This is a genomic window from Arthrobacter paludis (assembly GCF_056782315.1).
The window spans coordinates 110995-159884 of sequence record NZ_JBXAEW010000012.1; the positions used below are offsets into that span (position 1 = coordinate 110995).

Here is a 48890-nt window from a genome sequence, read left to right on the forward strand (position 1 = left end):
GGCCGGGCACATCATCGCCGTCCTCGGTGCCGTCGGGGGCGTTGTCCGCGGGGCCTGGGGCTGGTCCGCCGGGGGCCGGAGTGTGCGGGGTGCCGTTGGCCCAGTCGGACTTGGGGTTCGTGGCCGCGTTGACGAGGGTCTGCAGGGCCTCGTGCTGGGGCTCGTCGACGACGAGCAGGTACTCGTGTAGTCCGAACTTGCGTCCCTTGTAGGTCAGGCCCTGCATCACGTGGCGGACCCCGTCGGTGGGCTCGGGCCCGTCCTGGTCCAGCAGGGTGTGCCAGCGCTCGACGCAGGTCCGCACCGTGTCCCGGTCCCCGGCCACGGCGAGCCCGGTCAGTTGCTCCTCCATGGTCTCCAGGACCGCTGCCCCTTCCGGGCGCTGCCGGGCCACGGGAGCGGCCTTCTCCAGGCCGTCGGCGACCATCAATCGCCGGGCCTGTCAAGACTTTTGTGTAAGGGCTGGGGTTCATAGGTAGGGCTCGATTCGCTCTGGATAGGCGAGTGCGAGCTGGCCGAGTGCCTGCTTCCAGTTCGTCGTGACTTGTCCTTCGACGAGCCGGCAGTCGGTCTTGTTGGATCCTCCTCCTTGGGGTGTACCGTGCTTCTCCCGTTCGCGTGCCCGTTTGTCCTCGATGTTGCAGATCGCCAGCCACAGGAGCTTGACGGCCGCCTCGTCGCTGGGGAAGTGCCCGCGGTTCTTGATCACCTTGCGCAGCTGGTAGTTCAGGGACTCGATCGAGTTCGTCGTATAGAGCACGCGGCGAAGCATCGGGGGAAAGGCCAGGAACGGGACGAAGCGCTCCCAGTTCCGCTCGAAGACGGCGATGGTGTTCGGGTTGGACTTTCCCAGTGGCGAGGCGGCGAAATCCTCAAGCGCGGCTCGGGCTGCCGTTTCGTTGGCCGCTTGGTACACCGGCTTCAGGGCGGCAACCACGGGCTTGCGCTTGTCGTAGGCCACGAACCTGGTTGAGGCCCGGATGAGGTGGACGACGCAGGTCTGGATCATCGTGTTCGGCCACGTCGCCTCCACGGCCTCGGGCAGGCCCACGAGGCCGTCGCAGCAGACGAAGAGCACGTCCTTGACCCCGCGGTTGGCCAGTTCGGCGCAGACCCCGGCCCAGAACTTCGCGCCTTCGCTGGCCTGGACCCAGATGCCCAGGACGTGTTTGATGCCCTCCATGTCCACGCCCACCGCGATGTGCGCGGACCGGTTGGCCACGTGCGCGCCGCTACGGATCTTCACCACCAGGGCGTCCAGGTACACCACCGGGTAGAAGGCCTCCAGCGGCCGCTGCTGCCAGGCCATGACCTCCTCGAGGATCTCGTCGGTGATCTTCGAGATCGTCTCCCGCGACAAATCGGTGCCGATCGTCGTGGCGAGGTGGTGCTGGATGTCCCGGACGGTCATGCCGCCGGCATAGAGCGAGATGATGATCTCGTCCAGTCCACCGAGCCGACGCTGGCCCTTGGGCACCAGGCGGGGGCTGAAGGTCCCCTCCCGGTCCCGGGGCACGTCCAGGTCCACTGGTCCCGCCTCGGTGGCCAGGCGCTTCGCCGACGTCCCGTTACGCGAGTTGCGGAAGTTCGCAGCATCCGCGGCTCCCTTCTCGTAGCCGAGGTGCTCATCCAGCTCCACCTTGAGCCCGCGCTCCAGCGCCGCCTTCACCAGTGCCGGCAGCAAGCCGCCTTCACCCGTCAATCTCGCCTCGCCCGAATCAATCCGATCGAACAGGGCGTCCAAGGCCCCGGAAGCCTCCAACTCGCTTGCCAGGTCCGCCGTCGAGCGCCGTTGCGCCTCGTCCTCGGTCATGGTCATGATCGTTCTCCTTCCGAGTCGATCAGTCACCACTTACACAGAAGATCTGACACCCTCTCATCGCCCCGGCCAGCCCGACGCGTCCGGTGGCGAACGCGTCGGCCAGCCGTTCGTGCAGCGGCGGCAGGACCTCGCCGGTGAGCGTGGTGCGCGGCAGCAGCCGGGCCCCGGCCGCCAGCCGGCGGCGGGCCTCTGCCGCGCCGAGGTGCAGCTCGCGGCGCATGTAGTCCGCCGTGTCCTTGTACCGGGAGCGGCCGGCCGGGTTGCCCGGAGGCCGGCCCACGTCGGTCACCCTCGCCCGGTCCGCGGCCCCGGCCGCGGCCACCCGCAACCGGTCGAGCCCGTTCCCGGTCCGCTCGACCACGCCCAGCACCGCCGCCGCCTCCTCCGGGCCCAGATCCACGCCCGCAACCGCCTCCGACAGGCCGAGCAGCACCGCCCCCAGCTGCCCGATCCGCTCGATCAGCGCGGGCGCGGACAGGCCAGGGACGCCGGCGACGCCGCCGTCGTCCGGCCCCAACCCGCCAGCGTCCTGGCGCCGTTCCGCATCCAAGGGAGGCATGCCCCCAGCATCCCCCGCCAGCCCCGCCCCCGGGCCCGAACGCACCCGATGGTGGACGCCCACCCCAACAAACGCGCCTGTGGAGGGCCGGACGCGGAGCCGGACCAGCGCGCCCTGAACTCGGCGGCATGCTTGCGCCCGATGGAGGATCAGGACCAGGTGCTGTCAGCGAGGCCCTTGCCTGCTCCGCCTATGCCGGCCGGTTTTCCTTTGCCGCCTCCAGGCTCTCTTGCATCGCATCCGCGGTTTCCCGCAGAAAGCGGATTACGGTGTCCCGCTCGTCGCGGGAAAGGTGGGCGGCGGGCCCGAACCGGGCGGCGTGGTGCCGGCCCACCGACTCCCGCGCCGCGGCGCGCGTTTCCGCCAGGACCTCGACGCAGACCGCCCGGCGGTCGTTGGGGTGGGGTTGGCGGCGAATGTGTCCTCCCGTCTCCAGCCGGTCGAGGAGCTTTGTCGTCGACGCGGTGCTGATCGCCAGATGGCGGGCGAGCATGCCGGGCGTGCACAGTTCGCCCGTGTTGGCGCACACGATGAGGAAGTGCAGCGCGCGCATGTCCCGCTGGCCGAGGCGCATGTAGCGTTCGGACGCCTCCGAGATCCGGCGCTCGACGCCGCGCAGCCGACCCATGGCGGCCATGACCTGGTCGATCTGTCGGAGGTCTTCGTCCGCCAGTCCGCCGCGCTCGATCAGCTCGGAGCGGGGGTCGCTCCCCTCCAGGCTGTAGAGGGAGTCTCGGGGGTCGGTGGCCATGGGCGGCTTTCTCCTGGGCGGTGGTCGGACGTGGGGGGGAAGGTCGGGTGGGCTAGCCGGACGCGTCGGCCAAACCGGCCCACAGTAGCAGGAGGGTCAGGACGAACCCGCAGGCGTAGTTGAGCCAGAGGAACGTCCTCCACCCCGCGTGGGCGGCGGCGGAGGTCCTGTCGTCGACGCGCAGGAACCGGGCCGTGTTGACCGCGTACGGAAGGGCCAGCAGGCCGGCCAGGGGCCCCGGAAAGGGCGTTGCGAGGCAGAGCAGCCCGGCCGCGGCGTACCCGGCCGTCGCCGCCGCGACGGTCCGCCGGGCGCCCCACACGGTGGCCACGGAACCCAGGCCCGCGGCGCGGTCCGGCACGATGTCCTGGACCGCGCCGAACGCGTGGCTGGACAGGCCCCAGCAGAAGAACGCGGCGAACGCGGCCAGAGTCCCCGCCCCGGTCTCCCCGCCGGCCAGCACCCAGCCAAACACGGCGGGGGAGACGAAGTGGGTGCTCGACGTGATCGAATCGACGACCGGTCGCTCCTTGAAGCGCAGCCCGGGGGCGCTGTAGGCGTAGACGGCAAAGAGGGAGACCGCGAGGACGACGGAGGCCGCTGCCCCGCCGGCCGCCGCGAGCGCGAGGGCCAGCGGCACGGTGGACACGGCCGCGGCCCACAGGACCCGCCGGTGCGCGGTGCGCTGGAGGACGGCCCCCTCCACCCCGCCTTTCCGCGGGTTGCGCAGGTCGGACTCGTAGTCGAAGACGTCGTTGATCCCGTACATCGCCAAGTTGTAGGGGATCAGGAAGAAGAACGTTCCCAGGGCGAACAGCCAGCCGGGGCCGCCTCCGGCCAGCAGGTAGGCGGCCGCGAAGGGGTAGGCCGTGTTCACCCACGACAGCGGACGGGAGGTCGCCAGCAGTTCCCTCATGTGGGTCCGTCCTCCGCGCCGAACAGGAGCCACAGCCCGGGGAGCAGCATCGCCGCCGCGGCCGGGTAGGCGAAGTCCTCGACCGGGGCGAGCCCGAGCCGCACGCCGGAGATCGGTCCATCCGCGTAGTCGAAAAGCCCGACGGCGATCATGGCGTTGTCGAAGACCGCCGTCAGGGCGAGCAACGCGCCAGCGGTCCCGGCGAGAGCGGCCGCCAGACCACGGCGCCGGAAGGCCCGCCCGTCCGCGCACCGCTGCCAGTCCGCGCGCCGCCGTCCGCTTCGCAGCAGTCCGGTGGCCAGAACGAACCCCGCGGCTGCCAAAAAGACGCAGTTCAGCTGCCAGTACTGCATGCTGCCTCCTTTCGCCGGTTCCTGTGGGATTGCAGGCGCAGGAACCCTGTGAACAGGACCATCGTCTGGTAGCACAGGAACAGGAGGAAGAACGCCTCCTCGAGCGGCAACTGGTCCGACAGCATGATCCCCGTCATCAGCGGCGAATCGCGGTGCAGGAAGATGCCCTCCGCGATCGCCCACACGTCCCAGCCCAGGAAGAAGACCGTTCCCGCGGCGAGCGTCAGGACCGCGCGGGCCGGGCGGTGCCAGACGAAGAGCCGGAACCGGGCATCGAGGAGGCCCAGACACGCCGTCACCGACAGCAGGATCGCTAGGTAGGCCACGCCGCGCTCCTCTCCGCCGCCGGGTCGGCCCCGGCGCCGGGTTCCCCGCCCGAAGTGGGGCCGGCCTTGGGAGGCTCACCCAGCCTGGCGGCACTCGGAGCGGCCGGACCCCGCCCGGACCCCGGGCGCCTGCCGCTCCGGACGGCCTCAAGCACGATCTCCGCACTGATCAGGCACATGGGCACGCCGATCCCCGGGCGGACGGAGGATCCGGCGAAGAACAACCCTGCGACGCGCCGACTGCGGTTGCCGGAGCGGAGGAAGGCGCTTTGGCGCAGGATGTGGGCGGGACCGAGTGCGCTGCCGCGCCAGGCGTTGAACCCATCCACGAAGTCCGCGGGCCCGAAGGTCCGGCGGACGGCGACCCGGCCGGCCAGGTCCGGGACGCCGGCCCACCTGCCGACCTGGTCGAGGGCCGCGTCCGCCACCTCCTCCACGCGGCGGTCCCCGCGGCCCGCGGTGCCGCCGCGCCCCCACTCCGGGGCGGCGGGCGCGGGAACCAGCAGGAACAGGTTCTCGTCGCCCGCCGGGGCGGCGCCGGGGTCGGTGGCGCTGGTCCGGCTCGCGTAGACCGACGTCTCCGGCGCCAGCGGCCGGCCCCTGCGGATGCGCGCGAAGTTGTCCTCCCAGTCGGGCGTGAAGAACAGGTTGTGGTGGGCGAGCTCGGGCAGGGCGCCGCGCACGCCGGCGCAGACGAGGACGGCGCTGGGCCCAGGGTCCGTCAGCTGCCGGGCCGCGGGGGAGCGCCGGCCCAGCCCGGGCGCGAGCAGGTCGCGCTCCACGTGGTGGAGGTCGGCCGCGGCGACGACCGTCTCCGCGGCGAGACGCACCGTGTCCCCGGCCCGCGTCCGGTAGGCGACGCCGGTGGCGCGCGTGCGCGGGCCCCGCCCCGCCCGCCGCGGCTGCGGTCGCGTCTCGATGCCGACGACGGCGGCGCCGGTCCGCACCTCCACGCCGGCCTCCCGGGCGAGGCGGTGCATCGCGTCGACGACGGCGGCGAACCCGCCCTGCGGGTACCAGACCCCGTCGTCGAGGTCGAGGTGGCTCATCAGGTGGTACATCGCCGGGGCCCGGTAGGGGGTCGTCCCGAGGAAGACCGCGGGGTAGCCCAGCAGCTGGCGCAGCCGGGGGTCCCGGAAGCGGCGCGCCGCGTGCCGGTGCAGGGACGTCCCGAGGAGGCCGGCGAGGCGCGGCGCCCGGCCGAGGACGGCCGGGTCGGCGAGGCCCCGCAGGGAGTCGAATCCGTCGTAGAGGAAGTGCCGCTTGGCGGTGCCGTACGTCTCCGCGGCGGAGTCGAGGTAGCGCTCCAAGCGGGGCCCGGATCCCGGCTCGAGGCGCTCGAAGAGCCGCACGGCTTCCCGTCTGCCGGAGCGGACGTCGGTGGGACCCCCGTCCGGCCCGAACCAGACGCGGTAGGCGGGGTCCAGGCGCACGAGGTCCAGCTCCCTGGCCGCGCTGGTGCCCATGAGCCGGAACCAGCGGTCGATGACCTCGGGCATCAGGTACCAGGAGGGGCCCGTGTCGAAGCGGAAGCCGTCGGCGGACCACCGGCCGGAGCGGCCGCCCAGCCCGGAGCGCTGTTCCAACACCACGACGTCGTGCCCGTCACGGGCCAGGAGCCCGGCCGTCGCCAGCCCGGCGAAGCCGCCCCCGATGACGACGGCGCGGCTACCCACGGACCCGCTCCCGTGCCGGCTGCCGGGAGAACGCCGGGCCGGTAAGCGACCGCCCGGCGACCCAGGCCTTGCGGATCCCGCCGACGCGGACCCTTCGGTCGGAGAGGACCTCCGCCGGCGTGGCCTCGATGCGGTCGGCCAGCGTGGCAAACAGGGCAAGCGCGAGCCCGACGGCCCGCCGAGCCCCGGGGGCCAGGAGCGGAAGTGCCGCCGCCGCGGCGTCGAGGTCGGCGCGGATGTCGGCCAGCGCCGCGGCCTTCGCCGGCTCGCCGAACTCGTCGGCGCCCGTCCCCGGGAGGTAGGTGCGCCCCAACTGGGACCGGTCGTCCGCCAGGTCGCGCAGGAAGTTGACCTTCTGGAACGCCGCGCCCAGGCGCTGGGCCGCCGCGTCCAGTTCGGCGTCGCGCCCCGTCGCGGTGCCGGGCAGCGAGCGGAAGACCTGCAGGCACATCAGCCCGACGACCTCGGCGGAACCGTGGATGTAGCTCCGCAGGCTCTCGGCGCCGTGCCGGGTCCGAGTGAGGTCCGCCCGCATGGAGGCAAAGAACGGGCCCGTCAGGGCGCAAGTGATGCCGTGCCGGCGGGCCGCCTGCGCGAAGGCGTGGACGACGAGGTTCGTGCTGTAGCCGGTCCGCAGGGCCCGCACCGTCTCGGCCTCGAGCCGGTCCAGCTCCTTGCCGACGTCTCCAGGGGAGAGACCGGCCCCGGCGGCCGCGCCGTCGACGGCTTCGTCCGCGACCCTGACCAGCGCGTAAATCGCGGCGATGTCGCTGCGGGCCGCCCGGGGCAGGAGGCGGCAGGCCCAGCCGAACGAGGTCGAGTACTCTCCGATCACGGTGCCCGCACTGCGCGCGGCGGCCCGCGTGTAGGTGCTGAACGGATCCACGCTCACCTCCTCCTCGCCAGGACCGCGCGGCCGACCCGCTCCAGTTCCGCGGCGAGGTCGCTGCTCGGCGCCGCGGTGCGGACGGCGTCGAGGGCCTCGTCGACCAGGCGGGCCGCGACGCCCCGCGCGTGGGCCTCGGCGCCGGCGCGGCGCAAGGCGCCGCGCACGAGCCCGGGGGACGCCGAACCCTCCCGGGCCCCGGCGAGAAGCGTGGGGAACCCCGGGTCGGTTTGGCACGCGAAGGCCGTCAGGAGGGTCGCCTTGCCTTCGCGGAGGTCCGAGTCCACGGGCTTCCCGGTGGCCGAGGGGTCGCCGAAGGTTCCGAGGACGTCGTCGACCACCTGGTAGGCCGCGCCGAGTTTCCGTCCGGCCTGCGCCACGGTGTCCGCCTGCTCCCCGGTGGCACCGGCCAGGAGGGCGCCCGCCGCGAGCGGCGCGGCGAAGGAGTAGGACGCGGTCTTGAGCGCCTCCATGGCGAGGATCCGCTCGGCGGGCGGATGGTCCGTGGGCGGCAGGCACGACATGAGGAGGTCCTCGAGCTCCCCGGCGGCGGCGTCGGCCACGGCGTGGTCGAAGCGGTCGGTGACCGCCTCCGCCTGCGCCAGCCCTGCCGCCGACCGGTGGGCCAGCGCCACCGCCCCGGCGAGCAGGAGGTCCCCACCGATCAGGGCGGCCGAGTAGCCCACATGCGTCGCGTCCGCGCGTTGCAGTCCGCCCAGGAGCGCCCCGTCGCGGTAGTGGGCCCCGAGCGTCGGAGCGCCGCGGCGCAGGAAGTCGCGGTCCACCACGTCGTCGTGGGTCAGCAGCGCCGTGTGCAGGAGTTCGAAGGCGGCCCCCAGGCGCGCGGCGCGCGCCGGCTCGGATCCCCCGAAACCACGGTAGGCCAGGCCGACCAGCCGCGGGCGGACCCGTTTGCCGCCCGCGGACGCCGCCCGAAGGCGCTCCCAGAACTCCGCAGACGAAGCGGAGGCTTCCCGTCTGCGCCGGCGGCCGCGTTCGAAGAAGGACTCCAACTCCCGGTCCACGAGGTCCTCGAACGCCCCGCCGTCGCCGGAGACCCCGCCGTCCCGCGGGCGCGCGCCCTCGTGCGCGGTCGCGGGAGGCAACAGCTGCACTTCGTCGGGTGCCGGAGTCATGGCAGCGTTCGCCTGGGGCGCGGGCGGGGCGGGACGGAGGCGCTCACGGTTTTCCTTCCAAGGGTTGATTACCAACCAAACTAGGGACATCATGGCTGAGCACACCACCGTTGTCGAGGCCCTGCGGGAAGGGAGGTCGTTCGCCGTGACGGACAGCCGAAGGCGCCACCCGGGGGATGCGGCGCTGCGCCGTCCTCCAGCGGCCGCCCTGCTGGCCCTGGCCGGGGCGCTCCTCGCGGTCATCGCGGCCTTCGCGGGCAGCGGCGCCCTCGGTGGGACCCCCATCTCCCAGGCGGCAGGGGGTCTCTTGGGAGCGGATGCCACCCCTCTGGCCCCGGGCGCCGGGGCCTTCCGCATCTGGTCCGTCATCTACGCCGGCCTGCTGTGCTACGCGGTCCTGCAGCTCCTCCCCGGCCGCGCACGGACGGCCAGGCACGCCGAGGTCCGGCCCTGGGCGGTGGCGTCCATGCTGCTTAACGCCGCGTGGATCTGGGTCGTCCAGGCCGGTTGGGTCGGAACCAGCGTGCTGGTCATCCTCGTGCTGCTTGCCGTCCTCGGGCGCCTGGCGTCCCTGCTGGCGGCCAGGCGCCCGGCGGACCAGTGGGAGGCGGTCGCCGTCCACGGCACGTTCGGCCTCTACCTGGGGTGGACGACCGTGGCCGTGGCCGCCAACGTGTCCGCCTGGCTGGCTTCGCTCGGCGCGGCCGCGTGGGGGTGGCCGGTCACGGGCGTGGTCGCGGCCGTTCTGGCCGTGGCGGCCGCCGCCGGCACCGGGACCTCCGTCGCGACCCGGGGGCGCCTGGCGGCACCGGGCGCCGTCGCCTGGGGCCTGGCCTGGATCGCGATCGGACGGATCGACGGAGGCCTCGCGGCCCCGGGCGTGGCTTGGGTCGCGGCCACCCTCACCGCCGTCGTGGTCGCGGCGGCCGTGGGTCTGCGCCTCCGCGCGGCAGGCCGGGCGCGCGACGGCGCCCCGGCCCGGCGCGGCGCCGCCCAGCCGGACGGCCCGGGACGGCGCGACGGCGGGGTCCCGGCGTGAGGGCCGCCGTCGCCGGCGCCTCGGGGTACGTGGGCGCGCGGCTGGTTCCGCGCCTCCTGGCGGCCGGCCACCAGGTCGCCGTCCTGACCCGGGACCCCGGCAGGCTGCGGGGTCTGCCGTGGGCGGACGACGTGCGTATCGCCGTGGGCGGCCTCGAGGACGCGTCGGCCGCTGCGCGGCTCTGCGAGGGCGCCGACGTGCTCTTCTACCTGGTCCACTCGCTGGGGCAGGGGCGGGACTTCGGGCGCGTCGAGAGGGCCTGCGCCCTGGAGGCCGCTTCGGCGGCGCGGGCCGCGGGCGTGGGCCGGATCGTCTACCTCGCGGGGCTCCATCCGGACGGTCCGCTGAGCCGTCACCTCGCCTCGCGCGAGGAGGTGGGCCGGATCCTCGCGGCCTCCGGCGTCCCCACCGTGGTCCTGCAGGCGGGGCTGGTCATCGGGTCCGGGTCCGCGAGCTTCGAGATGGTCCGCCACCTGACCGATGTGCTGCCGGTGATGCCTGCCCCGCGGTGGGTCCGCAACAAGGTCCAGCCCATCGCGATCCGCGACACCCTGCACTACCTCATGGCCTGCTGCGAGCTCCCGCCCGACGCGGCCGGCACCTACGACATCGGTGGACCGGACGTCCTGGCCTACGGCGACATGATGCGCGTCTACGCCGACGCCGCCGGCATCCGCCGGCCCGCCATCCTCCCGCTTCCGGTGCTCACGCCGTGGCTCGCCGCCCAGTGGGTCAACCTTGTCACCCCCATCCCCCGCGCCCTCGCGGTACCGCTGGTCGAGTCGCTGCAGCACGATTGCGTGATGCGGGACCGCTCGATCGACCGGCTCGTCCCGCCGCCGCCGGAGGGCCTGTGCGGCTACCGCCGCGCCGTGGGTCTCGCCCTGGAGCGGATCAGCGGGGACGCCGTGGAGACCAGCTGGGCGACGGCCCACGCCGTCGAGCAGCCCGCCGAGCCGCTGCCGTCGGACCCCGACTGGGCCGGGCGGACGGTCCTGGTGGACCGGCGGAGCCGGTCCACGTCCGCGCCGCCGGAAGCGCTGTGGGAGACCGTCTCGGCCATCGGCGGGGAGGCAGGCTGGTACTCCCTGCCGCGGGCCTGGCGTGCCAGGGGCCTGCTGGACAAGCTGGTCGGCGGAGTCGGCCTGGCCAGGGGCCGCCGCAGCCGGAGCTCGCTGCGCGTCGGCGACGCCCTGGACTTCTGGCGGGTCGAGGAGCTCGACCCGCCGCGCCTGCTGCGGCTCCGCGCCGAGATGAAGGTGCCGGGACAGGCCTGGCTGGAATTCGGGATCGAGCCCGACGGAACGGGCAGCCGGTACACCCAACGGGCCGTGTTCATGCCCCGGGGCCTGGCCGGGCGCGCCTACTGGCTGGCCATGCTGCCCTTCCACGGCGTGATCTTCACGGGTATGGCCCGGCGGATCACGGCGCGGGCCGAAGCATCCGGAGGCGAGCGGTGAGCGAGCTCGTGGTCCTGCTCGACGGCGCGGGCCGGCCGTGCGGCACGCAGGAGAAAGCGACGGTCCACGGGCGCGAGACGCCACTCCACCTCGCCTTTTCCTGCCACGTCTACGACGCGCGGGGACGTGTCCTGGTGACCCGACGGTCCCTGGGCAAGCGCACCTGGCCCGGGGTCTGGACGAACTCCTTCTGCGGGCACCCCGGCCCCGGGGAGGCGCCCGAGGAAGCCGTCGTCCGCCGGGCCCGCCGCGAGCTGGGGCTGGAGCTGGCCGACATCCGTCCCGTGCTGCCCGGCTTCCGGTACCGCGCGACGGACCCCTCGGGCCTGGTGGAGAACGAGGTGTGTCCCGTCTTCGCGGCCCGCGCGGCCGGAGAGCCCGATCCGGCGCCCGACGAGGTCGCCGAGTACCGGTGGGTCGATCCGGAGCGCGCCCGGACCGCGGTGGAGGCGGCGCCGTTCGCGTTCAGCCCGTGGCTCGTCCTCCAGGTCGCCCAAGGAGTCTGGCCCGCCGTGCCCAGCGAACCCACGGGGGAGCGTCCCGCCAATTGAGTCGAAGGGTTCGGAAGGCGCGCCGCCAGCGGCGCACGGCCTGCCGGCGGCCGCGCAGCGAGCGGGCGGAGACTCTGACCGGAACACCGCGGACCCTGCGGATGCCGCCGGTGGGGCCCAGGGCGAGGGCCAGGTCCATGTCGTCGTGGACGTCCGGGTCGTCCCGGTGGACGCGGCCGCGGACGTTACTCCACGCGGATCGCCGGATCGCCACATTCGATCCCCACAGCACGTGGGTCGCCCCCGCCAGGTACCCCAGCAGGTGGTATGCGCCCAGGTAGAGCCGCAGGGCCGGCCGCCGCCCTGCGACAATGGCGCCGTGACCGACCACGACGCCGCCGCCCCGCCGCCGGACGCGCCCCTGCCGCACGCGTTCCAGTGGTTTGTGGAGCGCGGCGAGACGAACGTCTTCGCCGTCGGCCCGGACATGCTCCTGGCGGACGCGGCCACCGCGCCGCTGTTCGGCGTCTTCAACCACCCCGAAGTGTGGCGGTGGGCCCACGACCAGAGCCAGGCGGTGGTCGGCTGGCAGCCACTGCCGTTCCTGGACGGGCGGACCGCACGGCTGCTGTGGACGGCGCTGACGGGGACCGGCGCCATCGCCGGGGCGGTCATTGCCCTCGGCGCACCCCGGCAGGCAGCCGGGATGGCGCGCGCCGCCGCGGGAGCCGAGGACCTCGTGTCCGTGTTCCCCGGGGTCAGCGACCAGGCCCGGGCGCTGCGCGCCCGGCTCGGCGCACTCCTCGGCACGCCGCTCAACGTGCGGCTCACCGGCCCCGCGGGGTCCGGCAAGGCGTTCGTCGCCTCGCGCCTGCTTGAGCGCCAGGGTGCCCTGCCCGGCGCGCGCACCATGGATCCGCTGGTCCTCAACGGGGACCAGGTCTCCAGCAACGCCATCTGGGTGGAGCGCCTGCGTGATGCCGTGGATCGGGGCCGGCCCGTCCTCTTCCTCGACGTCGATCGCGTTCCGGACGCGCGGATCCACGCGTTCCTTCCGCTGCTACAGAAGGCGCGGGAGCGCAAGAGTCCCGTGGTGTGCACCCATCTGACCGAGCTTTCGGACTTCGCCCAGCGCATGTGGTCCCGAACCCTGCGGGACGCCGTCTCGATCCCCGGCCTCCGGGCCCGCCCCGAGGACCTCGAGGAGGTCGCCAGGGCCGTTTGGCAGGCCCACTTCGGCGGCGGGGCCCCGCTGCGACTCGCCCCAGACGCGCTGCGGCTGCTGGCCGGGGTCGCGTGGCAGGGCAACGTGGCGGAGCTGGAGGACATCCTTGTGGAGGCGCACGCCCGCGTCGGGCCCGGCCGCCTCGAGGCCTGGGCCCTGCGCGTCCCGACGCGCCGCGGTTCGGAGACCGGTACGCGTCTCGAGGACGCCGAGCAGGCGGCAATCATCGATGCCCTGCGCCGGTCCGGTGGGAACAAGCGCGCCGCGGCCGGGCTTCTCGGCGTCTCGCGGTCCACGCTCTACCGCAAGATCGGCCAGTACGGGATCGAGGCCGTCCCCGAGTAGGACACCGCGCGTGAGTGTGCCGTTCTGGCACATGGTTCGTCAAGCTTCTTGGATGTCCCAATTTAGAACACTCTCGGGTGATGGGGGTCACGTAACTTCTTCTTGTCAGCACCGCCTCCCGGCCGCAGCGGCCCGGAGGCGGACCCCGACGAGTAAGGATCCCCCATGTCCCACAGCAGCGCCGCCGCGGGAGCCGCCGTCGCCTCCCGCGCGGCCGACGCTCCCGCCGTCGACCCGCGCAGCCTGCGCAACGCCTTCGGCAAGTTCGCCACGGGGGTCACCGTGGTCACGTGCAAGACCCCGGACGGCACGCCCCACGGCGCCACCGTGAACGCGTTCACCGCCGTCTCCCTCGACCCGCCGTTGGCCCAGGTGACACTGATCCGCGGAAACAAGGCCTCCGAGTACCTGCAGGACGCGCCGTTCGCGATCAACATCATGGCGCAGGACCAGCTCGAGACCTGCCTGACCTTTGCCGGAAAGCCGATGGGCATCACGCCCCAATGGCGGTCGGACGGCGACATCCCGGTCCTCGAAGGCAACGCCGCGACCATCGAATGCAAGCCGTGGCGGATCTACGACGGCGGCGACCACGTGATCGTCATCGGTGAGGTCGTCGCCCTCGAGGTCAACGACGTGGACCCCTTGCTCTTCGTCTCCGGCAAGTTCCGCGAGGTCGGCAAGCCCTCTGGCCCGAGCCCCTGGGAAGGCTCGGGCGATTGCCTGGCCTCCGGCTGGTTCGAGGGCTCCGCCAACTTCCCCTCCCTCTAGCCCAGCGATTCCCCACCCCCGCCCCCGCCCCCGAACCCCCAGGAGAAGGCCATGACCGCCACCGCCAACACCGCGCCCACCATGTCGGAGCGCACCACCCCCGCCAACCCCACGCTGCCGATGACGGGCGACGAGTACATCGAGTCCCTGCGGGACGGCCGCGAGGTCTACCTGCATGGGGACCGGGTCGACGACGTCACGACCCACCCCGCGTTCCGCAACTCGGTCCGCATGGTCGCCCGCCTCTACGACGGCTTCCACCAGCCCGAGACGTCCAAGCTGCTGCTGACCGACACGGACACCGGCAACGGCGGGAAGACCCACCCGTTCTTCAAGGCCCCCCGGTCCGTGGAGGACCTCAAGGAGTCGCGCGTCGGGATCGAGACCTGGGCCCGGATGACGTACGGCTGGCTGGGCCGCTCCCCGGACTACAAGGCCGCGTTCCTCGGCACCCTGGGCGCGATGCCGGAATTCTACTCCCCCTACCAGGCGAACGCGGAGCGCTGGTACCGCGAGTCCCAGGAGAAGGTCCTCTACTGGAACCACGCGATCATCAACCCGCCGGTCGACCGTCACCTGCCGCCGGACCAGGTCAAGGACGTGTTCATGCACGTCGAGAAGGAGACCGACAACGGCCTGGTCGTCTCCGGCGCGAAGGTCGTCGCCACCGGTTCCGCGATCACGAACTTCAACTTCATCTCCCACTACGGGCTGCCCATCAAGAAGAAGGAATTCGCGCTCATCTGCACGGTGCCGATGGACGCGCCGGGCATCAAGCTGATCTCCCGGACCTCCTACGCGCAGAACGCCGCCGTCACGGGCACCCCGTTCGACTACCCGCTCTCCTCGCGGATGGACGAGAACGACGCGGTCTTCGTCTTCGACAAGGTGCTCGTCCCGTGGGAGAACGTCTTCGCCTATGGGGATCCCGAGCAGATCAACGGGTTCATGCCGCAGACCGGCTTCATCCAGCGCTTCACCTTCCAGGGCTGCATCCGCCTGGCCACGAAGCTGGACTTCATCGCCGGCCTGCTCCTGAAGGCCCTCGAGATCGGCGGCACGAAGGACTTCCGCGGCGTCCAGGCCCGCGCCGGCGAGGTCATCGGCTGGCGCAACATGTTCTGGGCCCTGACGGATGCCATGATGCTCAACCCCGACCAGGGGCCCAACGGCACCCTCCTGCCCAAGATGGACTACGGGCTCGCCTACCGGATGTTCATGGCCCAGGGCTATCCGCGGATCAAGGAGATCATCGAACAGGACGTCGCCTCCGGCCTGATCTACCTGCCCTCGGGTGCCATGGACTTCAAGAACGCGGAGATCCGCCCGTATCTGGACAAGTACGTCCGCGGCTCCAACGGCATCGAGGCCGTGGACCGGGTGAAGCTCATGAAGCTGCTCTGGGACGCCATCGGTTCCGAGTTCGGCGGCCGCCACGAGCTCTACGAGCGCAACTACTCCGGGAACCACGAGAACGTGCGCGTCGAGATGCTCATGAACGCCATGAACAACGGGACCACGGACTCGATGAACGGCATGGTCGAGCAGTGCATGTCCGAGTACGACCTCGACGGCTGGACCGTCCCGGACCTGTTCAACCACGACGACGTCAACGCCTACCTCCGCCGAGGCCGCTAACCCCGCAGGTCCCCCCACGCGGCGGCGCCCCCCGGGCGCCGCCGCCCCGTGCCGCGGCCCCGAACGGCCCGCCGTCCCGCCGTGACCGAAAACGGCCCGAATCGTCACCGGCGCGGCCTATCCGGCGCGCCCCGGCGGTGCTGTCATGGAGTATGGGCACTGCGCAGACGCCGGGCTCCGGGACCCGCCCCTCCCGCCGCCGGCTCCGGACCCTCGGGCGGATGGGGGCGACCGGCCTGGCCGCGGCCTCCCTCGTGTTCCTAGCGGCCTGCGACCTGGAGGGACCCGGCGGCGGGGGAGGGGGCGGCTACGGCGGCGGCCTTCCTGCGTCCCCCACCGTGTCCAGCGCCCCCGCCTCCAGCGCGGACGCGTCGTCGCCGGCGGCGCCGTCGTCCACCCCCGCACCCACCGGCGGGACGACGACGGCGGCGCCCACGACGGCACCCCTCCCGACCAGCGAATCCGCGTTCTTCGTGTTCCCCGGGCCGGGCGCGGGCACCTTCAGCGGACCCCTCGACCTCGTCGAGGCCTTCGCGACGGACTTCGTGGGCTTCGAGGACCCGGTCGTCGGCGAGTTCAGGCAGGGCGACAACCTCTCCGGGGAGGTCGAGGTCCGGGCCGAGGCCGACGGCCCCGCGACCACCGTCCTCGTCCGCCGGTCGTCGGACGGCATGTGGAACGTCATCGGCGCCACGACCCCCGAGATCCAGGTCGACGAGCCCCAGTCGGCGGCATCCGTGGGCTCCCCGCTGCACGTGAGCGGGGAGGCGCTCGCCTTCGAGGGCAACGTCCTCGTGCAGGTGCGCGGGGCCGACGGCGGCGTCCTCGGCGAGGCGCCCGTGACCGGAAGCGGCGGGCCGGACCCGGGACCGTTCTCCGGCGACATCGACTTCGACGACCCCGGGGACGGCCAGGGCGCGGTCGCGTTCCTCATCCACAGCGCCCGCGACGGCAGCGTGTGGCAGGCCGCCGTGCTCCCGGTCACGTTCGGCGGGTAGCCGGGCCGGACCGCATCCCACGGGCGACCGCGAGGGCCCGGGACAAGTACTCCTGTGGTGCGGGGGCCGATCCTCCGCGGCCTTCCGAGCCGAGGAGACCAGCGTCACTTGACGCATCAACGATTCGCCCGTACCGTTATATGCATAAGCATGAAACGGCTGGTCCGACCGGCCTCCCCGAACCCAAGGAGAACCGCATGAGCATCGTCCTGACCCCCGGCACCTGGAAGCTCGACCAGGCCCACACCGAAATCGGCTTCGTCGTCCGCCACGCCGGCATCAGCAAGGTCCGCGGCCAGTTCACCGAGGCCGACGCCACCCTCTTCGTCGCCGACTCCCTGGCCACCTCGTCCGTCGAGGCCACCGTCAAGACCGCCTCGTTCGACTCCAACGATGACAACCGCGACGCCCACGTCAAGAGCGCCGAGTTCTTCGACGTCGAGCAGTACCCGGAGATGACCTTCAAGGCCACCGGCGTCGAGGGCACCCCGGAGGAGTTCCAGCTCGCCGGCGACCTCACCATCAAGGGCACCACCCTCCCGGTCGCGTTCGATGTCGAGTTCGGCGGCGTGGCCGTGGACCCGTTCGGCGCCACCCGCGCCGGCTTCTCCGCCAAGACCCAGATCTCCCGCAAGGCCTTCGGCATCACCTGGAACGCCGCGCTCGAGGCCGGCGGCGTCCTGGTCGGCGACAAGGTCACCATCGAGATCGACTCCGCGTTCGTCCTCCCGCAGGAGGGCTAGTCCACCAGGGCATTTCCGCCGCCCCCAGGGGCAGGCGACCGAGGGGCCGCGGCCCTGCGCGGCATGGGGGCGTGCGGGGCGGCGGCCCCTTGGCGTGTGGTGGGGGTGTCCGACGGCGGCGGCCCCGCCGCGGAAGGCCCCGCCGCGCGGACGGCCCCGCGGCGCCCGGCGCCCGGCCCGCGGCGCCTATGCCTCGACGCGGGCGAAGCCCAGGGCCGCGTAGCGCCCCACGGCGTCCGCGGGCACGGGGGCGTAGAGCGTCTCGGCGCCCTCGCCGAACGCCTCGGCGGCCAGGCGTCCCACGACGGCCGCCTCCTGGCCGGGGTCCAGGATGTCGCCGCCGACCGCGCGGACCGGGGCCAGCACGGCGAATCCGTCGCCGAAGGCGACCCGCCCCCGGGCGACGGGCCGGTCGAAGTGCGTCAGCTCCACCACGTCGTAGTCCTCGAGTGGGGCCTCCAGCAGCGCGTATTCGCCCGGCAGGGCCTCCGTCGCCTCGACCTCGATGGGCCGGGCGGCCAGCAGCGTCAGGGCGCCGGCGTCGTCGTCCGTCCCGAGCAGCTCCCAGACGGGCTTCCAGTCGTGCGCTGCGCCCATGGCCAACCTCCCCTTCTGGCGTTCCTGCCGCAACCCTACGCCGTTGCGCGCCACGCGCCGCGGCTCCTATGATCGCAAAATGACGATGATATCGACGGAGGTCGGAGACCGGGCGGGGCTCGAGGGCGCCGCGGCCCTGTTCCACAGTCTTTCCGACCCCGGCCGGCTCGTGATCCTGCGCCACCTGGCCCTCGGCGAGCACAAGGTGCGCGAGCTGACCGAGCACCTCGGCCTGGCGCAGTCCACCGTCAGCGCCCACCTCGCGTGCCTGCGCGGCTGCGGCCTGGTCGACGTGCGCACCGAGGGCCGCTCCTCCGTCTACTCGCTGGCCGCGCCGGCCGCCCTGCTCGGACTGTTCGGCTCGGCGGAGGAGCTGCTGCGGGAAACGGGGCACGCCGCGGCCCTGTGCCCCAGCGTCCCGGCGCCGCACGGGGCGGGCGCGCCGTGAGCCACCATCACCACCACGGGCTGCACCACGGCCACGAGACCCACCGCGGCCGCATCGCCGTCGCCCTGGCCATCACCCTGGCGATCCTGGTGGCCGAGCTCGTCGGCGCCTGGGTCACCGGCAGCCTCGCGCTGCTGGTCGACGCCGGGCACATGCTCACCGACGCCGGCGGGCTCGCCCTCGCCCTGGGCGCGGCGATGCTGTCCCTGCGCCCGGCCAGCGCCCGCCGGACGTGGGGGTGGCGCCGGGCCGAGGTCCTGGCGGCGGCCCTGCAGGCGCTGATCCTGCTCTGCGTGGGCGCGTTCGCCGTGGTCGAGGGCGTGCGCCGCCTCGCCGTGCCCACCGACGTCGACGCCGCCGGGACCCTGCTGTTCGGCGTCATCGGCCTCGCCGGGAACATCGCCTCCCTGCTGGTGCTGGCCGGCGGGCGCGAGGCGAACCTGAACCTGCGCGCCGCGTTCCTGGAGGTCGGCATGGACGCGCTCGGGTCCATCGCCGTGATCGCCGGGGCCGTCGTCATGGCCACGACCGGGTGGGCGCAGGCCGACGCCGTCGCCGGCCTGCTGATCGCCGTGTTCATCGTGCCGCGCGCGCTGTCGATCCTGCGGGAGAGCGGCACGATCCTGCTCGAGAGCGCCCCGCGCGGCCTGGACATCGAGGAGGTGCGGCGCCACCTGCTCGGCGTGCCGCACGTGCTCGACGTCCACGACCTGCACGCCTCCCAGATCGCCACCGGCCTGCCCGTCATCAGCGCGCACGTGGTCCTCGAGGACGGCTGCTTCTACGACGGTCACGCGCAGGAGATCCTGCACTCCCTCCAGCGCTGCGTCGCCGGGCACTTCCCGGTGTCGGTCGAGCACTCCACGTTCCAGCTCGAGTCGGCCACGCACGCGCGCCACGAGCCCGGGATGCACTAGGGGGACGACGGCGGCGCCCGGGCGGCCTACGCCAGGACGCGGACCGGGTCCCCGCCCAGCCAGGCGCGGATGGATTCGACCGTCTCCGTGTAGAACACGCGGTATGTCCCCTCGGACACGTAGCCGAGGTGCGGGGTCAGGACCGTGTTCGGGGCCGAGAGGACGGGGTCGCCCGCGGGCACGGGTTCGGTGTCGAACACGTCCAGGGCGGCGCCGCCGAGCCAGCCCTCCCGCAGCCCGCGTAGCAGGGCCTCCGTGTCGACGAGCCCGGAGCGCGCGTTGTTGACCAGGAGCCCGCGGGGCCCGAGCGCGCGCAGCTCCTCCTCGCCGACCGTGTGCCGGGAACGCTCCGAGAGCCGCAGGTGCAGGGTGGCGGCGTCGGCGGCGGCGAAGAGCTCCCGCTTCCCGACGAGCCGCGCCCCGTGGGCGGCGGCCGTCGCCGCGTCCAGGTTCCGGCTCCACGCCAGGACCTCCATGCCGAACGCCTCGGCGTAGCGGGCCATGCGGCGCCCGACCTTCCCCAGGCCCACGATCCCGAGCACGGCGCCCTCCAGGTCCCGGCCGACGGACCGCTGCCACGTCCCGGCCCGCAACGACGCGTCCTCCGTGGGCAGGCGCCGCATCCCGGCCAGCAGCAGCGCCCACGCCAACTCCGCCGTCGCGGCCCCGGATCCGGCCGTGCCGCAGACCCGCACGCCCCGCGCGGCCGCCGCCGCCAGGTCGATCGCCGCGTTGCCCATGCCCGTCGTGACGAGCAGCTCGAGGCCCGGCAGCCCGGCCAGCACGTCCGCGCCGAACGCCGTGCGCTCGCGCATCGCCGCGACTATGTGGAAACCGCGCAGGGCCTCGACGGTCTCCGCCGGGGACCCGAACGGCTCGTGGAAGAACACCGTCTCCACGCCGGGCAGGGCGTCCCAGTCCGCGTAGTCGCGGGCGACCCGCTGGTAGTCGTCGAGGACGGCGAGGCGGCGCATGGGGCTCCCGGGGATCGGCGGCGGTGTCGGGCCGATGCTACCGGGCCCGGCCCGGGTCTAGGCCTGGCCGTACGGCGGCTGCACGGCCGCGCCCGCCCCGCCGTCGGCATCGAAGCGGGCCCCCTCCGGCTTGGAGGGCAGGATCGTGAAGACCAGGACGGCGAGGGAGGCGACCGGGACCAGGTTCAGCAGGTAGAACCAGCCGCTGAAGTTCGCGTCGTGCAGGCGGCGGACCGTCACCGCGATGGACGGGACGAGGATGGCCAGGGAGAACAGGAGCATGAGCAGGCCGGGGACCAGCAGCCCCGCCCCGGGCTCGCCGGTGACGGGGTCCATGGTGGCGACGCCGAGGCCCAGCATCAGGGCGTAGAGGACGAAGACGACGAGGGCGATGAACAGGGTCGCCCACCAGTATTCGCTGCGGCTGGCGCGGCCGGAGAACGTCGCGTACTTCGTGAAGAAGCGTTTGACGGCCCCGCCGAACGAGATGCCGTAGTACGGCTGGCTCAGGGGCGGTTCGCCGACCGGCTGGTAGGGGTTCGCCTGCGGCAGTTGCTGGGACATGGCGGGGTTCCTCCATCGATGTGAATGATTCTGTCCACAGGCTACCCGGCACAAAACGCGTTCGGGGGAGCGGGCATGGGGGGTTCTCCCCAGACCCACCGCTTGTTCACCCCCGGCCGCGGCGGCGCCAGCCGCTACCGTGAACGCATGGAGACCACGGCGCACCCGGCTCCCCGGCCGCCCGTCGCCGGCGTCCTGCTCGCCGCGGGCGCCGGGACGCGGCTGGGCCGCGGCCCGAAGGCGCTGCTGCGCACCGCGGCGGGCGAGACGCTCGCGGCGCGCGGCGCCGGGGCGCTCGCCGGCGGTGGCTGCTCGCCCGTCGTCGTCGTGCTCGGCGCGGGGGCGGACGAGGCCCGCCGGCACCTGGCTGACGGCTGCGTCGTCGTCGTCAACCCCGACTGGGCGGCCGGGCTGGGGTCCTCGCTGCGGGCGGGGCTCGCCGCGGTCCCCGCGGGTTCGGCGGCGCTCGTCGCGCTCGCCGACCAGCCGGGGACGACGGCGACGCTCGTGGCCCGGCTGCTCGCCGCGCACGGGCCCGGCCGGATCACGTCCGCCGGCTACCGCGACGCCGGCGGGTCCCTGCGGCGCGGGCACCCCGTGCTGTTCGGCGCCGCCCACGTGGCGGGCGCGGCGGCCGCGGCGACCGGCGACGCCGGCGCGCGCGCCTACCTCGCGGCCCACCCCGGGGCGGTTGACGTCGTTGACTGCACCGACCTGGACGACGGCGGCGACATCGACACGGCCGCCGACCTCGGCCGGCTGGGGTAGGCCCTAGCCCGCGGTCCGGGCGAGGCCCCCCGTCCGCTCGCCGCCCTCGCCGCCACCGCTCCGGCCGGGCACCAGCCCGGCGTCCCGCAGCGCCAGGTACACGGTGTCCCGGCGCAGGGGCAGCCGGGCGAAGCGGATCCCGGTCGCGTCACGCAGCGCGTTGGACAGGGCCGGCGCGACCGGGTTGTACGGCGACTCGCTCATCGACTTCGCGCCCATTGGCCCGAGGTCGTCGGAGGTCTTGGCGAAGTACACCTCGGAGCGCGGCACGTCCGCGAACGTGGGGATGTGGTACTGCCGCAGGATGTCGGTGACGACGGCGCCGTCCTCGCCGATCACCACCTCCTCGTACAGCGCCGCGCCCAGCGCCTGCGCGATCCCGCCCTCGATCTGGCCGCGGCACTGGCGCGGGTTGACGACGACGCCGGCGTCCGCGGCCTGCACGCTCTGCAGGATGCGCAGCTCCCCGGTCGCGCTGTTCACGGCGACGCGGAACCCGTGGACGTTGAACGCCACGGACCGCGGGGTCCCGCCCCAGCGCCCCTCGGCGCGCAGCGCGACGCCCTGCTCGCGGGCCGCCGCGGCGAGGTCGGCCCAGTTGAAGGTCCGGTCCCCGGCGCGCACCCCGCCGTCGAACAACTCGCACGCCTTGGACGTGGTCGCGGCGAGCCCGGCCGCGAAGCCGCGCAGCAGCACCGCGAGCTCCGTGGCCGCGGCGAACGTGGCCTTGCCCGCGACGACCGTGCCGGTGGAGCCGAACGCGCCGGAGTCGTGCTCGGTGAGGCGCGTGTCCGACTGGCGGATCCGCACGCGCCCGGGCGTCGTCGACAGCGCCTCGGCGGCCAGCTGCGCGTGCACGGTCGTGGTCCCGTTGCCGAACTCGGCCGTGCCGACGTCCAGGGCGAAGCCCTCCGGGCCCAGCTCGATGACGCTGTGCGCGTGGTGCCCGCGCGGCGGGATCGTGGCGATCATCGACAGCGCCGTGCCCGTTCCGGTGAGCCAGTGCGGCCCCAGCCCCGCGCCGTCCGCGCCGCGCGCCGCCCCGCGCCCGAGCGCGTCCCGCACCAGGGCGACGCACTCGTCCAGGCCGTAGGACCCGAACACGACGTCCTCCTCCGGCTCGGGGTGCAGCGAGAGCAGCGGGTCGCCGGGCCGGACCATGTTCCGGGCGCGGAAGCCCAACGGGTCCAGGCCGAGCTGCCGGGCCAGCTCGTCCAGCGCGGACTCGATCGCGAAGATCGTCTGGCTGAGCCCGTAGCCGCGGAACGCGCCGGCGGGGACGGTGTTCGTGTAGACGCTGCGGGCGTCGACGCGCTTGGCGCCGGCCGCGTAGACGGCCATGGACTCCGAGCAGCCGTGGAACATCACGCCCGGGGCGTGGTTGCCGTACGCGCCGGTGTTGGCCAGGACGTCGATCCCCAGGGCGGTGAGCGTGCCGTCCGCGGTGGCCGCGGCCGTGACGGTGACGTCGAAGGGGTGCCGGGTCGTGGACGCCGCGAATTGCTCCGACCGGGTCAGCTCGAGCTGCACCGGCCGGCCCAGGCGCAGGGCCGCGAGCGCCGCGACGTCCTCCACGAGGACCTCCTGCTTGCCGCCGAACCCGCCGCCGACGCGTCCGGCCACGACCCGCACCTTCTCCTCGGGCAGCGAGAAGACCCGGGCCAGGGCGCGGCGGACCAGGAACGGGACCTGGGTGGAGGTCCGGACGGACAGGGTCCCGTCGGGCTCGGTCCAGGCGACGGCGGCGTGCGTCTCCAGCGCGACGTGCTGCACGCGCTGGCTCGAGTACGTGCCCGTGTGGACGGCGTCCGCCGCGGCGAGCGCGGCCGCGAAGTCGCCGATCTCCGCGTGCACCTCCGCGGCCGTGTTGCGGGACGCGTCGGCGATCCGCGAGGAGTCCGGCTTGTCGCCGTGCAGCAGCGGGGCGCCCGGTTCCCGGGCGGCGGCCGGGTCGAGCACGTGGGGGAGCGGCTCCCACTCGATGGACAGGGCCCGCACGCCGGCCTCCGCGGCCGCCACCGTCTCGCCCACGACCGCCGCCACGCGCTGCCCGGCGAACCGGGCGACCCGGTCCAGGACCAGGGTGTCGTCCGGGTCGTCCGTGACGAGCTCGTGCTGTGCGGTCGAGAAGAGGACGGTCGGGGAGTCGTCCGGCGTGAGCACCGCGACGACGCCGGGGACCGCGAGCGCCGCCGACGCGTCGATCGAGGCCACGCGCGCGTGCGGGTGCGGGCTGCGGGCCAGCTTGAGGTGCAGCGGCTGCTCCGGCGGGCCGTCGGGGGTGCCGGCCAGCGCGTCGAGCGTGTAGCGCGCGGTCCCGGTGACGACGGCGGGGCCGGCCGGGGCGGGCGCATCCGTCCCGACGGCCCGGCCGGACGGCGCCGGCGGCGCGTCCGCACCGGCGGCCCGGCCAATTGGTGCCGGAGGCGCCTCAGCCCCGCCGACTCCGAGGGTTGTGGACGATTCGGAGGGCTCTAGCTTGGGTAGTCGGCCGCAGACTTCCGAGTCGGCGTCAGGGCCGGCGCCGGACCGGCCCAGGACCGCGTCCTCGATGGCGCGGTAGCCCGTGCAGCGGCAGAGGTTGCCCTTGAGGCTGCGGGGGAGGTTGGCCAACTGCCCGTCGTCGAAGGTCGAGGCCGTCATCACCATCCCGGCGGTGCAGAACCCGCACTGGAACCCCTGCGCGTCCAGGAACTGCTGCTGCATCGGGTGCAGGGGAGCGTCCGACGGCGGCGCACCGTCCCGCCGCGCACCGTCGGGCGCCGACACCGGCGCGGCCGCGGTCCCGGCACCGGGGCAGGCGGCCGTCGCGCCCGCGGTCGCGGCGAGGCCCTCGATGGTGGTGACGCGCTTGCCCTCCGCGCGGCGGGCCGGGTAGAGGCAGCTGTGGACGGGCACGCCCTCGACGTGGACCGTGCAGGCGCCGCAGTCGCCGCCGTCGCACCCCTTCTTCACGCCCACGGCGCCCTCGGCGCGCAGGTAGGTGCGCAGGCACTGGCCGGGCGCGGGGCGGCCGTGGTGCTCGGAGCCGTTGATGGTGATGCCCATGTCAGTGCGTATGCTTCCGGGGGGCGGCGGCGGGGGAACCGGGCGCATCGGGCGCGGCAGGGTCCCCGGGGCCGGCGGCCCGCGGCGCGCGCGGGGCCGCGCTGTGCGAGTCGCCGGGCGGGGTCGCGGCGTCGGCGAGGCCCGACTCCGGGTCCGCGCCCTCGAGAAGCTCGGCCCGGATCTCCTCGGCGAGCCGGTGCGTCATGTCCCGCCGCCACTCGGGGTGGCCGTGCAGGTCGCGGTGGTACAGCCCGGCGGGGACCGCGTCAGCGAGCGCCTCGGCCAGGCCGCGCGCGTCCGGGAGCGCGCCGGCGGGGAACCGCAGCTGGACCGGACGGACCGTCGAGGCGGTCACGGTCAGGACGAACGCCCCGTCGGGGTCGGCCCGGCCGATCAGCAGGACGCCCGAGCGGCCCAGGTTGCTCAGCGAGAGCCGCCGGAACGCCGTCCGGGCCGCCAGCGCGTGCGCGGGCAGGTGGACGGAGCGGATCAGCTCGCCGGGGGCCAGCGTGTTGGCGCCGTCCCCGACGACCAGCTCCGCGACCGGCTGCCGCCGGGATCCGCCGCCGGGGGCCAGGACCGTGGCCACGCCGTCGAGCCCCGCGCACAGCGACGTCACCGGCCCCGCCGGCAGGGACGTGGCGATGTTCCCGCCCACCGTGGAGAGGTTCCAGATCTTGAACGACGCCACGAACGGGTCGCAGCACGGCCGCACGAGGGCCACCGCGGGCCAGGCGGCCGCGTCGACGCCGGCGTCCCCGGGCAGCGCGTAGAGCCGGGCGATGGTGCATGTGGCCGCCAGCTCGATGCCGTCCGGGCCCACCCGCACGGGTTCCCACCCCGCCTCCGTGATGTCCAGCAGGCGCCGCAGCGTCTGGCTGCCGTAGGAGAAGAGGACGGTGCCGCCGGCCAGCCACGCGTCGCCCGGGCGCCAGGCGTCCGGGTCGGTGGTCGGGACGAGGTCCTCGACGGTGCTCAGGTCCATGCCGGGACCTCCTCGGGGTGCGGCGCCGCGGCGGGCGGCGCGGTGGCGGGAACGGTGGCCCGCACGGCGGCGGGCGCCGCGGCGGAGGAGCCGATGGGACCGGCCGGCGTGTGGATCGGTCCGGGCAGGCGCTCGAGCGGCAGCCCCGTGGCGGCCGGGCTGCGCGAGGCGACGAGCTGCGCCGCGATGGAGACCGCGACCTCGGCCGGCGTGATCGCCTGCAGGTCCAGTCCGATCGGCGAGTGCAGCCGCGCCAGCGCGTCGGGGTCCACTCCGGCGGCGAGCAGCCCGGCGACGCGCTGCTCGTGGCTGCGCCGCGAGCCCATCGCGCCCAGGTAGGCGACGTCGAGCCCCAGCGCGGACGCCAGCAGCGGGTGGTCGAACTTCGGGTCGTGGGTGAGGACGACGACGGCGGTGCGCCCGTCGACCCGCCCCGCGGCGGCCTCGCCCGCGAGGTACTCGTGGGGCCACGCGGTGGAGATCTCGTCCGCGGCGGCGAAGCGCGGCTGGTGCGTGAACGCGGCGCGGGCGTCGCAGAGGGTCGTGCGGTAGCCGAGCAGCCGGCCGATCGGCAGCAGGGCCTCGGCGAAGTCGTTGGCCCCGAAGACCAGCATCCGCGGCGGGGCGAGCCGCGACTCGACCAGCAGGGCCGGCGGCTCGGCTGGACAGGGGACCGGCCCGGCGGCGGCCCGGGTGGCCGCGGCGGGGCGGCCGCCGGCGCCGGGAAAGCCGCCCCGGTCCGCGCCCGGAGGCTCCTCCCGGGCGGCTCCCGCGGCGTGGACGACGCCGGTGCGTCCCCCGGCCGCGAGGGCCGCGACCTGGGGCTCCGCGGCCCCGGCAAGGGCCCCGGAGCCAAGGATCCGGGCGAGCCCGGCGCGCAGCCGGGCCCGGTCCAGGTGCTGCGGCGCGGGCACCAGCAGGAACCCGCTGCCGCCGGCGTCGACCGGGCGCACGAGGGCGACCGGGTCATGCGGGCCCAGCGCGGCCAGCGCCGCGAGGGTCCGCGCCCCGGGACGGCCGGCGGCGGGTGCTGCCCCGCCGTCGGCCCCCGGATCCCCGGCGGCGACGGCGGGGGAGGTCGTCCCGCCGTCGTCCGCCAGGGGCTCGATGTGCACCGCCAGCTCGCCCCCGCACGTCAGCCCGACCTCGAACGCGTCCTCCGGCGAGTACCCGAACGACTCGCGGCGCGCCGCGCCGGTCTCCAGCGCCTCCAGGGCGGAGGCGACGACGGCGCCCTCGACGCAGCCGCCGGACAGGGAACCGAGGACGGCGCCGTCGTCCCGGACCAGCATCGACGTGCCGGTGGGGCGGGGCGTGGAGCCGCTCGTGGCCGCGATGGTGGCGACGGCGCAGGCGTGCCCGTCCAGCCACCCGGCCGGGATGGATGGGAGGTTCAACATGGTGGTGCGGTCCTTTCCGGTCAGCCGCCGAGCAGGGCGGTGATCGGTTCGCGGGCGAAGTAGACGAGGAAGCCGGCGGCCACGACCCACAGCAGCGGGTGGACCTCGCGGCCCCGCCCGGCGGCCGTGTTCACGAGCGCCCAGGAGATGAAGCCGACGCCGATGCCGTTGGCGATCGAGTAGGTCAGCGGCATGGTCACCAGCGTCAGGAACGCCGGCATGCCGACGGAGAAGCGGGTGAAGTCGATCTCGCGGATCTGGGCGGCCATGAGCGTGCCGACGACGACGAGCGCCGCGGCGGCGACCTCGATCGGGACGACCGACGTCAGCGGGGTCAGGAACATGGCGCCCAGGAACAGCAGGCCCGTGACGACGGAGGCCAGGCCCGTGCGGGCGCCCTCCCCGATGCCGGCGGCCGAGTCCACGTAGACCGTGTTCGACGAGCCGGAGGTCGCGCCGCCGGCGACGGCGCCGAGGCCCTCGACGACGAACGCTGCCTTCAGCCGCGGGAACGTCCCGTCCGACTTGGCGAGCCCGGCGCCCTGGGCCAGGCCGCTCATCGTGCCCATCGCGTCGAAGAAGTTGGTGAACACGAGCGTGAACACCAGCATCGTCGCGGCCAGGGCGCCGATCCGCTCGAAGGAGCCGAACAGGTCGACCTGGCCGATGAGGGACAGGTCCGGCAGCGACACCGGCGTGCCGGTCAGCTCGGGCCGGTTCAGGTGCCAGCCCCCGGGGTTGTCCGCCGACGCGGTGCCCAGCTTCGCGAACGCCTCGACGACGACGGCGAGGACCGTGGTGGCGATGATCCCGATGAGCAGGCCGCCCTGGACCCGGCGGGCCACGAGCGAGCCCATGACGAGCAGGCCGACGACGAAGACCACGGTCGGGACGGACGTGATGGAGCCGCCGTGCCCGAGCTGGACGGGCGGACCGCCGGCCGTGCCCTGGACGAATCCGGAGTCGACGAACCCGATGAACGTGATGAACAGGCCGATGCCGACCGTGATGGCGGCCTTCAGCTCGCGGGGGATCGCCCGGAAGATCGCGGTCCGCGCCCCGGTGAGGCCGAACGCGACGATCAGCAGCCCGTTGATGACGACCAGGCCCATGGCCTCCGGCCAGGTCACGTCCCCGACGACCGAGACGGCCAGGAACGAGTTGATGCCCAGCCCGGCGGCGAGGCCGAACGGCAGGTTGGCGACGAGCCCGAACGCGATGGTCATGACGCCGGCGGTCAGCCCGGTGACGGCGCCGACCTGCGCGGCGGGCAGGAAGTTCCCGGCCACGTCCACCGGCGCGCTGTCCGGGGAGAACCCGCCGAGGATCAGCGGGTTCAGCACCACGATGTACGCCATGGTGAAGAAAGTGACGATCCCGCCGCGGACCTCCCGCGAGAGCGTGGAGCCGCGGGCGGTGATCGAAAAGTGCCGGTCCAGGAGGCCGGCGGCGGGACGGGGGCCGCCGGGTGTCCCGGCCCCGCGGCCCGCCCGCCCGCCGGTGCGGGGGTCGGGGCGCCCGGGGGCGAGCTGGCGGTTCACGGCGGCGGCGCCCTTGCGGAACGTGTCGGTGATGGCCACGGCCGGTCCCCTAGTACTCGACCCGGGTGGCCAGCTTGCCCCAGAGCTCGAACGGCTCCAGGTGGCCGGTGTCCTCGCTGTCGTCGTGGACCACCGGCATGAGGCTCCGGTCGCCGGGGTGGTCGAAGTAGTCGTAGAAGAGGGCGTCGTCGAAGCCGGCCGCGGCGGCGTCGTCGCGGTTGGCGGCGTAGACGACGCGGTCGATGCGCGCCCACAGGGCCGACGCCAGGCACATGGGGCAGGGCTCGCAGCTCGAGTAGAGGACGGCCCCGCTGAGGTCGAACGAGCCGATGCCCTGGCAGGCGGCGCGGATCGCGGTGACCTCGGCGTGGGCGGTGGGGTCGTTGTTCGCGGTGACGCGGTTGACGCCCTCGAATTCGCGGCCGTCGGCGGTGACCACTAGGGCGCCGAACGGCCCCCCGGAGTCCGCGACGTTCTTGCAGGCGATGGCGACGGCCTTGGCCAGCGGGTGCGCGGCCGGTGCGGTGTGTTCCATGGTGGCGACTTCCTGGTTCGATCGTGGAAGCCGTTCCGGGGTGCAGGGGCACAGGTTGCTCCGGACCCCGACTCGGCTCCATCGATTGCCGATGAGGTGAGTAGCGCCCGGTAGATAGCCCCCAGGGATCCTGGGTGCCCGCCATTGGCAAGCACCACGGTAGCACTCCTGTGAGGGGCGTCACAGGGGTTTGGCGGAAAAAGTTTTCCGCAGAGCGGTCGACGGCGGCGGCGCCGGCACGGGGACCAAGCGGCGGCGGACCCCAGGCGACGGCGGAGCGCGGGGCGCCGGGTGGCCGTGTGGGGAATCGATGGCAGTTGTGGGCATCGCTCTCAGTTGATGTCGGATATCGGGAATTGTTCGAAGGTATTTCGTCCAAAGGGGCCGAATCGCAAGAAGAGCTTCGAGCGATTCCGGAAAATCGGTATCAACTGAGAGCGATTCGAGCGGGGCGGCATCAAGTGCGAACGATCCCGGAAGGGGGCCGTCGGGCGAAGGGGCGGCGGGGCCGGCGGCATTGGCGCGGACCGGGGCCGTCCGGCGGGCATTGGCGCGGGCCGGAAGGTGCCGTCGCGCCGCCGTCGTCCCCCATGCCGTCGACGGCGGGGTCGCCCCCCGGCCGCCGCGCGCGCCCGTGGAGGCCGGCGGCCCCGGGCGGGCGCCCCCGCGCCCCTTTCGGCGGCCGCCGGCCTGCGGCATGCTGGGGCCATGGCCAACGTGACCCTGACGCACATCGGCGGACCCACGGCCCAGTTCACCCTCGGCGGCTGGACCTTCCTCACCGACCCGACCTTCGACCCGCCCGGCGAGTTCCCAGGCGCGGCCGGGACGCTGGTCAAGACGACCGGCCCGGCCGTCGCGCTGGACGCGCTGCCGGACACCGACGTCATCCTGCTCTCGCACGACCAGCACGCCGACAACCTGGACCGCTCCGGCCGGATGCTCGTCGAGTCGCTCGCGGCGCGCACGTTCAGCACCGTCGAGGCCGGCAAGAACGGCTCGACCGTGCACGGGCTCAAGCCGTGGGACGAGGTCACGCTGCAGGAGGAGGGCAAGGAGACCCTGACGCTGACGGCGGTCCCCGCCCTCCACGGGCCGGAGGGCGCGGAGAAGCTCGCCGGCACGGTGACGGGCTTCGTTCTGGCGGGCGTCGACCAGCCCACCGTCTACTTCAGCGGCGACAACGCGTCCGTGGACAAGGTCCGCGAGATCGCGATGCGCTTCCCGCACGTCGACGTCGCCATCCTCTGCGCCGGAGCCGCCCGCGTCGGGGCGTTCGACAACGCCGCCCTCACGCTCACGGCGGATGACACGCTCAAGGTCGCGCGGATCCTCGGCCGGCCCACGGTGGTGCCGGTCCACGCCGAGGGATGGGCGCACTTCAGCGAGGGGCACGCCGAGCTGCGGGCCGCGTTCGAGGGCACCGACGTCGAGGACCGGCTGAACATCCCGGAGTCCGGCCGGGCCGTGAACCTGGCGTAGCGCGGGCCTCCGCCGGCCCCGGCCCGCCGTGGGCCCCGCCGCCGGCCCGCTACGCCGGCTGCGGGAACAGGGTCCGGTCGATGAACGACGTGACGTCGTGCAGCACCCGTTCCTTGTCCGTCTCGTTGAAGATCTCGTGCCGCGCGCCGGGGTAGGACAGCGACTCGGTGCGCGCGCCCCGGATCTCGCCGATCCCCTCGCGGCTGGCGTCGATGGGCACCAGCCGGTCGTCCTCGCCGTGCAGGTACAGGACCGGCAGGTCGCCCAGGCTTCCGTGCCCGCGGATCCGGCGCATGCACTCGTCCAGGGCCTCGAGGGTCTCGCGCTTGAAGTCCCCGTGCCAGACCAGCTCGTCGGCCGCGTACTCCTCCCCGACGGCGGGGTCGCGGGAGAGCGTGTCCGGGTCGATCGGCGTCGCCGGGATCTCCTCGCGGGAGAGCAGCTCGTCGACCGTCGCCCAGCGGCCCACCACCGGCCCGGAGAGCACCATGGCGTCCAGTTCGTGCCCGTGCAGCTGCGCGTACCGGATGGCGATCATCCCGCCCATCGAGTGGCCGACCAGCACCAGCGGCACTTTCGGGTTCCGCTCCTGCGCGGCGAGCACGAGCTGGTGGAAGTCCTCCACGACGTCGTCGAAGTCCCGGATCAGCACGCGCTCGCCGTCGCTGTTCCCGTGCCCCGCGTGGTCCACGGCGTACACGCTGGCTCCGTGGAGGTTGAGCCGCTCGGCCACCCACGCGTAGCGGCCACTGTGCTCGCCGTAGCCGTGGCACAGGACCGCCACGTACCGCGGGGTGCGCGTCTCCCACGCCGTGACCGCGAGCCGGCCGGCGTGCCCCTGGAACGTCAAGCGTCCACCCATGCCGTGTGCTCCCTTCCTCGGTTCCCGCCGTCCCGTGGGTGGCGGCCTCCACGCGCCCATCCTAGATCCCGGCCGTCTCCCGGGGCAGGGCGCCGTCGCGCCGGCCTTGCGGCCGCTCTAGCGGCGCCGCCCTCCGGTCCCTACGGTGAGGCAGTGGCGGGGGCAGGACACGGGTGAGAGGTGGACACGGATGACGACGGCGGAGCCGGCGGTGCGGTTGGGCATCATGGCCGACCCTGGACTCCCGGAGCAGGTGGCCCAGAAAGTGGGCGCGGACCTGGCCGACTACCTGGCCGAGCACGTCAGCCCAAGGCTCACCTGGGAGGTCCAGGTCGTGCCGGGCGCCCTGCCGATGGTGTCGGACGGGACGATCCCGCTCCGCCAGCGGGCGCCTCAGGTCCTCGAATGGCACGGGTGGGACCACGTGGTGTACCTGACCGACCTGCCGCGATCCCTGGGCGGCCGGCCGCTCGTCTGCGAGGTCGACACGGACGAGCACGCGGCCATGGTGTCCATGCCTTCCTTCGGGGCCTGGGGGATCCACACCCGCACGCGGCGGCTGCTGGCCACCGTCGTGGGCTGGCTGCAGCGTGGCGCCCAGGTCGTGCGGGCGCCCACCCGGGAGGGCGGAGCCCCCACCGGCACGGCGGTGCACTCGGGGGGGCCGGGGGACACGGCCGCCTACCTCGTCCTCACCGGACCGCTGAGCAGGATCCGGCTGCTGGCCGGCATGGTCCGCGGCAACCAGCCGGGCAGGCTGCTGCCCGCGCTCTCGACGTCTATGGCGACCGCCGTGGCCTCCGGGGCGTTCGGTATCTTCTACACGTCGATCTGGAACATGTCCGATGCGTTGCCGCTGCGGCGTTTCGTCCTGGTCAGCATCGTCGTGATCCTGGGCCTGACGGCCTGGCTGATCGCGCACAACGGCCTCTGGGCCCGGGGCCACGCGCGGGGCACCGCCGTCGGACCGCGCCTGGACAACCTGTCGACCTTCGCCACCGTGGCCGTTGGCGTCTTGCTGATGTACGCGGTCCTGTACGTGGTGCTCTTCGTCGCGGCGGTGGCGGTGGTGGACGCGGACTACCTCGCCGCCCAGCTCCGCCACCCCGTGGGCTTCGGGGACTACGCCACGCTGACGTGGCTGGCCGCGTCGCTGGGCACGGCCGCGGGGGCGCTCGGTTCCAACTTCGACAGCGACTCGGCCATCCGCGCGGCGACCTACAGCCGGCGGGAGCAGCAGCGGCGCGAGCTCGAGGAGCAGCGCGAGGAGCGGCAGCGCCGCGAGGAGGAACTGCAGGAGCGGGAGCGGCAGAGGCCGGAGGATTGACCCGGCCGCGCGGGGCCACGGCGCGCCGTGCACCGGGCCGGGCGGGGCACGGAGCGTCGGGCACAGGACCGCGCGGGGACGGCTGGGACACATCGGGGTCCGCTGCCCGGCGTGTCGCCCGGCGTGTCCGGTCGAAATAGCCGTGCGGAAGGGCTGAAGTGTCCCAGGCGTCCCGGGCCCCGGCGTCGTTGCCTGGCTCCCCGGCCGGTTGGGGTTAGGGGTAGAGGCCGCGGGTGAGGTGCGCCTCCGCCACGCGCTCGACGGCGGTGACCGTCGCCGCCTCGCGCAGCGACAGCCCCCGGGCGGAGGCGACCTCGAGCAGGCGGTCCCACGCCGTGAGCATCCGCCGCCGCAGCCGGTCGTCCACCTCGGAGGCGCTCCACCAGTACGCCTGGTTGGACTGCACCCACTCGAAGTAGGAGACGAGCACGCCGCCGGCGTTGGCCAGGATGTCCGGGACCACCAGGACGCCGCGCTCGGCGAGGACCGCGTCGGCCGCGCCGGTCGTCGGTCCGTTGGCGCCCTCGACGACGAGCCGGGCCCGGACGCGGCCGGCGTTGCCCTCGTGCAGCACGCCCTCGACGGCCGCGGGGACCAGCAGGTCGACGTCGAGCTCCAGCACTTCGTCGGCCGGCAGCGGGTCGCCGCCCGCGAAGCCGACGACGGAGCCGGTGGCCTCGACGTGGGCCCGCAGCGCCGGCACGTCCAGGCCGCCCGCGGCGTGGACCGCCCCGTACTGGTCCGCGACGGCGACCACCCGCACCCCGGCCTCGGCCAGGAACAGGGCCGTGCCGGCCCCGACCTTGCCGAAGCCCTGGACGGCCGCCGTCGTCGAGGCCGGGGCCAGGCCGAGGTGCTTCAGCCCGGCCAGGGCGATGTGGACGACGCCGGCCGATGTCGCCGAGGCCCGGCCTTCGGAGCCGCCGAGCGCCACCGGCTTCCCGGTGACGACGCCTGGGACGGTGTGGCCGGAGGACACGGAGTAGGTGTCCATCATCCACGCCATGGTGCGCTCGTCCGTGCCGATGTCCGGGGCGGGGATGTCCTTCTCGGGGCCGATGATCGGCAGGATCTCCGACGTGTAGCGGCGGGTGACGCGCTCCAGCTCGGCCTGCGAGTAGCGGCGCGGGTCGATCCGGACGCCGCCCTTGGCCCCGCCGTACGGGACGCCGAGCAGCGCGCACTTCCACGTCATCCACATGGCCAGTGCCCGGACCTCGTCGAGGTCGACGAACGGGGAGAAGCGCAGGCCGCCCTTGGCCGGCCCGCGGGAGAAGTTGTGCTGGACCCGGTGTCCGGTGAGGACCTCGACGGATCCGTCGTCGCGCCGCAGCGGGACGCTCACCGTCAGCTCGCGGCGGGGGCGGGCGAGCAGCTCGTGCATCCCCTGGTCGTAGCCGAGGGCGGCGATGGCCGCCGCCAGCTGGGCCTGGGCGTTCTCGAGGGGCCGGGAGCGGCGCTCCACGGCCTCCTGGGCTTCCACGATCGTCGTCATTGACTTCGCTTTCCTCCGCTGGTTGCCTTCCCCGCAACGGCGGGGCGGACCATCACCGTAGGCCGCCAGCGCGGTCGGACGGGAAGGCCTCGTCCCACTTCTGTCTGGAATATCAGACGGAGTGAGGGCGCCGTCAGCGGATGTCCGGCGGCCGCTGTGGTGCCACTACCGGCCCGGATCCCCGTCGTTACGGGGGATGGCCGCCCTCCTGGCCTTGGGGGGCCGGCGACGACGGTCCAATGTCTCTAATCCCGGACGCTATCTGCCGGGCTGGCCCCCAGAGGGGCCCTCCGTGCGCTTGTCTGGAGTGCGACGTAAGCCCGATCACAGCAGCGCCGTTCGGCCGGCCCCACGGGGCCCCGGCCCGGGCCTGCTCGGGGCCCCGCCCGGCCCCTGCCCGGGCCCCCGTTCGACCACCGGCCGACCCCCTGGCCGACCCACAGGAGAGTCCACATGAACACCCGACAGTCCCAGCTGCCCTCCCGGGCGGCCGCGCCCGGCGGCACCTCCGCCGGAGCCCCGTCCGCGGGAGCGCGGCCCACGGGTTCCCCGTCCCCCGGAGGCCCCGCCGGAGGCGGCGCCCTCCGCCGCGGGCTCAGCATGCGCCACATCCAGTTCATCGCGCTCGGCTCCGCCATCGGCACGGGCCTGTTCTACGGTTCGGCCACGGCCATCCAGAAGGCCGGCCCCGCCGTAATCCTCGCCTACGTGGTCGCCGGCGCCGCCGTGTTCATGGTCATGCGGGCCCTCGGCGAGATGGCGGTGCGGCACCCCGTCCCCGGCTCGTTCGGCCAGTACGCGGCCCGCTACCTGGGCCCGTTCGCCGGCTTCGTCACCGGCTGGACGTTCGTGTTCGAGATGGTCGTCGTCGCCATCGCCGACGTCACCGCGTTCGGCGTCTACATGGGCTTCTGGTTCCCGGACACGCCGCGCTGGATCTGGGTGGTCGCCGTGATCCTCTTCATCGCCGGAATCAACACCCGGCACGTGAAGGTCTTCGGCGAGCTCGAGTTCTGGCTGACCATCGTCAAGGTTGGCGCGATCCTGGCCATGATCGGCGGCGGCATCGCCCTGATGGTGGTCGGCGTGTCCTTCGAGCCGGGCACCGCGGTCGGTCCGCAGAACCTGTCCGGCCACGGCGGCTTCCTGCCCAACGGCGTCGACGGGCTCCTGGCGGCCCTCGCCGTCGTCGTGTTCGCCTTCGGCGGCATCGAGACCATCGGCATCACCGCCGGCGAGGCCGACGACCCCCGGCGCTCCATCCCGCGCGCCGTGAACGCCGTGCCGTGGCGGATCCTGCTCTTCTACGTGGGCACCATGGCCGTGATCATGTCGCTCGTGCCGTGGGACCGGATCACCGGCGACGCCAGCCCCTTCGTGCAGATCTTCTCCGCGCTCGGCGTGCCCGCGGCCCCGGCCATCCTCAACGTCGTCGTCATCTCGGCCGCGATCTCCGCGATCAACGCGGACACGTTCGGCGCCGGCCGCATGCTCTTCGGCCTCGCCCAGCAGGGCCAGGCCCCGAGGGCGTTCGCGCACGTCTCGAACAAGGGCGTGCCGTGGCTGACGGTGCTCGTGATGTGCGGCGCGCTCGCCGTCGGCGCCGTGCTCAACGCCGTGATCCCGGAGAACGTCTTCCTGGTCATCGCCTCCATCGCGACGTTCGCGACCGTCTGGGTGTGGCTGATGATCCTGCTCTCCCACATCTCCATGCGCCGCGAGATCGCCCGCGAGGGCCGGCCGGAGTCGGAGTTCCGGGTGCCCCTGTGGCCGGTGGCCTCGTGGGCCGCCGTCGGGTTCGTGGTCCTCGTGATCGTGCTCCTGGGCTGGTTCCCGGACTCGCGCGTGGCCATGGTCGTCGGCGTCGTGTGGCTCGCGCTGCTCGCGCTCGGGTACCGCTTCGGCGTCCGCGGCGGCGGCCGCAGCCGCCCCGACCTGGACGACCACACCAAGCCGCTGCCCACGGCGCTCCATTAGCGGACGGCCTTGCCGGCCTCGGACCCGGGGTCGAGCACCGGCAAGGAGCTAGTCCGGGGACGCCAGCGCACAGTTGCCCACTTCTCGCCGAGGAGACGGGCCGAAGCTGCGTTATGTGCACGAATTCGGCTCGTGAACATTGGTACTTGGGCAGTTCCGTTCGGACGCAGGCCGATTCGAGTACTTCTTCACGCCGGGGCGAACGCGTGGCACGCTGGGGGCCATGGCGATTCCGGTGGACGACGGGTTGCGGATCGGGCTCTGGTGCAAGGCGCAGACGCCCGAGGAGTCGTGCGGCGTGATGCGCATCGAATGCGAGATCGCGGACCGCCACGTCACGGTGTTCGATGCCCGTGCGCCCTGGGACGGCTCCGACGGGCTGTGGTCCCGGACGCCCGTCGCCCGCCTGCGCTACACAGGAACCACGGGCCTGTGGTCCCTCTACTGGTGCGACAGCGCCGGCCGCTTCCACGAGTACCGGTCGCGCAAGCCGGCCAAGCGCGTGCAGACTCTGCTGGACCACCTCGCACACAGCGGCGACCCGATCTTCTGGGGGTAGCCGCCGACGCTAGGTCGCGCGGCTGGTGGCCTTCCTGCTCTCCGACGACGCGTCCTTCATGACGGGCGGCTACTACCTGGTCGACGGCGGCTACACCGCGGTGTGACAGAGGGGGACCCGGCGCCCTCCCCCCAGATGGCGCCGGGTCCCGGCATGGGCGGCCCCGTCCGCCCCCGTCGACCACGATCCCCCCGGTCGTTCGGTCGTCGTACCCCTCAAGAGCGTCGAGGGGCGTTCCTGATACACCCGGGCGAAAAAGTTTTCTCCGGCCCGCCCCGGCCCGCCTCGGACGGTGCCGCGGGGCGACGCGGGAGCCCCCCCCGGCCGTCAGGAGGACGCCGGCCGCGCCGCGCGCCACCCCGAGCCGAACCAGGTGAAGCTGCGGTCCAGCAGCCCCTCCGCGGCGGCCGCGAGCGCGGCCGGCCCGTCCTCTCCCGCGGCGAGCCCGCGGTGCATGGCGGCCATGGTCCGGCAGGCGACGGCGTCGGGCACGTCCGTCAGGGGCGCGACGACGGCGCCCACGCCGAGCGCGAGCAGGCTCGCGGTCAGACCCAGGGCCTCGTCGCCCGGCCGCAGCCGGCCGCGCCCCGCGCCGCAGGCGGAGAGCACCACCAGCGACGCGCGCAGCGGCACGTGCTCCAGCTCGTGGGCGAAGAGGGACCCGCCGTGCAGCCGCAGCGAGGAGAACAGCGGGCTGTCCTCGCGGTGCCGCCCGTGCGCGGCGATGTGGACGACGTCGTAGCCGGCCAGCGCCTCCCGCACGGCCGCCGGCTCGGACGGGACCCGGTCCGCCGCCGACCAACTGGCCGCCACGGCGTCGCACTCCCGCCCGGCCAGGGCGAGCCCCGGGCCGGCCGCGACCGCCAGCCGCGGGGCCCGGGCCAGCAGGACGGCGCCGGCGCCCCACGCCCCGACCGACCGGGCCTGCGTCAGCGGCACGCCCCGCAGGCGCGGCAGCATGCCCCACGGCAGCCGGGCCAGGGCCCCGCTCGGGACGACGACCACGGGGCCGTCGCCGAGCGAGGCCGGCAGCAGCATCCGGTCCAGGGCCGCGAGGGACTCCTCCAGCGACGCGCGGACGGCCGCGCCGAGGGGCCCGGGCGGCGCGTGGGCCGCCGCGGACGCGTCGGCGGTGGTGCGGGCCACCAGGTCGCCGACCTCCTCCCGGCCGGCCAGCCGCAGCAGGGCGGCGGGCTGGCCCGGCTCCACGTCCACCAGGCGAAGGCGTCCGCCGGACCAGAAGTAGCTCAGGACGCGCGCGCCCCCAAGCCGCGCGCGCGAGGCGTGCCCGCGCCGCCCGACCGGCGCCGCCGCCCGCCGCGCCCACAGGCCCTCCCGCAGTTCCCGCTCGATCCGGCCGGTCTCGGCCCGCAGCCCGGGGGCCGCGTCCGGCCCGGCGGCGCGCAGCTCCTCGTGGCGCCGGCGCAGCGTGGACCACCGCTCGGCCAGCGACGGGTCCGCGGGCGGGACGACCGACGGCACGCTGTCCAGCGCGGCCCGCCACCGCTCGGTGGCCCGCAGCGCCGCCCACGCGGAGGACGCGGCCGCCCGCTCGAGGTCCATGGCGAGGACCGGGGCCAGGTGGACGGCGACGGCCGTGCGCAGGTCCAGGCTCGCCATGCCGCCCCGGGCCGCGGAGAGCTCGTCCGCCGCGGCCCGGACCAGTCGGCCGCGGGCCGCGGCATCGGGCGCCAGCTGCAGTTGGGCCAGGATGGCCAGGGCCCGCGTGGCCAGCAGCGGCGCCCGGCGCATCCGCCGCAGCCGCCGGGCGGTGTCCGCCGACTCGGCCGCGCCCGGCTTCCCGGCCCGGGCCGCCGCGACGACCAGCAGGGCCGCCGCCCGGTCCGCGAGCCAGGGGTTGGACGCGTCCCGCGCCGCCGCGGCGAGGTCCGCCGCCTCCGCCAGCGCCGCCGCGGCGAGGTCCGCCGCCTCCGCCAGCGCGTCGGTGGCGGGGCCCGCAGCCGGGCCGGGCCACCCGGACCCCAGCAGCCGCGCCTCCAGCGCGACGGCCCGCGCCTCCAGCTCCCGGGCCCGCTCGCCCCGGGCCGCCGCCTCAGCGGCCACCTCGCCGGCGACGCGCAGCGCCTCCGCGCCCCGGCCCGCCAGGGCGGCGCAGCGCGCCCGGTCCAGCCGCGCCTCGCCGTGCTCCTGCGCCAGGCCGCCCGCGCGCAGCTCCGCGGCGGCCCGGTCGAGCAGCCCCTCAGCGTCCTCGAGCAGCCCGGCCTCCATGAGGACGCGGGCGCGGTCGTGGCGCGCGACCGCCCGGTCGACGTCGGCGTCCATCCCGTCCGCCTCGGCCATGGTCCCCAGCGCCGCCGGCAGCTCGCCGCGCAGGAACTCCACGTACCCGAGGTTGTGCAGCGCCATGAACCGGTACTCGGGCAGGTCCTCCGCCAGCCCGGCCGCGGCGCGCAGGTCCCCGGCCGCCTCGTCCAGCGCCCCGGCCCGGGACCCGATCGTCCCCTTGTTCAGCAGCAGCCGCACCCGGTCGTCCAGGGGCAGGGCCGCGGAGCGCTCGACGGCGGGGCGCAGCCGGGCCAGCGCCTCGTCGACGCTGCCCGCCCGGGCCAGCAGCACCCCGGCCTGTACGTGGGCCAGGGCCTCGATGGCGTCGAGCCCCGCCGCGGCGGCCTCCGCCAGCGCGGCGTCGATCTCCGCGAGCGCGGCGGGCAGCCCGTCGGCGTCGCACGTCAGCCAGGAGCCGGTGAGCCGGAGGCGCAGGCCCAGCTCCTGCCCGGCCGCGCCGGGCTGCCCGTCGAGGTGGCGCCGGGCCTCCTCCAACCGCGCGCGGGCCTCGGGGAGGCGGTACTGCGCGACGGCGGCGCGCGCCGCCTGGTACGCCTCCTCGGCGGCGGCCAGCGCCGCGGTCGGGGCGCCGGGCAGCGCGTCGGGCGCCACGTCAGAGCTCGATGACCGGCGTCTTGACGGGCCGGACGCCGGGCTCGGGCGGGCGCAGCAGGAAGCTGGCGGGGCCGCGCGGCACGGACCGCCAGACCAGCCGGCCGTGGGCGTCGGAGGTCTGCCAGCGGGTCCCGGCCGCGCAGACCAGCGCGACGTCGATCCCGCCGCCGGTGACCCACGCGTCGATGCGGCGGGAGCCGTCGTCCTCCTCGCCGGGACGGATCATCAGCTGCAGGGAGGAGCTCGTGAACGTGACGGTGTCCGTGGTGCCCGCCTCGGTGGCGGCGCGCAGCGCCGGCTCCCCGGCCTCCAGCAGCGTCGCCGCCTCCGCGTCCAGCGCGGCGAGGGACACGGCGAACAGGACGTCGTCGTCGAGCGTGGGCGGGGGCGGGTCGACGGCGTCGTACAGGCCGGCGAGGGCGGCCAGGAGGGCCGTGTCGGCCGCGTCCAGCGGCTGGTCGTGCTCGTTCATGGCGTGCTCCAGGCGGGGTCGGCGGCGAGTGACTTGCGCAGGGCGGCCAGGCAGCGGCCGCGGGTCGGCCCGATCGAGCCGACCGGGATCCCGAGGGACTCCGACAGGGCCGAGTAGTCGGGCGGGCCGCCGCGGCTGACCACGCGCAGTAGGGCCTGGCAGCGCGCGCTGAGCCGGGCCACGTGCGACCACAGGGCCCGCTGGGCCTCGTCGCGCAGCAGCTCCTCGGCCGGCCCGGGCCCGGGGTCGCGCGGCTCCGGGACGCCGCCGTCGTCCTCCTCCGGCCCGCCCCACGGCAGGGCGCGGCGGCCGTCGCCGCGCACCCGCCACGCCTCCCGCCGGACCGTGGTGCCCAGCCACGCGAGTACCGTGCGCGGGTCGCGGAGGTCCGCGGCCTTGGCGACGAGGCGCAGCCACGCGGTCTGCACGACGTCCTCGGCGTCGCCGCGGTCCAGCCCGCACGCCCGGGCCACGTGCCACAGGGTCGGGTTGAGCAGGCGGACCAGGGGCTCGATCGCCGCCTCCTCGCCGCCGCGGAACCGGCCGAACAGCTCGGCGGCCTCCTCCACGAGGCCGGCCCGGGCGCTCACGGCCGGCTCCAGCCGAGCTCGGCCTGCAGCGCCGCCCAGGCCCGGTCGAGCCGGGCGGCCAGGTCGGGCGCCGGGGCGCCGACGAGGCGCCGGGCCAGCTGGGCGGCGAGGACGGGGGCGGCGAAGGAGGTGCCGCTCCAGACCCCGAAGCCCCCGGCGAACCCGTCGGGGTCCAGCGTGGCCCGCTTCGCGTCCCCGTGGGAGAGCGTCGCGGACATCTGCAGGTCCCCGCGCCGGTCCACCGGCATCGTGGAGACGACGGCGGCGCCCGCGCGCTGGCAGCTGACCCAGGGACCGGCGTTGCTGAAGTAGGCCACCGTGCCGTCCGGGTTCAGCGCCCCCACGCTGGCCACGGGCAGCGCCCCGGCCTCGGGTGCGTCGGCCGCGAACCCGGCCGGGTACATGGGCGCCGTCGTGGCGTTGTTCCCGGCGGCGGCGACGACGAGGACGCCCAGCCGCCCCAGGTCCCGCAGCGCCACCCGCAGCGGGTCGTCCGCGGGCGGTCCCGCGGGGTCCTCGTGGTAGTAGCCCAGGGACAGGCTCAGGACGTCGACCAGGCGGTCCGCGTCGCCGGCGGCCAGCGCGTCCAGCTGGCGGGAGCGCAGGGACTGGAGCGTGGCGAGCAGGCAGGACTCGGCGACGACGCCGTCGTCCGTCATGACCCGGATGCCGAGGAGCCGGGCCTCCGGGCACGCCTGCCGGACAATCCCCGCGACGAACGTGCCGTGCCCGGCGAAGGGCGGCAGCGTCCCGTCCAGCGGGTTCCGGTCCGGTTCGCGCACCGCGCACCCGGGAACGTCCCCGTCGCAGCCGAGCACGGCCTCGGGCCGGCCGGAGCCGTCGTCGACCGAGGTGGCGATCCGGGCGGGGTCCCGGAACCAGGGGTGGTCCTCGATCCCGGTGTCCGGCACGACGACCACGGGGGCGCCGTGCGGGGCGGGGAGCCCGCCGGCCGGGTCCGGCAGCACCAGCGAGACCGGGGTCCGTCCGCCGGAGCCCGGCCTGCCGTAGCTGGTCACCGGGGCGCCGACGCCGGCGTAGTACGGCACGCCCGCGTAGTACGGGACCCCGGCGTAGTAGGGGGCGCAGACCAGGACGTGGTCGAGCGACACCCCGGCCCCCGCCCCCTGCGCGCGCAGCTTGCGCAGCAGGCGCAGGGCGTCGACGTCGTCGGGGTCGTCCGCGGTCAGATCGAGGCGGGAGACCGGCGGCGCCGGCAGGGCGCCGCGGCCGGGCGGGCCGGCGTCGGGCCCGTCCCCGCCGCGCGGCGGGACGCCGAGGGGGTGGACGGTGACGCCGAGCCCGAGCTCTCGGGCGACGTTCGCGACATGGTCCGGGACGCGGGCCGCGTCCGCGGTGGCCGGCGTGGCCACCAGCAGCGAGTCCGCGACGTAGGCGGTGGCCCGGCCCCCGGGCGGGACGGCGATCCGGACGTTCCAAGCCGCGGCGACGCGAGGGTCCAGATTCGGGTGCGGGTTGCCAGCGTGCTCGGTCATCATCGTCCTCCCCAGGGTGCGGTTCTCCTGGGAGCTAGGAGCCCCCCGGCACCGCCGCTGATACATCCGCGCCGGCCGTCGTCCCCGGCGGGGTGGCGCTCTGGCGCCGATGCTACGCCGCTTCTCCCGCGGCGGCACGGGGTCGGCGGCGGTACGGGCAGGCCGCCCACGCGGGGGAGCGGGGACCCGCGCGGGTGGCGCGTCGCCGGCCGCGGGCCGCTGGCCGCTGGCCGCTACTCCGCGCCGAGCGGCATGCCCTTGGTCTCGCGCAGCCCCAGGACGGTCGCGGCGCCGACCAGGAGCAGGGTGATGGTGTAGATCCCGAAGTAGGTGCTGCCCGCGTCGCCGAACCAGGTCCCGAAGGCCGCCTGCAGGTAGGCGGCGGTCCCGCCGAACGCCGCCACGCAGAGCGCGTAGGGAACCGCGATGCCCAGGGTGCGTACGGAGGTCGGGAAGAGTTCGGCATACACGGCCGGGACGATCGAGGCCGAGGCCGCGATGAAGACGAGGATCGCGGACATGGAGACGCCCAGCTGCCAGGCGGCGTCGCGGACGAACCACGTCGCCGGGAAGAACAGGGACGCGGTGCCGAGGGCCGCGATGGTCAGGACGGGCTTGCGGCCGATCCGGTCCGACAGGCGGCCCCACAGCGGCAGGGCCACGATGAAGACCAGATTGGCGCACACGCCGGCCCACAGCGCGCCGGCCGGGTCGATACCGAGCACGTTGATGGCGTAGGCCGGCGTGGAGACGCCCCAGACGTAGTAGGCGACGGTCAGGCCGACGGTTAGGCCGATGACCTGCAGGGCCTGGCGCCAGTGGCGGGCCAGGTCGGCGAGCAGGCCGCCCCGGGCCGGGGCCTGGTCCGGCGACTTCTCGGCCTCGAAGACCTCCGACTCGTCCATGCGGAAGCGCATCACCAGCGCCACCAGGCCGAACACGGCGCCGAGGATGAAGGGGATCCGCCAGCCGAAGGCGGCCATCTGTGTCTCGGCCAGGACCGTGGACAGGACGGCACCGAGCAGGGTGCCGAAGAGGATGCCGGTGGTGCCGGAGACGTAGATCAGGGACGCCCAGTAGCCGCGGCGGGCAGGCGGGGCCATTTCCGAGAGGTAGGCCTGCGCGCTGGGCAGTTCGCCGCCGTGCGCCAGGCCCTGGACGAGCCGGGCGACGAGCAGCATCAGGGACGCGCCGGCGCCGATCGATTCGTACGTGGGCGTCAAGCCGATCACCAGGGACCCCAGCGAGGCCAGGGCCACACACAGGGTCATCGACGCCTTCCGGCCCACGCGGTCGCCGATCCAGCCGAACACGAACCCGCCGAACGGCCGGGCCACGAAACCGACCGCGAAGATCGCGAGCGTGGCCAGGAACGCGCTGGAGGGGTCGGACTTGCTGAACAGCTGGCCGGAGATGAACGAGGCGAACGTCGCGTAGACGGCCCAGTCGTACCATTCGACGGCGTTGCCGGCGCCGGTGCCGACGAGCGTCTTGGCGACGCCGGCCCGCGGCTTGGCAGCGGGGATGCTGGTGGTTGGCACGAGGGCCTCCTGTTGGTTCTGGGGAAGTGCTGGAAGGGGAGGGTGGCGATGTTCGGTCCTAGCGGGGGCCGCTGGCGATCCGGTCAAGGGCGAGGCGCGCGTAGAGGGCGGTTCCGTCGGCGAGGACGGCGTCGTCGAACACGGCGTACGGGGAGTGGTTGAAGGGGGCGGCCTCGTGGTCGGCGCCGGCCGGCGCTGCCGAGAGGAAGAGGAAGGAGCCGGGGACCTCCTCGAGGACGCGGGAGAAGTCCTCCGAGCCGGCAAGCGGGTTCGCCATCTCGTGGTAGCGGTCGGGGCCGAAGAGTTCCTCGACGGCGTTGCGGGCGAAGCGCGTTTCGGCCCCGTCGTTGACGGTCAGCGGGTATTCCTCGATGTACTCGACCGTGGCCTCCAGTCCGTGGGCCGCGGCGATGGATTCGAGCAGCCGCGGCAGGGAGGACTTCAGGCGCGCCTTGGCCCGCGGGGAGAAGGAGCGGATGGTTGCTTCGAAGCGGGCGGTGTCGGGGATGACGTTGCGCTTCGTCCCCGCCCGAAGCAGCCCGACGGTCAGCACCACCGGGTCGAAGGCGTCGAACTGGCGGGTCACGAGGGACTGCAGGGCCAGCACCATCTCCGCAGCCACGGTGACTGGGTCCTTGGCCAGGAACGGGGCCGATCCGTGCCCGCCGGCCCCGTGGACCGTCACGACCAGGCCGTCCGACGAGCTCATCGTGGCGCCGGTGCGGGACAGGAACGTGCCGCCGACGGCCAGTTGTCCGCTCATGACGTGCATTCCGTAGGCCGCGTCCGGGCGGCGCCCCGCCGCATCCAGGACTCCCTCGCGGATCATGACGCCCGCGCCGTCGTAGCCCTCCTCGCCGGGCTGGAACATCAGTACGACGTCGCCCGCCAACCGGTCGCGGCGCTCGGAGAGGAGCCGGGCGGCGCCGGCCAGCATGGCCGTGTGCAGGTCGTGCCCGCAGGCGTGCATCACACCGCCGACGCGGGAGGCGTAGTCCACGCCCGACTTCTCCTGCACGGGCAGGGCGTCCATGTCCCCGCGCAGCAACACCGTGGGGCGCGGGCCGGAGCCGCTGGCGTCGGCCGCCGTGCCGCGCAGGACCGCGGTGACCGAGGTGGTCTCGGTTCCGGTCGAGATCTCGTACCCCAACCCGTCCAGGGCATCGACCACCTTCTCCTGGGTGCGTGGCAGGTCCAAGCCGATCTCCGGTTCGCGGTGGAGGCGGTGCCGCAGGTCCGCGACGTCGCCCGCCAGGGCACGGGCATCGTCAAGCAGCGCGACCGCGAGATCGGCGGAGGAATCGGCAATGGCCACGGGGTGTCCTTTCGGTGACGGGTTAGTACACGAGGATGGGGCGACGTCGGTCTCCTCGGGGGTTTAGACTGGCAAAATTGCACATGGATGGCTGCAGGCCGAAGGATTTTGCATGGAGCTCCCTCCAGAGGACCTTGAGCTGGTCCACGCGCTCCAGATCGCTCCCAGGGCGACATGGGCGCAACTCGGCGGCGCGCTGCGCCGGGACCCGGCGACGCTGGCCACCCGGTGGGGCCGCCTCACCGCCGACGGGAGGGCCTGGATCACGGGCCATCTGGGTGCGGCCGGGGTGCACGGGCACGTGGGGTTCATCAGTGTGGAGTGCCGGCCGGGAAGCAGGGCGGAGGTCCTGGATCGCTTGTGCAGGGCTCCCGAGATCGACACCGTCGAGGAGGCGGCCCGGGCCTGGGACGCGCGCCTGACCGTCGTCACCCGGAGTTGGCAGGCGCTCACGCGCCAGGTGTTGCCGATCGTCCGCGCCGATCCGGATGTCACGCGCACCCAGATGACCGTCGCCACCCGCCTCTATGCCAGCGGTGGCAACTGGAGGTTGGACGTCCTTTCGCCCGAGCAGCAGCGGCGCGTGGCAGGACTTCACGTGGAGGTGTCGCGCCCCCCGGGTGCCACCTCGCCACACCTTGACAAGGTCCTCGAACTGTTGGCCCGGGACGGGAGGGCGACGGCCACCGACATCGCCGCCGCCACGGGGACGCACCCCTCGACGGCCGCGCGCCATCTGCGCGAAGCCTTGGAAACCGGAGCGGTTGCCCTGCGTTGTGAATTGGCGCAAGAGCACTCCGGGTATCCGGTGCCCTGCCAGTGGTACGTCCGGATTCCTCGTGCCCAGCTGGAGGCGGCCGTCCAGTATCTGCGCTCCCACCGGACGCTGCGGCTCTGCGCCTCGACCACGGGGGACGCGAACCTGACCTTCTTCCTGTGGCTGCGAACGCCGGCCGAGATCGCCGACGTGGAGGCGGGCCTGCAGGCCGCGGCGCCGGGCGCGCAGGTCGTGGAATCCGATGTGGGGGTCCGCACGCACAAGCGCATGGGATGGCTGCTGCGCGAGGACTCGACGGCCACCGGCGAAGTGGTGACGGGTCTGCCGCGGACGGGCGGTCTCCTGCCCTAGCCTCTCTTGTTCCCTGGGCCCGGAGACCGCCACCACCTTCCGGCCGGGCCGCGGCCAGGGCGGCTGGGCGGCCGCCGCGGCCGGGGGCCGGCTGGGCCCCGCCCGGCTGGCGACGCCCGCCGCGCTGTGCACACAATGTCCGCATGACTCTTGAGGCGCAGGTCGAGATCGAGCGGAAATACGACGTCGGCGCGGGCACCGAGCTGCCGGACCTCGTCGGCGCGCCCGGCGTCGCCGGGGTCGACCCGCTGGATCCCGTGGAGATGGAGGCCGTCTACTACGACACCGACGACCACGCCCTGCGCCGGAACCGGGTGACCCTGCGCCGCCGCACCGGCGGCCGCGACGACGGCTGGCACGTGAAGTTCCCCTCCGCCGAGGGCCGGCTCGAGCTGCGCGCCCCGCTGGGGAAGGACGACGGCGGGGTCCCGGCCGAGGTCGCCGACCTGGTCCAGGCCCTCGTGCGCGGGCGCCCGCTGCGCCCGTCCGCGACGCTGCGCACCCGCCGCACCGTCACGCTGCTGTGCGGGCGGGACGGGCCGCTCGCCGAGGTGTGCGACGACGAGGTCTTCTCCACCGGCCCCGACGGCAGGGAGGAGCGGTGGCGCGAGTGGGAGGTCGAGCTGCTCCACGACGGCGCCCTCGAGCCCGACGAGGGCGGCGACCTGCTCGACGCCGTGGAGACCCTGCTGGCCGACGCCGGGGCCCGCCGCTCCCCGCGCGCGTCCAAGCTGGCCCGGGCGCTCGGCCCGCTGCCGGCGCCGCCGTCGTCCGCCCCCCAGGGCACCCTCGGCGCCGTGCTCGCGGCCGCGTTCGGCGACGCCGCGCGCGCCCTGCTCGTGTGGGATCCGCGCGTGCGGCGCGGGGTCCCCGACGCGCTGCACCAGCTGCGCGTCTCCGTGCGCACGCTGCGCTCCCTGCTCAAGGTGGCCGGGAAGCTGCTCGAGCCCGGCCCCGCCGACGACCTGAACGTCCGCCTGCGCGAGGCCGGCCGCGCCCTCGGGGCCGCGCGCGACGCCGAGGTGCACCTGGAGACGCTCGACGCGCGGCTGGAGCGGTGGCCGCGCGAGGTCGTGCTGAAGCAGGCCGCCGACAGGATGCGGGCCCGGCTCGGGTCCGAGCGCGACGCCGCCCTCGCCAGGGCGCTGGACCACCTGCGCTCGCCGGGGTACCTGGCGACGCTTGACGCGGTGGAGGCGTTCGCGGCCGACCCGCCGCTCGCCGACCCGGACGACGGCGGCGGCCCCGCCCGCAAGCCCCTGCGCAAGGCCGTGGACCGGCAGCTGCGCCGCGTGCTGCGCCGGGTCGACGCCGCGGACGCGGCCCGGGACGACGACGAGCGCGTGCGCCTGCTCCACGAGGCCCGCAAGGACGCCAAGACGCTGCGGTACGCCATCCGCCAGCTGCGCCAGGTCCCCGGCGCCAAGCTCGGGGGCCGGCGCAAGGGCCTGCAGGACGCGGCCGAGGACGTCCAGGACGCGCTCGGCGACCACCGGGACAGCCTGGCGTTCCAGGGGTTCGTGCGCTCGGTGGCGCGGCAGGCCAGGCGCGCGGGGGAGGACACGTTCGCGTATGGCGCGCTGTTCGCGGCGGAGGAGGCGGTGCAGGAGGAGGCCCTGGCCGGCTTCCGCGACGCCCTCGAGTCGCTGTAGGCGCGGCGATGGGGGGAACGACGGGGGACCGCCCCGGGCGGCACCACAGGAAGCGCGCGCACCACATCGCGTGGACGGCCGTGAAGACGCTGCTCATCGAGATCGCCGGATGGATCCTGGTCCTGCTGGGCCTGGCCGCCCTGGTGCTGCCCGGCCCGGGGCTGCTGCTGCTGGTGTCCGGGCTGGCCGTGCTGTCGCTGCGCTACCGGTGGGCGAGCCGGCTGCTGCGGCCCGTGGAGCGGGAGGCCGTGCACCTGGCCCGCCTGAGCGTGACCTCGTGGCCGCGCCTGGCCGCCGGCGTGGCCGGCGGGCTGTGGCTGGTGGCGCTGGGGATCGTGTGGGGCATCGGGACGCCCGTGCCCGGGTGGTGGCGGTGGCCGGAGGATTGGTGGCTGGTCGGCGGCTGGGGGACCGGCGCGACGCTGATCGCCTCCGGCGGGCTGGCGCTCGGGCTGATCGTGTACTGCTTCCGGCGGTTCCGGGTGCCCGGGGCGTCGGTCTCCGGCGCGGCCGCGCCGGGGGCGGCGGGCCCGGGTGCCGGCAGGGCGCTAGAAGGCGGCCGCGACGAAGCCGACGGCGCCGCTTAATCCGCAGTTCACCCAATTCACAGCAAGCCACGGAAGACTGGTGCCCTCGCCAACCTACCGACGGGAAACCCGCCATGACCGACTCCCTGACCGTCCGTGACTTCGCCGAGGGCGATCCCATCGTGGCCACCGACCGCCGCGGCGTCGAGGTGCGCGGCCGGGTCGACGGCGTTGCGCCGCACCTGAACGTCCTGTGGATCCGCGAGCACGACGGCAACGCGCGCCGGCTCCTGCTCGAGGAGGAGTTCCGCTTGGAGTGCCCGATCCGGCGGCACTAGGGTGTGTTGCTAAAGCGTTGCGGCGCTTTGATCGGGTTCGATGGCTTAGTGGCTAATCGCGATTTGATCTCTGATGGCGTGTGGGAAGTGATCGGTCCGGTGTTCCCTCCCTACAAGGGAACCGGGCGACCCGTGGCCGACCGGCGCACCGTGGTAGAGGCCGTGGTGTGGAAGTTCCGCACCGGGGCCCCATGGCGGGACCTGCCGGAGCGGTTCGGGAAATGGAACACGGTCTTCAAGAACTTCGACCGCTGGGCCAAGGACGGCACTTGGGCGCGGGTGCTCGAGCGGGTCCAGACCCGGGCCGAGGAGCTC

General features: G+C 74.5%; 46 protein-coding genes and 1 pseudogene (1 of these 47 running past the window's edge). 21 read left to right on the forward strand and 26 right to left on the reverse strand.

Going from position 1 to position 48890, the window contains the following annotated elements; genetic code table 11:
* The 10 genes from AC1Q5D_RS11805 to AC1Q5D_RS11850 all read right to left on the reverse strand — a co-directional run.
* Positions 1–427, reverse strand: partial view of an HNH endonuclease signature motif containing protein gene (locus AC1Q5D_RS11805; RefSeq protein ID WP_481738592.1) — the start only. 905 nt of this gene lie to the left of the window's left edge; 427 of the gene's 1332 nt are visible here — the first part of the coding sequence; it begins with the start codon at positions 425–427; its stop codon lies off the left edge, out of view.
* Positions 428–469: 42 nt separating this feature from the next.
* Entirely contained in the window at positions 470–1819 is a 1350-nt protein-coding gene (locus AC1Q5D_RS11810; RefSeq protein ID WP_481738591.1) for an IS256 family transposase, read from the reverse strand.
* 22 nt (positions 1820–1841) lie between these two features.
* Positions 1842–2381 (reverse strand): hypothetical protein, encoded by a 540-nt coding sequence (locus AC1Q5D_RS11815; RefSeq protein WP_481738590.1) that lies wholly within the window; start codon positions 2379–2381, stop codon positions 1842–1844.
* A 190-nt stretch (positions 2382–2571) separates the two neighbouring features.
* The gene (locus tag AC1Q5D_RS11820; RefSeq protein ID WP_481738589.1) at positions 2572–3132 is read right to left on the reverse strand and encodes a MarR family winged helix-turn-helix transcriptional regulator; all 561 of its coding nucleotides are present in this window, start codon (positions 3130–3132) and stop codon (positions 2572–2574) included.
* 52 nt (positions 3133–3184) lie between these two features.
* The gene (locus AC1Q5D_RS11825; protein ID WP_481738588.1) at positions 3185–4048 is read right to left on the reverse strand and encodes a prenyltransferase; all 864 of its coding nucleotides are present in this window, start codon (positions 4046–4048) and stop codon (positions 3185–3187) included.
* On the reverse strand, positions 4045–4401 hold the full coding sequence (locus AC1Q5D_RS11830; protein ID WP_481738587.1) for a lycopene cyclase: 357 nt from the start codon (positions 4399–4401) through the stop codon (positions 4045–4047). The genes AC1Q5D_RS11825 and AC1Q5D_RS11830 overlap by 4 nt, the downstream gene beginning before the upstream one ends.
* Positions 4383–4727 carry a lycopene cyclase domain-containing protein gene (locus AC1Q5D_RS11835; protein ID WP_481738586.1) on the reverse strand — a complete coding sequence of 115 codons (345 nt, stop codon included), beginning with the start codon at positions 4725–4727 and terminating at the stop codon, positions 4383–4385. Before AC1Q5D_RS11835 ends, AC1Q5D_RS11830 begins: the two co-directional genes overlap by 19 nt.
* Positions 4715–6403 (reverse strand): phytoene desaturase family protein, encoded by a 1689-nt coding sequence (crtI, locus tag AC1Q5D_RS11840; RefSeq protein WP_481738585.1) that lies wholly within the window; start codon positions 6401–6403, stop codon positions 4715–4717. Before crtI ends, AC1Q5D_RS11835 begins: the two co-directional genes overlap by 13 nt.
* On the reverse strand, positions 6396–7289 hold the full coding sequence (locus tag AC1Q5D_RS11845) for a phytoene/squalene synthase family protein (protein WP_481738584.1): 894 nt from the start codon (positions 7287–7289) through the stop codon (positions 6396–6398). The genes crtI and AC1Q5D_RS11845 overlap by 8 nt, the downstream gene beginning before the upstream one ends.
* 2 nt (positions 7290–7291) lie before the next feature.
* Positions 7292–8425 carry a polyprenyl synthetase family protein gene (locus tag AC1Q5D_RS11850; RefSeq protein ID WP_481738583.1) on the reverse strand — a complete coding sequence of 378 codons (1134 nt, stop codon included), beginning with the start codon at positions 8423–8425 and terminating at the stop codon, positions 7292–7294.
* A 91-nt stretch (positions 8426–8516) separates the two neighbouring features.
* Between AC1Q5D_RS11850 and AC1Q5D_RS11855 the strand changes: the two genes are divergently transcribed.
* From AC1Q5D_RS11855 to AC1Q5D_RS11890, 8 genes are all read left to right on the forward strand, one after another.
* Positions 8517–9464: a tryptophan-rich sensory protein gene (locus AC1Q5D_RS11855; RefSeq protein WP_481738582.1), complete on the forward strand. Its 948-nt coding sequence runs from the start codon at positions 8517–8519 to the stop codon at positions 9462–9464.
* Positions 9461–10924 (forward strand): SDR family oxidoreductase, encoded by a 1464-nt coding sequence (locus tag AC1Q5D_RS11860; RefSeq protein WP_481738581.1) that lies wholly within the window; start codon positions 9461–9463, stop codon positions 10922–10924. The genes AC1Q5D_RS11855 and AC1Q5D_RS11860 overlap by 4 nt, the downstream gene beginning before the upstream one ends.
* Positions 10921–11475: an isopentenyl-diphosphate Delta-isomerase gene (gene idi, locus AC1Q5D_RS11865; protein WP_481738580.1), complete on the forward strand. Its 555-nt coding sequence runs from the start codon at positions 10921–10923 to the stop codon at positions 11473–11475. Before AC1Q5D_RS11860 ends, idi begins: the two co-directional genes overlap by 4 nt.
* A 319-nt stretch (positions 11476–11794) precedes the next feature.
* A complete protein-coding gene (locus tag AC1Q5D_RS11870; RefSeq protein ID WP_481738579.1) occupies positions 11795–12985 on the forward strand; it encodes a helix-turn-helix domain-containing protein in 1191 nt (396 codons plus the stop codon).
* Between the two features lie 165 nt (positions 12986–13150).
* Positions 13151–13756, forward strand: a complete 606-nt coding sequence (locus AC1Q5D_RS11875) for a flavin reductase family protein (RefSeq protein WP_481738578.1) — start codon at positions 13151–13153, stop codon at positions 13754–13756.
* 51 nt (positions 13757–13807) lie between these two features.
* Positions 13808–15394, forward strand: a complete 1587-nt coding sequence (locus tag AC1Q5D_RS11880) for a 4-hydroxyphenylacetate 3-hydroxylase family protein (RefSeq protein WP_481738577.1) — start codon at positions 13808–13810, stop codon at positions 15392–15394.
* Positions 15395–15546: 152 nt separating this feature from the next.
* Positions 15547–16392: a Gmad2 immunoglobulin-like domain-containing protein gene (locus tag AC1Q5D_RS11885; RefSeq protein WP_481738576.1), complete on the forward strand. Its 846-nt coding sequence runs from the start codon at positions 15547–15549 to the stop codon at positions 16390–16392.
* Positions 16393–16589: 197 nt separating this feature from the next.
* The gene (locus AC1Q5D_RS11890) at positions 16590–17135 is read left to right on the forward strand and encodes a YceI family protein (RefSeq protein ID WP_481738575.1); all 546 of its coding nucleotides are present in this window, start codon (positions 16590–16592) and stop codon (positions 17133–17135) included.
* Positions 17136–17321: 186 nt separating this feature from the next.
* Here AC1Q5D_RS11890 and AC1Q5D_RS11895 read toward each other — a convergent pair whose 3' ends face one another.
* On the reverse strand, positions 17322–17732 hold the full coding sequence (locus tag AC1Q5D_RS11895; protein WP_481738574.1) for a hypothetical protein: 411 nt from the start codon (positions 17730–17732) through the stop codon (positions 17322–17324).
* Positions 17733–17811: 79 nt separating this feature from the next.
* Between AC1Q5D_RS11895 and AC1Q5D_RS11900 the strand changes: the two genes are divergently transcribed.
* Complete coding sequence (locus AC1Q5D_RS11900; protein WP_481738573.1) at positions 17812–18180, forward strand: ArsR/SmtB family transcription factor; 369 nt, start codon at positions 17812–17814, stop codon at positions 18178–18180.
* Positions 18177–19097, forward strand: a complete 921-nt coding sequence (locus AC1Q5D_RS11905) for a cation diffusion facilitator family transporter (protein WP_481738572.1) — start codon at positions 18177–18179, stop codon at positions 19095–19097. The genes AC1Q5D_RS11900 and AC1Q5D_RS11905 overlap by 4 nt, the downstream gene beginning before the upstream one ends.
* A gap of 26 nt (positions 19098–19123) precedes the next feature.
* Here the strand turns inward: AC1Q5D_RS11905 and AC1Q5D_RS11910 are convergent, their stop codons facing one another.
* Positions 19124–20071 (reverse strand): D-2-hydroxyacid dehydrogenase family protein, encoded by a 948-nt coding sequence (locus AC1Q5D_RS11910; RefSeq protein ID WP_481738571.1) that lies wholly within the window; start codon positions 20069–20071, stop codon positions 19124–19126.
* A gap of 57 nt (positions 20072–20128) precedes the next feature.
* Positions 20129–20635, reverse strand: coding sequence for a DUF805 domain-containing protein (locus AC1Q5D_RS11915; protein WP_481738570.1), 507 nt, complete (start codon positions 20633–20635; stop codon positions 20129–20131).
* A 147-nt stretch (positions 20636–20782) separates the two neighbouring features.
* Between AC1Q5D_RS11915 and AC1Q5D_RS11920 the strand changes: the two genes are divergently transcribed.
* Positions 20783–21403, forward strand: coding sequence for a nucleotidyltransferase family protein (locus AC1Q5D_RS11920; protein ID WP_481738569.1), 621 nt, complete (start codon positions 20783–20785; stop codon positions 21401–21403).
* Positions 21404–21406: 3 nt separating this feature from the next.
* On the opposite strand, the gene AC1Q5D_RS11925 is transcribed toward AC1Q5D_RS11920, so the two are convergent.
* From AC1Q5D_RS11925 to AC1Q5D_RS11945, 5 genes are read right to left on the reverse strand one after another with little or no spacing between them, the layout of a single operon-like run.
* Complete coding sequence (locus AC1Q5D_RS11925; protein WP_481738568.1) at positions 21407–24451, reverse strand: molybdopterin-dependent oxidoreductase; 3045 nt, start codon at positions 24449–24451, stop codon at positions 21407–21409.
* A 1-nt stretch (position 24452) separates the two neighbouring features.
* Positions 24453–25436: an FAD binding domain-containing protein gene (locus AC1Q5D_RS11930; RefSeq protein WP_481738567.1), complete on the reverse strand. Its 984-nt coding sequence runs from the start codon at positions 25434–25436 to the stop codon at positions 24453–24455.
* The gene (locus tag AC1Q5D_RS11935; RefSeq protein WP_481738566.1) at positions 25427–26836 is read right to left on the reverse strand and encodes an XdhC family protein; all 1410 of its coding nucleotides are present in this window, start codon (positions 26834–26836) and stop codon (positions 25427–25429) included. Before AC1Q5D_RS11935 ends, AC1Q5D_RS11930 begins: the two co-directional genes overlap by 10 nt.
* Positions 26837–26856: 20 nt before the next feature.
* On the reverse strand, positions 26857–28410 hold the full coding sequence (locus AC1Q5D_RS11940; protein WP_481738694.1) for an NCS2 family permease: 1554 nt from the start codon (positions 28408–28410) through the stop codon (positions 26857–26859).
* Between the two features lie 16 nt (positions 28411–28426).
* Complete coding sequence (locus AC1Q5D_RS11945; RefSeq protein ID WP_481738565.1) at positions 28427–28912, reverse strand: nucleoside deaminase; 486 nt, start codon at positions 28910–28912, stop codon at positions 28427–28429.
* Positions 28913–29620: 708 nt separating this feature from the next.
* Here AC1Q5D_RS11945 and AC1Q5D_RS11950 point away from each other — a divergent pair.
* Complete coding sequence (locus AC1Q5D_RS11950) at positions 29621–30394, forward strand: MBL fold metallo-hydrolase (RefSeq protein WP_481738564.1); 774 nt, start codon at positions 29621–29623, stop codon at positions 30392–30394.
* Positions 30395–30443: 49 nt separating this feature from the next.
* On the opposite strand, the gene AC1Q5D_RS11955 is transcribed toward AC1Q5D_RS11950, so the two are convergent.
* Positions 30444–31256: an alpha/beta hydrolase gene (locus tag AC1Q5D_RS11955; protein WP_481738563.1), complete on the reverse strand. Its 813-nt coding sequence runs from the start codon at positions 31254–31256 to the stop codon at positions 30444–30446.
* 190 nt (positions 31257–31446) lie between these two features.
* On the opposite strand from AC1Q5D_RS11955, the gene AC1Q5D_RS11960 reads away from it, so the two are divergent.
* A complete protein-coding gene (locus AC1Q5D_RS11960; RefSeq protein ID WP_481738562.1) occupies positions 31447–32583 on the forward strand; it encodes a hypothetical protein in 1137 nt (378 codons plus the stop codon).
* Positions 32584–32797: 214 nt separating this feature from the next.
* Here the strand turns inward: AC1Q5D_RS11960 and AC1Q5D_RS11965 are convergent, their stop codons facing one another.
* Entirely contained in the window at positions 32798–34078 is a 1281-nt protein-coding gene (locus AC1Q5D_RS11965; protein WP_481738561.1) for a Glu/Leu/Phe/Val family dehydrogenase, read from the reverse strand.
* 600 nt (positions 34079–34678) lie between these two features.
* Here AC1Q5D_RS11965 and AC1Q5D_RS11970 point away from each other — a divergent pair.
* The 3 genes and pseudogenes from AC1Q5D_RS11970 to AC1Q5D_RS11980 form a co-directional block, all read left to right on the forward strand.
* On the forward strand, positions 34679–36055 hold the full coding sequence (locus AC1Q5D_RS11970; RefSeq protein WP_481738693.1) for an amino acid permease: 1377 nt from the start codon (positions 34679–34681) through the stop codon (positions 36053–36055).
* A 223-nt stretch (positions 36056–36278) separates the two neighbouring features.
* The gene (locus tag AC1Q5D_RS11975) at positions 36279–36614 is read left to right on the forward strand and encodes a DUF3024 domain-containing protein (protein WP_481738560.1); all 336 of its coding nucleotides are present in this window, start codon (positions 36279–36281) and stop codon (positions 36612–36614) included.
* Between the two features lie 13 nt (positions 36615–36627).
* A pseudogene (locus AC1Q5D_RS11980) lies at positions 36628–36720 on the forward strand (SDR family oxidoreductase); the annotation flags it as partial.
* 221 nt (positions 36721–36941) lie between these two features.
* Here the strand turns inward: AC1Q5D_RS11980 and AC1Q5D_RS11985 are convergent.
* The 6 genes from AC1Q5D_RS11985 to AC1Q5D_RS12010 all read right to left on the reverse strand — a co-directional run bounded on the left by AC1Q5D_RS11985 (position 36942) and on the right by AC1Q5D_RS12010 (position 44923).
* Entirely contained in the window at positions 36942–39512 is a 2571-nt protein-coding gene (locus AC1Q5D_RS11985; protein ID WP_481738559.1) for a CHAT domain-containing protein, read from the reverse strand.
* A gap of 1 nt (position 39513) precedes the next feature.
* Entirely contained in the window at positions 39514–39987 is a 474-nt protein-coding gene (locus AC1Q5D_RS11990) for a hypothetical protein (RefSeq protein WP_481738558.1), read from the reverse strand.
* The gene (locus AC1Q5D_RS11995) at positions 39984–40577 is read right to left on the reverse strand and encodes an RNA polymerase sigma factor (RefSeq protein ID WP_481738557.1); all 594 of its coding nucleotides are present in this window, start codon (positions 40575–40577) and stop codon (positions 39984–39986) included. Before AC1Q5D_RS11995 ends, AC1Q5D_RS11990 begins: the two co-directional genes overlap by 4 nt.
* Complete coding sequence (locus AC1Q5D_RS12000; RefSeq protein ID WP_481738556.1) at positions 40574–42073, reverse strand: S8 family serine peptidase; 1500 nt, start codon at positions 42071–42073, stop codon at positions 40574–40576. Before AC1Q5D_RS12000 ends, AC1Q5D_RS11995 begins: the two co-directional genes overlap by 4 nt.
* Before the next feature lie 233 nt (positions 42074–42306).
* Positions 42307–43614 carry an MFS transporter gene (locus AC1Q5D_RS12005; protein ID WP_481738555.1) on the reverse strand — a complete coding sequence of 436 codons (1308 nt, stop codon included), beginning with the start codon at positions 43612–43614 and terminating at the stop codon, positions 42307–42309.
* Positions 43615–43672: 58 nt separating this feature from the next.
* On the reverse strand, positions 43673–44923 hold the full coding sequence (locus tag AC1Q5D_RS12010; protein WP_481738692.1) for a M20 metallopeptidase family protein: 1251 nt from the start codon (positions 44921–44923) through the stop codon (positions 43673–43675).
* A 118-nt stretch (positions 44924–45041) separates the two neighbouring features.
* Here AC1Q5D_RS12010 and AC1Q5D_RS12015 point away from each other — a divergent pair, with 118 nt between their 5' ends.
* The 5 genes from AC1Q5D_RS12015 to AC1Q5D_RS12035 all read left to right on the forward strand — a co-directional run.
* Positions 45042–46058, forward strand: a complete 1017-nt coding sequence (locus tag AC1Q5D_RS12015) for a winged helix-turn-helix transcriptional regulator (protein WP_481738554.1) — start codon at positions 45042–45044, stop codon at positions 46056–46058.
* Between the two features lie 143 nt (positions 46059–46201).
* Positions 46202–47710: a CYTH and CHAD domain-containing protein gene (locus tag AC1Q5D_RS12020; RefSeq protein ID WP_481738553.1), complete on the forward strand. Its 1509-nt coding sequence runs from the start codon at positions 46202–46204 to the stop codon at positions 47708–47710.
* An 8-nt stretch (positions 47711–47718) separates the two neighbouring features.
* Positions 47719–48297, forward strand: coding sequence for a PGPGW domain-containing protein (locus AC1Q5D_RS12025; RefSeq protein WP_481738552.1), 579 nt, complete (start codon positions 47719–47721; stop codon positions 48295–48297).
* Between the two features lie 74 nt (positions 48298–48371).
* Positions 48372–48575 carry a hypothetical protein gene (locus AC1Q5D_RS12030; protein WP_481738551.1) on the forward strand — a complete coding sequence of 68 codons (204 nt, stop codon included), beginning with the start codon at positions 48372–48374 and terminating at the stop codon, positions 48573–48575.
* 48 nt (positions 48576–48623) lie between these two features.
* The coding region (locus tag AC1Q5D_RS12035) for a transposase (RefSeq protein ID WP_481738700.1) at positions 48624–48890 on the forward strand (267 nt) is incomplete at its 3' end.

What these genes read in the sequence shown, in the direction of transcription:
- AC1Q5D_RS11810 (WP_481738591.1), bottom strand. Translation starts at nt 1,819, where the DNA reads ATGACCATGACCGAGGACGAGGCGCAACGGCGCTCGACGGCGGACCTG.
- AC1Q5D_RS11815 (WP_481738590.1), bottom strand. Translation starts at nt 2,381, where the DNA reads ATGCCTCCCTTGGATGCGGAACGGCGCCAGGACGCTGGCGGGTTGGGG.
- AC1Q5D_RS11820 (WP_481738589.1), bottom strand. Translation starts at nt 3,132, where the DNA reads ATGGCCACCGACCCCCGAGACTCCCTCTACAGCCTGGAGGGGAGCGAC.
- AC1Q5D_RS11825 (WP_481738588.1), bottom strand. Translation starts at nt 4,048, where the DNA reads ATGAGGGAACTGCTGGCGACCTCCCGTCCGCTGTCGTGGGTGAACACG.
- AC1Q5D_RS11830 (WP_481738587.1), bottom strand. Translation starts at nt 4,401, where the DNA reads ATGCAGTACTGGCAGCTGAACTGCGTCTTTTTGGCAGCCGCGGGGTTC.
- AC1Q5D_RS11850 (WP_481738583.1), bottom strand. Translation starts at nt 8,425, where the DNA reads ATGACTCCGGCACCCGACGAAGTGCAGCTGTTGCCTCCCGCGACCGCG.
- AC1Q5D_RS11855 (WP_481738582.1), top strand. Translation starts at nt 8,517, where the DNA reads ATGGCTGAGCACACCACCGTTGTCGAGGCCCTGCGGGAAGGGAGGTCG.
- AC1Q5D_RS11875 (WP_481738578.1), top strand. Translation starts at nt 13,151, where the DNA reads ATGTCCCACAGCAGCGCCGCCGCGGGAGCCGCCGTCGCCTCCCGCGCG.
- AC1Q5D_RS11880 (WP_481738577.1), top strand. Translation starts at nt 13,808, where the DNA reads ATGACCGCCACCGCCAACACCGCGCCCACCATGTCGGAGCGCACCACC.
- AC1Q5D_RS11885 (WP_481738576.1), top strand. Translation starts at nt 15,547, where the DNA reads ATGGGCACTGCGCAGACGCCGGGCTCCGGGACCCGCCCCTCCCGCCGC.
- AC1Q5D_RS11890 (WP_481738575.1), top strand. Translation starts at nt 16,590, where the DNA reads ATGAGCATCGTCCTGACCCCCGGCACCTGGAAGCTCGACCAGGCCCAC.
- AC1Q5D_RS11895 (WP_481738574.1), bottom strand. Translation starts at nt 17,732, where the DNA reads ATGGGCGCAGCGCACGACTGGAAGCCCGTCTGGGAGCTGCTCGGGACG.
- AC1Q5D_RS11900 (WP_481738573.1), top strand. Translation starts at nt 17,812, where the DNA reads ATGACGATGATATCGACGGAGGTCGGAGACCGGGCGGGGCTCGAGGGC.
- AC1Q5D_RS11910 (WP_481738571.1), bottom strand. Translation starts at nt 20,071, where the DNA reads ATGCGCCGCCTCGCCGTCCTCGACGACTACCAGCGGGTCGCCCGCGAC.
- AC1Q5D_RS11915 (WP_481738570.1), bottom strand. Translation starts at nt 20,635, where the DNA reads ATGTCCCAGCAACTGCCGCAGGCGAACCCCTACCAGCCGGTCGGCGAA.
- AC1Q5D_RS11920 (WP_481738569.1), top strand. Translation starts at nt 20,783, where the DNA reads ATGGAGACCACGGCGCACCCGGCTCCCCGGCCGCCCGTCGCCGGCGTC.
- AC1Q5D_RS11925 (WP_481738568.1), bottom strand. Translation starts at nt 24,451, where the DNA reads ATGGGCATCACCATCAACGGCTCCGAGCACCACGGCCGCCCCGCGCCC.
- AC1Q5D_RS11930 (WP_481738567.1), bottom strand. Translation starts at nt 25,436, where the DNA reads ATGGACCTGAGCACCGTCGAGGACCTCGTCCCGACCACCGACCCGGAC.
- AC1Q5D_RS11935 (WP_481738566.1), bottom strand. Translation starts at nt 26,836, where the DNA reads ATGTTGAACCTCCCATCCATCCCGGCCGGGTGGCTGGACGGGCACGCC.
- AC1Q5D_RS11945 (WP_481738565.1), bottom strand. Translation starts at nt 28,912, where the DNA reads ATGGAACACACCGCACCGGCCGCGCACCCGCTGGCCAAGGCCGTCGCC.
- AC1Q5D_RS11950 (WP_481738564.1), top strand. Translation starts at nt 29,621, where the DNA reads ATGGCCAACGTGACCCTGACGCACATCGGCGGACCCACGGCCCAGTTC.
- AC1Q5D_RS11955 (WP_481738563.1), bottom strand. Translation starts at nt 31,256, where the DNA reads ATGGGTGGACGCTTGACGTTCCAGGGGCACGCCGGCCGGCTCGCGGTC.
- AC1Q5D_RS11960 (WP_481738562.1), top strand. Translation starts at nt 31,447, where the DNA reads ATGACGACGGCGGAGCCGGCGGTGCGGTTGGGCATCATGGCCGACCCT.
- AC1Q5D_RS11965 (WP_481738561.1), bottom strand. Translation starts at nt 34,078, where the DNA reads ATGACGACGATCGTGGAAGCCCAGGAGGCCGTGGAGCGCCGCTCCCGG.
- AC1Q5D_RS11970 (WP_481738693.1), top strand. Translation starts at nt 34,679, where the DNA reads ATGCGCCACATCCAGTTCATCGCGCTCGGCTCCGCCATCGGCACGGGC.
- AC1Q5D_RS11975 (WP_481738560.1), top strand. Translation starts at nt 36,279, where the DNA reads ATGGCGATTCCGGTGGACGACGGGTTGCGGATCGGGCTCTGGTGCAAG.
- AC1Q5D_RS11990 (WP_481738558.1), bottom strand. Translation starts at nt 39,987, where the DNA reads ATGAACGAGCACGACCAGCCGCTGGACGCGGCCGACACGGCCCTCCTG.
- AC1Q5D_RS12000 (WP_481738556.1), bottom strand. Translation starts at nt 42,073, where the DNA reads ATGACCGAGCACGCTGGCAACCCGCACCCGAATCTGGACCCTCGCGTC.
- AC1Q5D_RS12015 (WP_481738554.1), top strand. Translation starts at nt 45,042, where the DNA reads ATGGAGCTCCCTCCAGAGGACCTTGAGCTGGTCCACGCGCTCCAGATC.
- AC1Q5D_RS12020 (WP_481738553.1), top strand. Translation starts at nt 46,202, where the DNA reads ATGACTCTTGAGGCGCAGGTCGAGATCGAGCGGAAATACGACGTCGGC.
- AC1Q5D_RS12025 (WP_481738552.1), top strand. Translation starts at nt 47,719, where the DNA reads ATGGGGGGAACGACGGGGGACCGCCCCGGGCGGCACCACAGGAAGCGC.
- AC1Q5D_RS12030 (WP_481738551.1), top strand. Translation starts at nt 48,372, where the DNA reads ATGACCGACTCCCTGACCGTCCGTGACTTCGCCGAGGGCGATCCCATC.